Source organism: Flavobacterium sp. ENC (assembly GCF_020991415.1).
Lineage (GTDB): Bacteria > Bacteroidota > Bacteroidia > Flavobacteriales > Flavobacteriaceae > Flavobacterium.
Genome location: NZ_JAJMOY010000013.1, coordinates 1 through 57671, shown reverse-complemented (window position 1 = coordinate 57671; position 57671 = coordinate 1). Strand labels below are relative to the sequence as shown.

At 36.7% G+C, this 57671-nt stretch carries 57 protein-coding genes and 3 tRNA genes (1 of these 60 running past the window's edge); 42 read left to right on the top strand and 18 right to left on the bottom strand.

The window, feature by feature from the left end; genetic code table 11:
- Positions 1–172 carry the 3' portion of a DUF445 domain-containing protein gene (locus LPB89_RS20985; RefSeq protein ID WP_230703574.1) on the top strand. It extends 1082 nt beyond the left edge of the window, so only the last 172 of its 1254 coding nucleotides appear in the window; its start codon lies off the left edge, out of view; its stop codon occupies positions 170–172.
- Positions 173–322: 150 nt separating this feature from the next.
- Here LPB89_RS20985 and gpmI read toward each other — a convergent pair whose 3' ends face one another.
- Both gpmI and LPB89_RS20975 read right to left on the bottom strand, forming a co-directional pair.
- Positions 323–1840 carry a 2,3-bisphosphoglycerate-independent phosphoglycerate mutase gene (gpmI, locus tag LPB89_RS20980; protein ID WP_230703573.1) on the bottom strand — a complete coding sequence of 506 codons (1518 nt, stop codon included), beginning with the start codon at positions 1838–1840 and terminating at the stop codon, positions 323–325.
- A gap of 140 nt (positions 1841–1980) precedes the next feature.
- Positions 1981–4407, bottom strand: a complete 2427-nt coding sequence (locus LPB89_RS20975; protein ID WP_230703572.1) for a DUF5916 domain-containing protein — start codon at positions 4405–4407, stop codon at positions 1981–1983.
- A 328-nt stretch (positions 4408–4735) separates the two neighbouring features.
- Between LPB89_RS20975 and LPB89_RS20970 the strand changes: the two genes are divergently transcribed.
- Entirely contained in the window at positions 4736–5458 is a 723-nt protein-coding gene (locus LPB89_RS20970; RefSeq protein WP_230703571.1) for a murein L,D-transpeptidase catalytic domain family protein, read from the top strand.
- Here LPB89_RS20970 and LPB89_RS20965 read toward each other — a convergent pair.
- Positions 5447–7039, bottom strand: a complete 1593-nt coding sequence (locus LPB89_RS20965; protein ID WP_230703570.1) for a murein L,D-transpeptidase — start codon at positions 7037–7039, stop codon at positions 5447–5449. The genes LPB89_RS20970 and LPB89_RS20965 overlap by 12 nt on opposite strands.
- Before the next feature lie 75 nt (positions 7040–7114).
- Positions 7115–7237, bottom strand: coding sequence for a GNAT family N-acetyltransferase (locus LPB89_RS22050; protein ID WP_370635590.1), 123 nt, complete (start codon positions 7235–7237; stop codon positions 7115–7117).
- A gap of 397 nt (positions 7238–7634) precedes the next feature.
- Between LPB89_RS22050 and LPB89_RS20960 the strand changes: the two genes are divergently transcribed.
- Positions 7635–7707: transfer RNA gene (locus LPB89_RS20960), tRNA-Gly, on the top strand.
- 105 nt (positions 7708–7812) lie between these two features.
- Positions 7813–7885 (top strand) — tRNA-Gly (locus tag LPB89_RS20955).
- Between the two features lie 362 nt (positions 7886–8247).
- Here LPB89_RS20955 and pepE read toward each other — a convergent pair.
- Positions 8248–8955 (bottom strand): dipeptidase PepE, encoded by a 708-nt coding sequence (gene pepE / locus LPB89_RS20950; RefSeq protein WP_230703569.1) that lies wholly within the window; start codon positions 8953–8955, stop codon positions 8248–8250.
- A 163-nt stretch (positions 8956–9118) separates the two neighbouring features.
- On the opposite strand from pepE, the gene LPB89_RS20945 reads away from it, so the two are divergent.
- From LPB89_RS20945 to LPB89_RS20915, 7 genes are all read left to right on the top strand, one after another.
- Positions 9119–9886: a carboxypeptidase-like regulatory domain-containing protein gene (locus tag LPB89_RS20945; RefSeq protein ID WP_230703568.1), complete on the top strand. Its 768-nt coding sequence runs from the start codon at positions 9119–9121 to the stop codon at positions 9884–9886.
- The gene (locus tag LPB89_RS20940) at positions 9873–10598 is read left to right on the top strand and encodes a carboxypeptidase-like regulatory domain-containing protein (protein WP_230703567.1); all 726 of its coding nucleotides are present in this window, start codon (positions 9873–9875) and stop codon (positions 10596–10598) included. Before LPB89_RS20945 ends, LPB89_RS20940 begins: the two co-directional genes overlap by 14 nt.
- Positions 10588–11343, top strand: a complete 756-nt coding sequence (locus tag LPB89_RS20935; protein WP_230703566.1) for a hypothetical protein — start codon at positions 10588–10590, stop codon at positions 11341–11343. Before LPB89_RS20940 ends, LPB89_RS20935 begins: the two co-directional genes overlap by 11 nt.
- Positions 11340–11846, top strand: a complete 507-nt coding sequence (locus LPB89_RS20930) for a DUF6702 family protein (protein ID WP_230703565.1) — start codon at positions 11340–11342, stop codon at positions 11844–11846. The genes LPB89_RS20935 and LPB89_RS20930 overlap by 4 nt, the downstream gene beginning before the upstream one ends.
- A gap of 64 nt (positions 11847–11910) precedes the next feature.
- The gene (locus LPB89_RS20925) at positions 11911–14154 is read left to right on the top strand and encodes a M1 family metallopeptidase (protein WP_230703564.1); all 2244 of its coding nucleotides are present in this window, start codon (positions 11911–11913) and stop codon (positions 14152–14154) included.
- Positions 14155–14343: 189 nt separating this feature from the next.
- Positions 14344–14703 (top strand): twin-arginine translocase TatA/TatE family subunit, encoded by a 360-nt coding sequence (locus tag LPB89_RS20920; RefSeq protein WP_127339364.1) that lies wholly within the window; start codon positions 14344–14346, stop codon positions 14701–14703.
- A complete protein-coding gene (locus LPB89_RS20915; protein WP_230703563.1) occupies positions 14703–15287 on the top strand; it encodes a phosphatase PAP2 family protein in 585 nt (194 codons plus the stop codon). The genes LPB89_RS20920 and LPB89_RS20915 overlap by 1 nt, the downstream gene beginning before the upstream one ends.
- Before the next feature lie 62 nt (positions 15288–15349).
- Here the strand turns inward: LPB89_RS20915 and LPB89_RS20910 are convergent, their stop codons facing one another.
- The 4 genes from LPB89_RS20910 to LPB89_RS20895 form a co-directional block, all read right to left on the bottom strand.
- Positions 15350–16066, bottom strand: coding sequence for a phytanoyl-CoA dioxygenase family protein (locus LPB89_RS20910; RefSeq protein ID WP_230703562.1), 717 nt, complete (start codon positions 16064–16066; stop codon positions 15350–15352).
- A gap of 94 nt (positions 16067–16160) precedes the next feature.
- A complete protein-coding gene (locus LPB89_RS20905) occupies positions 16161–16802 on the bottom strand; it encodes an O-methyltransferase (protein WP_230703561.1) in 642 nt (213 codons plus the stop codon).
- A gap of 114 nt (positions 16803–16916) precedes the next feature.
- Positions 16917–17282, bottom strand: coding sequence for a hypothetical protein (locus LPB89_RS20900; RefSeq protein WP_230703560.1), 366 nt, complete (start codon positions 17280–17282; stop codon positions 16917–16919).
- A 207-nt stretch (positions 17283–17489) separates the two neighbouring features.
- The gene (locus tag LPB89_RS20895) at positions 17490–18083 is read right to left on the bottom strand and encodes a YceI family protein (RefSeq protein WP_230703559.1); all 594 of its coding nucleotides are present in this window, start codon (positions 18081–18083) and stop codon (positions 17490–17492) included.
- Positions 18084–18384: 301 nt separating this feature from the next.
- Between LPB89_RS20895 and rlmN the strand changes: the two genes are divergently transcribed.
- Together rlmN and LPB89_RS20885 are read left to right on the top strand one after the other, a co-directional pair.
- Complete coding sequence (gene rlmN, locus LPB89_RS20890) at positions 18385–19428, top strand: 23S rRNA (adenine(2503)-C(2))-methyltransferase RlmN (RefSeq protein WP_230703558.1); 1044 nt, start codon at positions 18385–18387, stop codon at positions 19426–19428.
- Positions 19429–19645: 217 nt separating this feature from the next.
- The gene (locus LPB89_RS20885) at positions 19646–20623 is read left to right on the top strand and encodes a polyprenyl synthetase family protein (RefSeq protein ID WP_230703557.1); all 978 of its coding nucleotides are present in this window, start codon (positions 19646–19648) and stop codon (positions 20621–20623) included.
- A 44-nt stretch (positions 20624–20667) separates the two neighbouring features.
- Here LPB89_RS20885 and LPB89_RS20880 read toward each other — a convergent pair whose 3' ends face one another.
- Positions 20668–21192, bottom strand: a complete 525-nt coding sequence (locus LPB89_RS20880) for a GNAT family N-acetyltransferase (RefSeq protein ID WP_230703556.1) — start codon at positions 21190–21192, stop codon at positions 20668–20670.
- A gap of 343 nt (positions 21193–21535) precedes the next feature.
- Here LPB89_RS20880 and LPB89_RS20875 point away from each other — a divergent pair, with 343 nt between their 5' ends.
- From LPB89_RS20875 to dnaG, 4 genes are all read left to right on the top strand, one after another.
- On the top strand, positions 21536–22096 hold the full coding sequence (locus tag LPB89_RS20875) for an RNA polymerase sigma factor (RefSeq protein ID WP_230703555.1): 561 nt from the start codon (positions 21536–21538) through the stop codon (positions 22094–22096).
- Positions 22083–22802, top strand: a complete 720-nt coding sequence (locus tag LPB89_RS20870) for a hypothetical protein (protein ID WP_230703554.1) — start codon at positions 22083–22085, stop codon at positions 22800–22802. The genes LPB89_RS20875 and LPB89_RS20870 overlap by 14 nt, the downstream gene beginning before the upstream one ends.
- A 61-nt stretch (positions 22803–22863) precedes the next feature.
- Entirely contained in the window at positions 22864–23916 is a 1053-nt protein-coding gene (locus LPB89_RS20865) for a hypothetical protein (RefSeq protein WP_230703553.1), read from the top strand.
- A gap of 127 nt (positions 23917–24043) precedes the next feature.
- Positions 24044–26107: a DNA primase gene (gene dnaG / locus LPB89_RS20860; RefSeq protein WP_230703552.1), complete on the top strand. Its 2064-nt coding sequence runs from the start codon at positions 24044–24046 to the stop codon at positions 26105–26107.
- Here the strand turns inward: dnaG and LPB89_RS20855 are convergent.
- Both LPB89_RS20855 and nadE read right to left on the bottom strand, forming a co-directional pair.
- On the bottom strand, positions 26104–26733 hold the full coding sequence (locus LPB89_RS20855; protein ID WP_026730588.1) for a response regulator transcription factor: 630 nt from the start codon (positions 26731–26733) through the stop codon (positions 26104–26106). The genes dnaG and LPB89_RS20855 overlap by 4 nt on opposite strands.
- A 92-nt stretch (positions 26734–26825) precedes the next feature.
- Positions 26826–27632: an NAD(+) synthase gene (gene nadE / locus LPB89_RS20850; RefSeq protein WP_230703551.1), complete on the bottom strand. Its 807-nt coding sequence runs from the start codon at positions 27630–27632 to the stop codon at positions 26826–26828.
- A gap of 101 nt (positions 27633–27733) precedes the next feature.
- On the opposite strand from nadE, the gene gldB reads away from it, so the two are divergent.
- Both gldB and gldC read left to right on the top strand, forming a co-directional pair.
- Positions 27734–28690 carry a gliding motility lipoprotein GldB gene (gene gldB / locus LPB89_RS20845; protein WP_230703550.1) on the top strand — a complete coding sequence of 319 codons (957 nt, stop codon included), beginning with the start codon at positions 27734–27736 and terminating at the stop codon, positions 28688–28690.
- A complete protein-coding gene (gene gldC / locus LPB89_RS20840) occupies positions 28690–29025 on the top strand; it encodes a gliding motility protein GldC (RefSeq protein WP_026985662.1) in 336 nt (111 codons plus the stop codon). The genes gldB and gldC overlap by 1 nt, the downstream gene beginning before the upstream one ends.
- 499 nt (positions 29026–29524) lie before the next feature.
- On the opposite strand, the gene yihA is transcribed toward gldC, so the two are convergent.
- Complete coding sequence (gene yihA / locus LPB89_RS20835; protein ID WP_230703549.1) at positions 29525–30145, bottom strand: ribosome biogenesis GTP-binding protein YihA/YsxC; 621 nt, start codon at positions 30143–30145, stop codon at positions 29525–29527.
- Positions 30146–30187: 42 nt separating this feature from the next.
- A complete protein-coding gene (locus tag LPB89_RS20830; RefSeq protein WP_127339381.1) occupies positions 30188–30952 on the bottom strand; it encodes an alpha/beta fold hydrolase in 765 nt (254 codons plus the stop codon).
- 378 nt (positions 30953–31330) lie between these two features.
- On the opposite strand from LPB89_RS20830, the gene LPB89_RS20825 reads away from it, so the two are divergent.
- The 16 genes from LPB89_RS20825 to LPB89_RS20750 all read left to right on the top strand — a co-directional run bounded on the left by LPB89_RS20825 (position 31331) and on the right by LPB89_RS20750 (position 48707).
- Entirely contained in the window at positions 31331–31804 is a 474-nt protein-coding gene (locus LPB89_RS20825; RefSeq protein ID WP_127339382.1) for a division/cell wall cluster transcriptional repressor MraZ, read from the top strand.
- Positions 31779–32687, top strand: a complete 909-nt coding sequence (rsmH, locus tag LPB89_RS20820) for a 16S rRNA (cytosine(1402)-N(4))-methyltransferase RsmH (RefSeq protein ID WP_193555363.1) — start codon at positions 31779–31781, stop codon at positions 32685–32687. The genes LPB89_RS20825 and rsmH overlap by 26 nt, the downstream gene beginning before the upstream one ends.
- 12 nt (positions 32688–32699) lie before the next feature.
- Positions 32700–33047 carry an FtsL-like putative cell division protein gene (locus tag LPB89_RS20815; RefSeq protein WP_154340618.1) on the top strand — a complete coding sequence of 116 codons (348 nt, stop codon included), beginning with the start codon at positions 32700–32702 and terminating at the stop codon, positions 33045–33047.
- A complete protein-coding gene (locus LPB89_RS20810) occupies positions 33038–35047 on the top strand; it encodes a penicillin-binding protein (RefSeq protein ID WP_230703548.1) in 2010 nt (669 codons plus the stop codon). The genes LPB89_RS20815 and LPB89_RS20810 overlap by 10 nt, the downstream gene beginning before the upstream one ends.
- Complete coding sequence (locus tag LPB89_RS20805; RefSeq protein ID WP_230703547.1) at positions 35044–36507, top strand: UDP-N-acetylmuramoyl-L-alanyl-D-glutamate--2,6-diaminopimelate ligase; 1464 nt, start codon at positions 35044–35046, stop codon at positions 36505–36507. The genes LPB89_RS20810 and LPB89_RS20805 overlap by 4 nt, the downstream gene beginning before the upstream one ends.
- A 111-nt stretch (positions 36508–36618) precedes the next feature.
- On the top strand, positions 36619–37848 hold the full coding sequence (gene mraY, locus LPB89_RS20800; RefSeq protein WP_230703546.1) for a phospho-N-acetylmuramoyl-pentapeptide-transferase: 1230 nt from the start codon (positions 36619–36621) through the stop codon (positions 37846–37848).
- Entirely contained in the window at positions 37849–39180 is a 1332-nt protein-coding gene (gene murD, locus LPB89_RS20795) for a UDP-N-acetylmuramoyl-L-alanine--D-glutamate ligase (protein WP_230703545.1), read from the top strand.
- A gap of 42 nt (positions 39181–39222) precedes the next feature.
- The gene (locus tag LPB89_RS20790; protein WP_230703544.1) at positions 39223–39621 is read left to right on the top strand and encodes a four helix bundle protein; all 399 of its coding nucleotides are present in this window, start codon (positions 39223–39225) and stop codon (positions 39619–39621) included.
- A gap of 36 nt (positions 39622–39657) precedes the next feature.
- Positions 39658–40977, top strand: a complete 1320-nt coding sequence (locus LPB89_RS20785; protein ID WP_230703543.1) for an FtsW/RodA/SpoVE family cell cycle protein — start codon at positions 39658–39660, stop codon at positions 40975–40977.
- 42 nt (positions 40978–41019) lie between these two features.
- The gene (gene murG, locus LPB89_RS20780; protein WP_230703542.1) at positions 41020–42105 is read left to right on the top strand and encodes an undecaprenyldiphospho-muramoylpentapeptide beta-N-acetylglucosaminyltransferase; all 1086 of its coding nucleotides are present in this window, start codon (positions 41020–41022) and stop codon (positions 42103–42105) included.
- Between the two features lie 154 nt (positions 42106–42259).
- Positions 42260–43609 carry a UDP-N-acetylmuramate--L-alanine ligase gene (murC, locus tag LPB89_RS20775; protein WP_230703541.1) on the top strand — a complete coding sequence of 450 codons (1350 nt, stop codon included), beginning with the start codon at positions 42260–42262 and terminating at the stop codon, positions 43607–43609.
- Positions 43596–44318: a cell division protein FtsQ/DivIB gene (locus tag LPB89_RS20770; RefSeq protein ID WP_230703540.1), complete on the top strand. Its 723-nt coding sequence runs from the start codon at positions 43596–43598 to the stop codon at positions 44316–44318. Before murC ends, LPB89_RS20770 begins: the two co-directional genes overlap by 14 nt.
- A gap of 6 nt (positions 44319–44324) precedes the next feature.
- A complete protein-coding gene (ftsA, locus tag LPB89_RS20765) occupies positions 44325–45746 on the top strand; it encodes a cell division protein FtsA (RefSeq protein ID WP_230703539.1) in 1422 nt (473 codons plus the stop codon).
- Between the two features lie 84 nt (positions 45747–45830).
- Entirely contained in the window at positions 45831–47816 is a 1986-nt protein-coding gene (gene ftsZ / locus LPB89_RS20760; RefSeq protein WP_230703538.1) for a cell division protein FtsZ, read from the top strand.
- Between the two features lie 291 nt (positions 47817–48107).
- Positions 48108–48557 carry a GatB/YqeY domain-containing protein gene (locus LPB89_RS20755; protein WP_154340608.1) on the top strand — a complete coding sequence of 150 codons (450 nt, stop codon included), beginning with the start codon at positions 48108–48110 and terminating at the stop codon, positions 48555–48557.
- A 76-nt stretch (positions 48558–48633) separates the two neighbouring features.
- A tRNA-Arg gene (locus LPB89_RS20750) sits at positions 48634–48707 on the top strand.
- A 55-nt stretch (positions 48708–48762) separates the two neighbouring features.
- On the opposite strand, the gene LPB89_RS20745 is transcribed toward LPB89_RS20750, so the two are convergent.
- The gene (locus LPB89_RS20745; protein WP_230703537.1) at positions 48763–49269 is read right to left on the bottom strand and encodes a hypothetical protein; all 507 of its coding nucleotides are present in this window, start codon (positions 49267–49269) and stop codon (positions 48763–48765) included.
- A gap of 228 nt (positions 49270–49497) precedes the next feature.
- On the opposite strand from LPB89_RS20745, the gene LPB89_RS20740 reads away from it, so the two are divergent.
- The 3 genes from LPB89_RS20740 (at position 49498) to LPB89_RS20730 (ending at position 52109) form a co-directional block, all read left to right on the top strand.
- Positions 49498–49905, top strand: a complete 408-nt coding sequence (locus LPB89_RS20740; RefSeq protein ID WP_230703536.1) for an MFS transporter — start codon at positions 49498–49500, stop codon at positions 49903–49905.
- A gap of 28 nt (positions 49906–49933) precedes the next feature.
- Complete coding sequence (locus tag LPB89_RS20735; RefSeq protein WP_230703535.1) at positions 49934–50842, top strand: LytTR family DNA-binding domain-containing protein; 909 nt, start codon at positions 49934–49936, stop codon at positions 50840–50842.
- 124 nt (positions 50843–50966) lie between these two features.
- On the top strand, positions 50967–52109 hold the full coding sequence (locus LPB89_RS20730; protein ID WP_230703534.1) for an acyltransferase: 1143 nt from the start codon (positions 50967–50969) through the stop codon (positions 52107–52109).
- 186 nt (positions 52110–52295) lie between these two features.
- Here the strand turns inward: LPB89_RS20730 and LPB89_RS20725 are convergent, their stop codons facing one another.
- Entirely contained in the window at positions 52296–52763 is a 468-nt protein-coding gene (locus LPB89_RS20725) for a DUF962 domain-containing protein (RefSeq protein ID WP_230703533.1), read from the bottom strand.
- 255 nt (positions 52764–53018) lie between these two features.
- Here LPB89_RS20725 and LPB89_RS20720 point away from each other — a divergent pair, with 255 nt between their 5' ends.
- The 3 genes from LPB89_RS20720 (at position 53019) to LPB89_RS20710 (ending at position 54931) form a co-directional block, all read left to right on the top strand.
- The gene (locus LPB89_RS20720; RefSeq protein WP_230703532.1) at positions 53019–53888 is read left to right on the top strand and encodes a hypothetical protein; all 870 of its coding nucleotides are present in this window, start codon (positions 53019–53021) and stop codon (positions 53886–53888) included.
- A gap of 1 nt (position 53889) precedes the next feature.
- Positions 53890–54228: a hypothetical protein gene (locus tag LPB89_RS20715; RefSeq protein WP_230703531.1), complete on the top strand. Its 339-nt coding sequence runs from the start codon at positions 53890–53892 to the stop codon at positions 54226–54228.
- 148 nt (positions 54229–54376) lie between these two features.
- Entirely contained in the window at positions 54377–54931 is a 555-nt protein-coding gene (locus LPB89_RS20710) for a DUF4494 domain-containing protein (RefSeq protein WP_127339400.1), read from the top strand.
- A gap of 91 nt (positions 54932–55022) precedes the next feature.
- On the opposite strand, the gene LPB89_RS20705 is transcribed toward LPB89_RS20710, so the two are convergent.
- Together LPB89_RS20705 and LPB89_RS20700 are read right to left on the bottom strand one after the other, a co-directional pair.
- Complete coding sequence (locus LPB89_RS20705) at positions 55023–56252, bottom strand: TMEM143 family protein (protein ID WP_230703530.1); 1230 nt, start codon at positions 56250–56252, stop codon at positions 55023–55025.
- Between the two features lie 45 nt (positions 56253–56297).
- The gene (locus tag LPB89_RS20700) at positions 56298–56984 is read right to left on the bottom strand and encodes a hypothetical protein (RefSeq protein WP_230703529.1); all 687 of its coding nucleotides are present in this window, start codon (positions 56982–56984) and stop codon (positions 56298–56300) included.
- A 378-nt stretch (positions 56985–57362) separates the two neighbouring features.
- Between LPB89_RS20700 and LPB89_RS20695 the strand changes: the two genes are divergently transcribed.
- Positions 57363–57671 (top strand): hypothetical protein (locus tag LPB89_RS20695; protein ID WP_230703528.1); only part of this gene is annotated, 309 nt, incomplete at its 3' end.

Sequence of the window (57671 nt, the reverse complement as noted above, 5' to 3'; positions counted from 1 at the left end):
CCTGATCTCCTCGACAGTGAAAAGCTGGGACGGAAAAGAAGTTTCGGAAAAATTAGAATTGGAAATAGGAAAAGATCTTCAGTATATAAGAATCAACGGTACGCTAGTGGGAGGATTAATCGGTATCGTCATTTATAGTGTAGAATGGATGTATCACTATTTTTTGGTTTAATAACTTTATTCTAAAACACGAATGTCAGGCTGAGCGGAGTCGAAGCCCTTTCTGTGTTACAGGCCTTCAACTTCGCTCTGGGCAAGATAAAAAACAAAAAAGAGACAAATCATAAGACTTGTCTCTTTTTTTATACTTCAAAAAGTGTTTTTACAATAGCGAATGACAAGTCATAGCAGCTGGTTGCTGAACACCCATTAACTCTAAAATAGTTGGAGCAATGTCTCCTAAAACACCGTCGTTGATGTTTTTCAGCTGTTTGTCAACCAAAATAATTGGCACCGGATTTGTGGTGTGTGCGGTATTTGGACTTCCGTCAGGATTAATCATTGTTTCGCAATTTCCGTGATCGGCAATAACAATTGTAGTATAATCATTGGCCAAAGCAGCTTCGATAACTCCTTTTACACAGGCATCAACAGCTTCACAAGCCAGAATTGCAGCGCTCATAATTCCGGTATGTCCCACCATATCACCGTTAGCGAAATTCAGGCAGACAAAATCTACCTCGCCTTTATTTAATTCAGGAACAAGTGCATCTTTAAGCTCGTAAGCACTCATTTCAGGCTGTAAATCATAAGTCGCTACTTTTGGAGAGTTTCTTAAAATTCTGGATTCGCCTTCAAAAGGAGTTTCTCGTCCTCCCGAAAAGAAAAAGGTCACGTGTGGATATTTTTCTGTTTCGGCAATACGAATCTGTTTTTTGCCCGCTTTCTCTAAAACTTCACCCAGCGTCTCGGTAATATTGTCTTTATTGTAAACCACCTTTACGTTTTGGTACGTTTCATCGTAGTTGGTAAGCGTAACATAATACAAGTTTATTTTGTGCATGTTTTGCTCGTGAAAGTCTTGTTGCGATAAAGCTTCTGTTAGTTCTCGTCCCCTGTCGGTTCTGAAATTGAAGAAAATGACAACATCACCTTCGATAATAGTTGCCAGCGGCTGTTCCTGCTCATCAACCATCACAATTGGTTCAATGAATTCATCCGTTACGTGGTTGGCATAACTGTCCAGAATACTTGCAACCGCATTATGAGACGGGGTTCCTTTAGCATTTACCAGCAAATCATAGGCTAGTTTTACACGTTCCCATCGCTTGTCACGATCCATCGAATAATAACGACCGATGATGGAGGCGATTTTTACCGGAGTATCTTTAATATAATCTTCTAAGTCATGAATGTATTTTGCTCCCGATTTCGGGTCAACATCACGACCATCTGTAAAAGCATGAACAAAAACATTTTGTAAACCATATTCCTGTGAAGCATCAATTAAGCCGCGCAGGTGGGACGTATGGGAGTGAACACCTCCATCTGAAACTAATCCTAAAAAATGTACTTTTTTATTGTTTTCCTTAGCATAAGTAAAAGCGTCAACAAGAACCTGTTCTTTGGCAAGTGTCTGGTGTGCTACCGCTAAATTTATTTTGGCTAAATCCTGGTATACAATTCTTCCTGCTCCAAGATTCATATGACCTACTTCACTGTTTCCCATTTGTCCTTCAGGTAAACCGACGTTCAAACCATCAGTTCTAAGTTGGGCACTGGGATAATTTCGGTAAAGACTGTTTATAAAAGGAACATTTGCATTGTCTATTGCAGATACTTTAGGGTCAGGAGATTTTCCCCAACCGTCTAAAATCATAAGGATTACTTTCTTGTTCATTATTTTTTGTTTTCTACAAAGATAAACCATTTATAAAATGCAGCGTTAAGCTCAGGTTACAATTGTATTTTATAAAATGAACTGTATTTAAAAATACTAATTTAATTATAGAAGTCTTTATTTTTTAAAATTAATTCAGGCTAAGCTCTGTTTCTAATCTTATTTTTAACAGCATTATAGTCAATAAAATATTTGACACTTACAGAAAAAATGTGTTTTAGCGCATCATTATTCAGTAAATTGGTAACGCTCGATTTGAATTCCTTATCAATAACACGTTCAAAATTAGAAGCGTTATTTCGATAGAGAACAGAAAGCTGACTTCCCGGAGCAAACCACCACGAATAAGATAAATCGGTATTCCACGAATAAAAACTTGAATTTTTATTGGTGGTGTATTGCGAATATGGGGTTAAGGTTCCGTCAGATTCCAGTTGCAGAATGTCTTTGTTCTCCGCATAAGACCAATATTGGCGAACAGACAGATTTAGTGTCATGGTACTGTTTAAAGCATATTTCCCTCCTAACATATTAGAGTAGGTAATTACGTTTCTGTTGGCAAAAACAATAGCATCCGGTGTGTTTTCATTGTCATCATTGTCAAAACTGTCAATGTATCCTTTATTGTTGTTTTTCCTGAAAAAGCTAAAAGTATACGTTAAGAGAAGCTTGTCGCTGAAACGATATCTCGGACCAATGTCAAAACCATAATCCATTCGTTCGTTTTCATCAAAAACGGTGATAGAAGGATTTAAATCCAGGGCGAATTTGTGGTTGTAATTGGTAGAAATACTTCCCCATGTTTCTATTTTTGCCGGAATAATGACGTACCTGTTATCAGCCCTTGGTTCGTAATAATCATTTCCTTTTGTATAAACGGTTATTCCCGTTCCATAATAATTGTTTTTAACGGTTGTCAGGTTAAGATTGACGTTTATGTCGCTTTCCTGAACTTTTCCGGATTCTTTATTAAACTCAGCATACATATTGTAATTGAGTTTAAAACTATTGAAAAGCTTTGTCGGGTTTAAAATCCTGTAATTGGCATTTCCGTAAAAGTTGTAATAATTGGTGTAGAAATTAATTCCCAGATCGTTTGGATCAAAGTTTTTAGTAACAAAATCCGTTCCTACGCTATAGCGGTATTTTCCGCTTGTTTCTGCAAATCCAATGGTGGAATAAAGTCCCTTTGTGTCTTCAGTATCATTGATTGTGCTGAACTTGACGTTTCCGGATAGATTATAAGTATTTGCTTTTGTATTTAAATCCCAGGCCAGACCGGAGACATTCGAATCCCTGAAATGACCATTTCGCGTCACATTGGTATTGATAAAGGTTACCGAAGAGTTTTTACGAAATCGCTGATCGAGTACCAGAACATTATAATTCATTAAAGGTTCTACGATAGCTTTTCTGGTTTCGCCTGTTATGGTATCTTTTATCGTCGCAAATGTTTTTTCTGTTACGGCATTTAAAATCCCGACTCCAAGTCCTTTTTTGGTTCTTCCGGAAACTTTCAAAGCATTAATAAGATTTACACTTTGCGGATTTTCAATTATTTCTTCATTATCCTTTAAATCCGGTTCAACAGAAGGTTTGCCGCCAATCCTTCTTGAATAAAACATCTTTCCTTTATTAAAAAGGTCTGTTCCTTCGGTAAAAAAAGCTCTGTTTTCGTTGAATTGTTGTTCAAACGGCCCCAGATTTAAAATCTGATCATCGTATTTTGCCTGTCCAAAATCAGGAATCAGGATGGCGTCAAGCGTAAAAGCATCATTAATACCGTATTTGATATCCATTCCGCCTTTCATAGTGCCATACGTTTTCTGGCCATCAGCAGCATTCAGATAATAGGAAGCATAAGGCATAAGAAACAACCTGGTAGGAGGTTTGATGTTTTCAATTCCTTCGAGATTCCCGTTTTGTTGTGTAAAAGTGCCAATTTTGGTATCAATTAAGCTCCATGTATATTTTTTTCGTTCCCTTTTTATTTCCCTGAAAAAATTAATCCCCCAGGTCTGTTTGTTCTCTTCTGAAAAACGCAAAGCCGCGTATGGAATTTTTATTTCCACCGTCCATCCTGTAGCTGTCAGTACTGCTTTACTGATCCAGATAGCATCCCATGAGTAATCTTCACCATTGGCATCTGTCATGATGCAGTCTCCCTGTACATCGGCAGCAGATACAAAAAATTCAAAGTTTTGCTGACCGTCATTAAAACCGTTTATAAAAACGCCAAAAATATCTGCCGTTCCAAAATTGTCCCTTTGTGAAATTTCTTTTAATATTTTGGCAGGTTCATCGTCGTACATAACGGCACCAATATAAAGGGCGTCATTATTATATAAAACTTTTACTTCCGTTCTTCTTCCCTCGGGAATTGGTTTTCCGTTGTCTGGGTCAAACATCACAAAATCTGAAGCTATAGCCGCATTTTTCCATTCCGGTTCCTCTAATTTTCCATCTATTGAAACACTTTGCGAAATTTGCTGTGCCTGCAAAGTTTTCTTTTGGCTGTAAGAGCACAATGAAGAAAGAAAAAGGGTAAAAAGGACTAAATTTTTCATGAGGTTTTAAAACGTAATTTTTGAGATAAAAGACTGTCGGACTAATAGACAATCTTTTTTCATAATTGTTACACTTTAATCTAGAGTATTATCAGAAAACAAATTTATACTATTTTCAGAAAAAGTTATAGAATTTAAATGTTGATTTTAATTTTTGTAAGTAAATATCTTGTAAAAAATAGTTTTTTCTGCTTTTTTGCTAATTTTTTGTTTCAGAATTGTTAAAGTTTAAACAAAAATGCACTGATTTACAGACTTTTATTTTGTCCCCTGCATTTTTTTTATACTTTTGCCTTACCCAAATTTATTATTAACCTAAAGGAATTCAATGATTTACAAAATTTATCCATTATTGGTGTTTTTACTATTGTCTTTTGGTAAAGATTCAAAAAACACAATCGAATTAAAAAAGGTAACTACAAAGAGTATTGCTAAGGTTGAAAAACTGGCAATCGACAGTAAAATTGAAAGTGTGTACAGCACATTGAAAACCAACAATTTTTCGTTACCGGAACTTAGGACTTTCTCTGAAGCTTTAAAAGGTTTTTACTTATTGAAAGAGAAAGGTGTTGTTCAGAAAGATATTTTAACATTAATTGATTTTAGTTTATCATCAAACACCAAACGTCTTTGGGTGATTGATCTTACTACTAATACAATTTTGTTTCAGTCTCTGGTTGCTCACGGAAGAAATACGGGAGAAGAATTTGCTTCAACATTTTCAAATTTAAATTCATCTTTCAAAAGCAGCTTGGGCTTTTATGCCACTGGTGAGATTTATCAGGGAAAACATGGTGCTTCATTGCGTTTAGATGGTTTGGAAAGAGGCGTTAATGACAATGCACGCGAAAGAGGTGTAGTTGTTCATGGTGCTGATTATGTATCGGAATCTTTTATCAATAATAATAAAAGATTAGGAAGAAGTCAGGGATGTCCCGCTCTTCCTGTTGAATTGACGAATAAGATTATTGAAGTAATCAAAAATAAATCATGTTTGTATATCTACCATCCCTCAAGAAGTTTCGCGATGGAAGAAAAGCTAATTTCTTAGTTTAGCATACAAATCCGAATCTAAATTATAAATATCAGCTCTGAAAATGAGCTGATTTTTTTTGCTCCATGCGGTCCAGTACCATTGGTATAAGGCATATTTTTTTCTGATTTTAATATTGACGGTTTTTTTAGTCTCAATAATAGAGTCAATTTTTTCCTTCGACCAGCTTACTGACTGATCTGAAGAATCTAAAATATGCTGTGCCAGTTCCAACGGATTTTCGATACGCACACATCCGGAACTTAACGAACGGTTGCTTCTTTCGAAATAATTCCGATGATTGGTATCATGCAGGTACACGCTGTGGTGGTTCGGGAACAATATTTTCATTAACCCTAATGAATTGTTATAACCCGGACTTTGTACATAGCGGTATTTACCGGGATTCTTTTCATTCCAAGCGGACGGTTCTACCACATTTCCGGAGCTGTCATATATAGTAATGTTCTTTTTAGCCAGATAGTTTCGGTTGCGTTTCATTGCAGGAACCACGTCTTCCTTTAAGATTGTAGGAGGAACCGTCCAGGTGGGGTTAAAAACTACTGTTTTAAGCTTAGAGGTTATAACCGGTGTTCTTCTTTTACTGGTTCCAACGACTACGTTTCGGACCAGGGTAGTGTCTTTGCTTTCCACAACATTTAAACTGTAGTCCGGAATGTTGATAATAAAATAATTTTCGGCAAATTCATTATTATACCATCTCCAGCGTTCTAAATTGGCAATGATTTGTTCCTTTCTTTTGGTTTTCGAAAAATTTAAAGCACTTATGGTTCCTGCCCCAATTACCCCATCAGCAGCTAAACCGTGTCTTTCCTGAAATTTTTTGATCGCCTCGAAAGTTTTCTGGTCGTAAATTTTGGTCAGGCTGTCACTTCTTCCCGACATGTCTTTCCAGAATAAAAGCCTTTTTTTGATGTTTACTACAGCAGGATTAGTATCATGTAACGTTATTTTCTCTGCAGATTGTATAGTTCCGATTTTATCCTCCGGATAAGTATTAATGATTTTAAGGGCTTTCAATAATTGCTTGTAAGTGTCTGCTTTAGACTGGAAATTATCCACAATACTGTCCAGTTTGTTTTTATTGAATGCTTTTATCAGCGCGTTGTTTATATCAAAAGTTTTCTCTGCCAGATCCCAGTTGCCATATAATTTTTTTGGGTCTAATTTCCCTTTGTACAAATGGGTGAGGTATAATTCAAAATTATAAGTTAGCAATATGTCATACGTCACTAAATCAGAATCGCTGAGTAAACCAATTCGTTTTTCCAGTTTTTCCAGTTTATCTATTTTGTAATCGCCTGGATTTAAACCTAGTTCGTCTGATTTTTTTAACAAAGATAAAATGTAAGTTCTTTTCTTAAGATTTCCCCACACCGTTTTGTTGTCAGAAGAATTATAAAATTGTTTGAGTGTCTCGCTTTTAAAAGCGTTAATTTTTGCAGTATCGATTTGAACTGTTCTTTCATCAGTGAGTATGATTGCAGGCTGGCTTTTTTTTACAGGGATAGCTTTTGGCTTGTCGTCTTTACAGCCGATCAGAATGCATAATACCAATAAAAGAGAAAGTTTCTTCATGTTATAATTTTTTAAGCATTAAATAATGTTCGCCAAAATCTTTGATCTCAGATGCTTCGCGAACGGTTTTGTAATTTAGTTCTGGTAAAATTCAACAGCAGCTGCTCTGGCGTTAATGCTAATCAGTTCCATATTTTTTTTCAGGCAATATTTTTTGCAATGTTTTACCAGAGCTTTGTCAATTCCTTTTTTTCTGATGTTGCTCTAAAACCGTCATTCCGCGAATCTGAGACTGACTTTTTTCGGCAAAGGTAGTGTTGATTCTGAGTATAACGAAATAATTCCTATTAAATCATTGTCAAAAAACAGGCCAAATGATGTGTGGTTTTTAAATCGTCAATCTCAAAGGTGCAACTTTCTGTCGGTTTTCCTTTTCTTAAAACGGGATGGTGTACAAGATAAGTTTCTTTTGAAGGTATTTCTCTACTGATATTCATGTTTTGTTGAAATAAAATAAATATATAACTTTTTAATTTTAAATGCGTTATGGAAAATTGTGATTTTTAATTGATTTTTTTTGAAAAAAAGCTTGTTTTGAACTTAACTTATTTTTTATATTTGCACCAGTAATGTTTTTTATATTTGCACCAGTAATGCGAAAGTAGCTCAGTTGGTAGAGCTCCAGCCTTCCAAGCTGGTTGTCGCGAGTTCGAGCCTCGTCTTTCGCTCTAAAAACCGAAGCTTAATTGTTTCGGTTTTTTTATCAAAGTTAAATAATTATTGATTTTTATTTTTTTAAATGATTTAATTGTTTACATTTGCACCCTGTTAATGCGAAAGTAGCTCAGTTGGTAGAGCTCCAGCCTTCCAAGCTGGTTGTCGCGAGTTCGAGCCTCGTCTTTCGCTCTTTAAAATCCTCAAACAAATTGTTTGGGGATTTTTTTATGCTTTTTTTTAACCATATATGTGATGTAAGTTATTATAAGTTTTTGATCAACACTAAATGTTGTGGAAAACACAATAATACAAGTACTAATTATTTTTACCGCAAAGAACGCAAAATTTTTATCTGAGAATGCCTTAAAATAATGCAAAGTTCGCAAAGCTAAATTGCTATAATCAGTACAGCTATAGGGATTTTTAGCTTTGTTTATAAAAGCTACGAGTAAAAAGCGTGGCATTCCTTTTTTCTTAAAGTTCTTTTGGATGATTGAGCTCTTTGGTATTCTTGCTTAAATGAACTTACATCACTTATATGGTTTGAAAAGTTAGTTCAGATTGCTCAGGTCGCTTTCTGTTTCTAATTCCTCAGGTGTTTCATTCTGTTTAAAAAGCCTTGCTTGTAATGTGCCTTTTAAAGTTATTTTATTTCCTTTTACGTCCAGCCAGCTTCCTTCCCGTAATCCTAAAACCGGAATGGAATTGAAAGCGTGAAATTCTTTAATTCTCGTTTCACGGGTTTCTCCCATATGTTTGGATTGTGCTTCGGGATCTAAATAATGTGGATTTAGATTGAAGGGAATTAATCCTAAAGTCTGAAAACTGGGAGGGTAAACAATAGGCATGTCATTGGTGGTTTGCATTGATAAACCACAAATATTGCTTCCGGCGCTGGTTCCTAAATAAGGCGTCCCGCTCTTTACTGTTTCAGAAAGAACCTGCATGATGTTTTGTTGGTATAATTGTGTCACCAGCAGAAAAGTATTTCCGCCTCCTGTAAAAATACCTTCCGCATTTTTTACAGCGTTTTCCGGATTTTCAAATTCATGAATCCCTTTTACGGAAATATCGATTGATGCAAATGCGGCGGCTACTTTTTCAGTGTATGCATCATGTGTTATTCCGCCTGGTCTCGCGAACGGAATAAATAAAATGCTTTTGCAGTTGGAGAAATGTTGTTTTAATGTAGGTAATAAATATTCTAAATAACTGCCTCCGTGAAGTGTAGAAGTGCTGGCGATGATAATGCTTTTCATAAAATTTTAACTCATATTGATGCTGCTAAAGATATTAAAAACTCCTTTTTCATATTGGAATTCCAAACTTTAATTAACATATTTTTACCAAGCCGTTAGTATTAAATTTGGAAGACATTAAGATATTTTTACACTTTTAAGAATAAATCTAATTTTTTTTATTTTGAGCGATAAGTTTTTATGTCTTTTTATTATTGTTTTGGGCCAGACTGTATGGGGGCAAAATCAGGAACGCATCATTATTAACGGAAAGATAGCGTCTAACACCTATGATCTGGAAGGTGTTTATGTGGTAAATGCTGAAACAGAAAACATGGTTACAACGAATGCAGACGGAACCTTTTCGATCAAGGCTAAAGCAGGCGACACACTTGTCTTTTCTTCTATACAATTTAAAGAAAACAGAACTTTACTGACAGCGGAAAATTTTTCGGATCTCAATTTTACTGTAAAATTAAATCCGGTAATTCATCAGCTGCAGGAGGTAATTGTTCGGAATTATAATAATATCAATGCAGTTTCGTTAGGGATTATTCCGCAAGGGCAGAAATCCTATACAGAAGCCGAAAGGAAATTACATACCGCTACTGCCCTGAATCCAACAGCAAATGCCGGAACTATGGCCGGAGGATCAATTTCGGCAGACCCTTTGCTGAATTTTCTTTCAGGCAGGACCGCAATGTTAAAAAAAGAAGTGGCAGTAGAGAAGAAAGAATTTTTTATGAAACTTCTGGAAAGTATGTTTAGTCTTGACCATTTTGTAAACAGACTTTCAATTCCTGCCGAATATGTAAAAGGATTTGAGTACTACGCTGTTGATAATGATAAATTTACGGTTGTATTGAATACTAAAAATAAAACATCAACTGAATTTTTGCTGGGAGAATTAGCGGTGAAATATAAAGAAATACTTGCCATTGAAAACAAATAATATTTTACTGACCCTGTTTTTATTAATTGCCGAAATTAGTTTTGGCCAGTCGTCTGTATCAAAAGAAATCCAGGGGCAGGTTATGGAACAGTCTGTAACAGTTGAAGGCGTCAACATTATTAATAATACCACTCAGGTTTCAACAGTTTCAGACAAAGAGGGTAAATTTTCGATTATTGTCAAAGAAGGTGATGTACTGATTTTTTCAGCTGTTAATTTAGATCCGGTTAAACGGCGAATTACTGCAGAAGATGTCAACGGGACTTTGCTTTTGATTAAGATGACGGCAAACGAAGTGGAGTTAAAAGAAGTAATTGTAAACGAAAATGCCAATATTACCGCTGAAAATTTAGGGGTTATTCCGTATGGGCAAAAAAAATATACGCCGGCTGAAAGAAAAGTGTATACCGCAACTTCAACTTCGGTAGATAACTTGCTGAATGCTATTTCGGGTCGGACTACTATGTTGAAAAAAGAAGTTAATGTAGGGAAAAGAGAAGCTCTTTTCAGAAAAATAGAATATCTTTTTGAAGAAGATTATTATACGAATCGTTTGAGAATTCCGTTGGCTGATATAAAAGGATTTCAATTATATTGTGTGGATGATGCTGAATTTGCTGTATCTTTGAATACAAAGAACAAAACAATGAGCATGTTTTTGATCACCGAACTAGCCAGAAAATACTTAATAATTCTAGAAAATGAAAAATAAATTAGGAATACTTATCGCGTGCTTATTTTGTCAAATCGTTTTAGGTCAGAGCAATTCAAGAAAATCATTACACGGTCAGGTACTAAATGACTTCCTTGCTATAGAGAGTGGTTACGTAATGAATATCAATGCGAATGTCAGAACGTTTATCGGGGCTGGCGGATTGTTTGATATTATGGCGAAACCAAAAGATACGCTTTTGTTTTCGGGTTTGGCTTTTCAGTCCAAAAAAATAGTTTTAACGGAAAAAGACTGCTCTCAGGTACTTTTTTCAGTAAAGCTTGACTTAGTTAATAATCAGTTGAAAGAAGTTGTCGTTCATAAGGATTTAAAAGTAAAATCACTGGATGGAGGGTCTCAGAAATTTGTAGACATGCAATTTGAAGATGATAGGCAGTCTACAGCGAAAAATACAGTGATGTACTCCGATCAGACCATTAAATACGGAACTGATTTTGTGCGTATTTTTAAGGATGTAAAAAAGTTGCTTCGTAAAAAAGAGGATGTACAGGAAGATGTGATTTCAGATATTGCATTTGCAGAATATGCAAAAGATAATTTCACCCCTGATTTTTTCAGTAAAACATTAGACTTAAAACCGGACGAAATTGAGCTTTTCTTAATGTATTGCTCCAACGATGCCGAATCAAAAAAATATTTAAAACCGGATGATAAATTCCAGTTGATGGATTTCATGGTCAATAAAAATAAAGAGTTTAAAAAAGCTACTATTATTCAAAAATGAAAAATAAATTAGTTTATCCGTTAATCGGGATCTTATTTTTATCACTTTCGGCATTTACCTTTCATAAGTTTTATATGGGTGTTTTTCAGGTCAATTATGTGACCGGGAAAAAGATGATCCAGATTACTTCCCGTATTTTTGTTGATGATCTGAATAACGGAATGGAAAAAAAGTACCATAAAAAAACCTTCATTGGTACAGAAAGGGAAACCCCTGCAGATATTGAGTTACTAAAAAAATACCTTGCCGATAATTTTTCGGTAAAGACAGACGGTCAGTTAAAACCCATTACTTTCCTGTCTAAAGAAGTAGAAGCAGGTGATGTTTTAGTTTGTTATTCGCGCATAAAAGACATCGATAAATTCAAAACAATCGAAATTTCGAACTCTGTTTTAGTGGATTGGAACGGTGAGCAGCAAAATATTACACATGTTTCAGCATTTGGAATAAAAAAGAGTGTTCTTTTTACAGAATCTTCAAGGAAAGAAGTGTTAAAGTATTAATTGATAGGTAGAATTATCATATTAATTGTTATTTTCACAACCTCAAAAAAAACCAAAAGCATTTATGAAGAAGCTTTCTTTATTCTTACTTTTCCCTGCTATGATGATAGCTCAGGAGAAGTCAGCGCCTGTTGCCCCAAAACAACAAGGTAAATATGATACGAACAAATTTAGCCAGATGTATGATTTACTGGCCACGCCCAATATGTTTCGTACAGCATCCGGTGCACCAGGACCTGCTTATTATCAACAACAGGCAGATTACAAAATTGATATTGAATTAGATGATAAGAATTCAAAATTAACGGGTTCTGAAGTTATTACCTACTCCAATAATTCTCCGGATAGTTTAGAGTACTTATGGATTCAGTTGGATCAGAATCAGGCCAAAGCAAATACTCAGACTTCTTTGGCTGAAAGCGAAAAAATAAATCAGGTTTTAGCGCTTGACGGGTTTTCCGGCAAATATCTGAAGAAAGATTTAGAGCGTGGTTTTAACATCGAACAGGTTAAAGATGCCAAAGGGAATCCAATGTCCTATACCATCAATGAAACCATGATGCGTATTAACCTGGCGACTCCTTTAAAACCGGGTGAGAAAATTGCACTGGCTATAAAATGGTGGTACAACATCAATAATTACAGAAAAGAAGGCGGACGTTCCGGTTATGAATTATTTGAAAAAGACGGAAATAAATTATACGTAATTGCGCAGTTCTATCCAAGAATGGCTGTTTATAACGATGTTGAGGGATGGCAAAATATGCAATTCTGGGGAAGCGGGGAGTTTGCGCTGCCTTTCGGAAATTTTGATGTAAACATTACAGTCCCTGCGGATCACGTGATTGATGCAACCGGAGAGTTAACCAACAGAGCTGAAGTTTTTACAGCAGAACAGGTAAAACGTTACGAACAGGCTCAAAAATCATTTGATAAACCAGTGGTAATTGTAACACAGGCGGAAGCTGAAGCAACAGAAAAAGGGTTTTCTGAGAAGAAAAAAACATGGAAATTCAGTGCTAAAAACGTACGTGATTTCGGAATTGCTTCTTCAAGAAAATTCATTTACGATGCAATGGCTGTTAAACTGGGTGGTAAAATAGTGATGGCAGAATCTGTTTATCCGAAAGAAGCAAATCCGCTTTGGGGAGAAACTTCAACGATGACGGTTGCTCATACATTAAAAAGTTATTCCTCACATACTTTCGACTATCCATATCCAAAAGCAGTTTCTGTTTCTGCAGAAGACCAGGGAATGGAATATCCGATGATTTGCTGGAATTTTGGACGTCCTGATGAAAATGGAGTGACCAGTAAAGAAGTTAAAAACGGAATGATTGGTGTTGTAATTCACGAAGTGGGTCACACCTTCTTTCCGATGATTGTAAATTCAGATGAACGTCAGTGGACCTGGATGGACGAAGGTTTAAATTCATTTTTAGAGTATTTGGCAGAACAGGAATTAGATCCGAATTTCCCGTCAAGACGTGGTCCTGCGAAAAATATTGTTCCTTACATGAGCGGCGATCAAAAGTTTTTAGAACCAATTATGTCAAATTCAGAAACCATTGCGCAGTTTGGTAATAACGCTTACGGAAAACCGGCTACAGGACTTAATATGTTAAGAGAAGTCATTATGGGAAGAGAACTGTTTGATTATGCGTTCAGAACCTATGCCAACAGATGGAAATTCAAGCATCCGACTCCTGAAGATTTCTTCAGAACGATGGAAGATGCTTCTGCAGTAGATTTAGACTGGTTTTTCAGAGGATGGTTTTATTCAACAGATTTTGTAGATATCGGAATCAAGGAAGTAAAGCAATATTATGTTTCCGATACTCCAACGGCTGATATTAAAGATGTGAAAGTTAGAAAAGGACGTTTCGGATTTGAAAAAGGACCATTTGTTTACTTAGTATCCGGAGATAATGCCGAAGTAAATACCGCTAAGAAAAAAGCGTTAAAAGTAGAAGATGTAAAACTATTGGCAGATTACATAGATCAGACTTTTACAGCAGAAGAAAAGGCAGGTTTGAAATCGCCTAAGTATTTTTACGAGGTAGAGTTTAACAAACCAGGCGGAATGATCATGCCAATTTTGGTAGAAATCACTTACGAAGATGGTTCTGTGCAAAACTTCCAGTATCCGGCACAAATCTGGAGAAAAAACAATGATACGGCTAAGAAAGTGTATGCAACTGAAAAAGCCATCAAAAGTATTCAGATCGATCCAAAATTAATGACTGCTGATATTGATGTCACCAATAATTCGTGGCCAAAAACAGAGCAGAAGTCAAAGTTTGATTAAAAATAAAAAGTTAACTACAGAGTTCACAAAGCGACTAAGGCGGTAATGGAAAAATTTCCTTTACACAACTTAAGATACCTTTGTGAACTTTGCGGTTAAAATAAATAGGACTTTGGTGTACTTTTAAGTAAATTTTAAAACTCTCAGCTGCAAAATTTAATATCTTTGTGGCACACAAAAATAAAAGATATGTTTGGTATAGGAGGAGGAGAACTAGTTTTTATACTGTTTATAGTACTAATGCTTTTTGGTTCAGACAAAGTGCCGGAAATTGCACGTACAATGGGTAAAGCGATGGCGCAACTTAAACATGCTACAAACGACATTAAAAGTGAAATTCAAAAAGGAGCAGAGGCAAATGGGCTGGATGCTAAATCTTTGACAGATATCACCGGAAATATCAATGCACAGATTAATGATGCAAAAACGAACTTATTAAGTGATACTACAAGTTTGTCCGGCAATCTGTTGGGCGATACCACTACAGAAATAAATAAAGTAAAAGAAGATATTGATTCTATCTCAGGACCAGTAAAACGCCAACTATAATGCTCGAAAAAATACAAGAATTAGATACGCGTCTCTTTGTTTATCTTAATGGTTTAGGTTCTGAAAATTACGATAAATTATGGCTGATCATTACCAATCAATTGTATTGGACGCCCTTTTTTTTATTCCTGTTTTTTCTTATTTATAAAAAAATAGGAGGAAAACAAACCTTGTATGTATTGCTTTTTATAGCCATTTTAATTGCTTTTACAGATCAGACAACTAATTTGTTTAAACATACTTTTGAGCGTTTGCGTCCCTGCAACAATCCTGAAATCAAATCCTTTATCCGAATCGTTCAGGTTAGAACATCCTTTAGTTTTTTCTCCGGTCATGCTGCCAATACAATGGCTGTTGCGACTTTTTTATACTTAGTTTTAAAACGCCATTTTAAATATTTGGGATTCCTGTTCCTGTGGCCGTTAATTTTTGCTTACAGCCGTATTTATCTGGGATTGCATTATCCGGGAGATATACTTACGGGATATTTCTTTGGAGTACTTTTTGGGTCTTTGATTTATCTGGTATATCGAAAACTAAAACCTCAATATTTTCCCGATAGTATTCTGGAAAAAAGCGTCTAAGTTAGCTTCAGGACAAAAGCGGGACAACTACAAGTCTTACTGTATCATTATCTTAAGAATAATTAATTTCGAATAAAATCTTTCTCACTCCAATCTAATCCGTTTGGCAGTTGCTGATTACTGAATTCAATATGAATGACACGTCTTCTTTCGTTATTGGTTGTTTTATTAGAAGCATGAAAAAGTAAAGGCTTCATAATCATAATGCCGCCTTTGTCAACTTCACAAATTGTTTCATTTTGAATCTCAAGATTTTCAACTCTGAAAATTCCTTTAGAATGTGAATTATTGATAACCTTTAAAGCACCATTTTCTTTTGTGGTTGTATCCAAATGAATTCTTATTGTAAAATTTTGTTCAAGAATTGCAGTAGGAGGCTGAACAGCAAACTGATTTTGTTTTACAGTCCAGTTTTCGAAATTTTCGATTTCAATTTTTTTATTGACAGAAATAGTCAAATCCTGATGATAGGCAACAAACCAATTTGATTTTTCAGGTTTGTCGAAATAGATTGATTTGGTTATAAAATATCCTTTTCCAAAAGTGTTTTCGATAATGTTTTTTAAGTTTTGATTAAAAATAAAATCTAAAGTATCGGGTATTTCTTTATGAAACTGCCTGATCGCAAATAAATCCTGAGATTTTCTAAAAGTTGTGTTTTCAGTTTTGTTTTCGGTAGCATTTTCAATTAGTGAAATGAGGTTTTCAATTTCACTTTCTGTAAAAACATGATCTATAATTGTAAAACCTTTGGTATTTATTTCTATGCTGTAATTCATTTTTGTTTTTTTACTGACTCCTGATTTAGTTTACGGAAAGGAAGTTTAGCGCAAGATTTGTCATTTTGGGAAAGGGAAATGACACAACTCAATGTTATAAAACCCTGCTCACCGTCAAACCATCACGGATAGGCAATAAAACCGTTTCAACTCTGGGGTCATTTTTCAAAAGTAAATTATATTCTAAAAGTACTTTTGTACTCACATCATTCGGATGTACCGGTTCCAGGATTTTACCGCTCCATAAAACATTATCAGAGAGAATAATTCCGCCCTTATTCATTTTCGGAACAATTAGTTCCCAATAGTTGAGGTAGTTTTCTTTGTCGGCATCAATGAAAACCAAATCAAATTTCAAATCCAGCGTCGGAATGATATCGACAGCTTCCCCCAAATGCTGAAAAATTTGATTTCCCCATGCAGATGCATCAAAATATTTACGCTGAAAGTCCACTAATTCTTCCTTGATGTCAATGGTGTGCAGTTGTCCATTTTCCTGCATTCCTTCACAAAGGCATAAAGCGGCATAACCGGTATATGTTCCAATTTCAAGAATGTTCACAGGGCGAATCAATTTAGATAACATGCTTAACACACGACCCTGAAAATGCCCGCTCAGCATCCTGGGTAAAAGGATTTTCTGATAGGTCTCCTTGTTTAATTTTGCCAGTAATTCCGGTTCGTTTTCAGAATGCTGTTCGATGTAGTCTTCTAATTCCTGCGATATAAAATGCATGTGATGATCTTCTAAATTTAAAACACAAAAATACAAAAAATATCGGGTAACTTTTGGGCATAAAAAAACCATTCGTTATTACGAATGGTTTCTGTTTTGAATTCTAAAAAAAAATTATTTTTTCAAAGCTTCATTTACATCTTTGGCTGTCTTTACAGTTCCGTCTTTGGCTGCTTTGGCCGCGGCTTCTACTTTATCTGCTCCTTTTTTGGTAGCATCTTTTACATCTTCAGCTGCTTTTTTAGTAGCATCTTTTGCGTCCTGTACGGCATTTTCTGAAGCTTCTTTAGCTTTAGCGGCTGCATTTTCGGCTTTAACTACAGCGCTGTCTTTTACTTCTTCGATATCATTTGTCAATGTATCTACTTTGTTTCCAAGAGTTAATTCTTCTTCAGGTTTCGTTTCTTTTTTGTCACCGCAAGATTGTGCAGTGAATCCCAATAAAGCAATAAGAGCTAAGCTTAAAATTTGTTTTTTCATGATTAATTAAATTTTTAAAGTTGATAATATATAAAGGTTATAAAGCTGAAAAAATAAAAGTACAAATTTTAAAATTAGGCGCTCTTCGTAATGTTATTTTTCTTTTAACAGCAAGACAATTCCCGTGCCAGAATTTTGTTTTTTCAGAACCTAAACTTAATTTTTTCGAAAATAAATTTAATTATTAAAAAGCAGCTGCATCTATCGTTATTTGATTACTAAAACATTTTCGTTTTTGGCATAATCAGTTAGAGTAATATTGAACAAAATGGTTAATTCTTTGCCTGCCTTCACCACTCCCAGAGCCGCTGTTGGAGGCGTCATTTCAAAATCAGCAAAAGTCATCCGGTTAGAGCCTTGTAAGGTAAGCGCTCCATTATCATTGGTTATTATTCGTATCTGGGTTTTGTAATCTTTGCTAACACCGGCTATAGTATAAGTTCCGATAAGCATCCAGGTGGTTTCATTAAGTTTTTCGGCAGATTTTAAAGCATACCTGATATTTTTATGTGTTTTGGTATCTAAAGACTCATAAGCTACATCATCCATACTTGTTTTACTGCTTTTGATGCTTTCTGCTGATAAAGTAATCGTCAAATTCTTGATATCTGTCAGTTTAGAATCCTTAATCGTTAAAATGGCGCTGCCGGTTCCTTCTGTAGATCGCATTGTCCAATCGTGTATGTTGGATGTTCCTGCGACTTCAAAAGTTGCTTTTGCTACACTATATCTTCTTTGTGCGTGTAGCTGTAATGACAATGTGATTACTATTGCCCATAAAATTGATTTGATCGTTTTCATCTGTCTGTGGTATTTAGTTAATTCAGCTTGTTTTGAGATGATAGAAACAGCTTCTTTGTTGTGTCAAATGTATTGCGATTGAATAGGAAGAGAGCTGATAAAAATCATGGTTGGGATTTTATTAAAGCCTTATAATAATAGGATGGAGAGTTCTTTTTTGAGAAATATTTCTTTCTGAAAAAGATGTCTTAATTGCTAAAGTGCTGGTTGCTATAGCTGTAATTGTTTTGGCGATTTTAGTTTTAAGTAAGAATGGTTATAAAAATCAGGAAAAAATAACAAAAGTGATTAACTTTGCACCATGCAAATCGAGAAAAAAGACATACGAGCCTTATCAAAAGATCAGTTACGGGATTTTTTTGTCGCCAACAACGACAAAGCTTTCCGTGGCAACCAGGTCTATGAATGGTTATGGAGTAAAGGAGCACACAGTTTTGAAGATATGACCAATGTAGCGAAACCTACCAGGGCCATGCTGGAAAATAATTTTGTAATCAACCATATTAAGGTAGATACCATGCAGCGAAGCAGTGACGGAACTGTAAAAAATGCCGTTCGGTTACATGATGGCCTGGTGGTTGAATCTGTTTTGATTCCTACCGAAACCAGAACAACAGCCTGTGTTTCAAGCCAGGTGGGTTGCAGTCTGGATTGTAATTTCTGTGCAACGGCAAGATTAAAAAGAATGCGAAACCTGGAGCCGGGAGAAATCTACGATCAGGTGCTGGCCATAGACAAAGAAAGCCGTTTGTATTACAATCATCCGCTTTCCAATATTGTTTTTATGGGAATGGGCGAACCTTTGATGAATTATAACAACGTAATCAAAGCGATTGATATGATTACCTCACCGGAAGGTCTGGGAATGTCGCCAAAACGTATAATGGTGTCAACTTCCGGAATTCCGAAGATGATTAAAAAAATGGCCGATGACGATGTGAAATTCAAATTGGCAGTGTCCCTGCACTCTGCGATAGATGAGATTCGTGCGCGAATCATGCCTTTCAGTAAAAACTTTCCTTTGGCAGATTTGCGGGAAGCATTGGAATACTGGTACAGAAAAACCAAAACCAAAATCTCTTACGAGTATGTGGTCTGGAAAGGAATTAACGACGATAAGGCCTCAATTGATGCCCTGGTTAAATTTTGTAAATATGTGCCCTGTAAAGTCAATTTAATTGAATACAATCCAATTGATGACGGCGAGTTCCAACAAGCTTCTGAAGAATCTATCATGGCGTACATAAAAGCGCTGGAAAATATCGGAGTCGTTTGTAAAGTACGCAGAAGCCGCGGAAAAGACATTGATGCTGCCTGCGGACAATTGGCTAATAAAGAAGGCTAATATTTTATTGGAATAAAAAATCAAAAAGCATTAAAGACAAGTACAATCTTGTTTTTAATGCTTTTTTTGGGCAAAAAAGGTTTTCTTTTTAAGTAAGAATCCGAATCAGACCGCAGTGTTTTCTGGTATGTTTTTTTAATTAATGGCTAAAAAATTGCGATACTAACCTTAATACATAACGTTTTTTTTTATTTAAAATAGTATATTTGGGATCGAAATGAATATTACTTCTCAAATAAAACAGCCCATCTTTGACGAGATGGAACTTTTCGAAAAAAAGTTCCATGAATCGATGACTTCGAAGGTCGCATTGCTCAACCGAATTACTTATTATATTGTAAACAGGAAAGGGAAACAAATGCGCCCGATGTTTGTTTTTCTAACTTCAAAAATGGTTTCGGGAGGTGTGGTAAACGAAAGAACCTATCGCGGAGCATCCGTAATTGAGTTGATTCATACGGCAACTCTGGTACACGATGATGTTGTGGATGACAGTAACCGCCGCCGTGGATTTTTCTCGATCAATGCGCTCTGGAAAAACAAAATTGCGGTTTTGGTGGGAGATTACCTGCTTTCAAAAGGACTTTTGCTTTCTATCGATAATGGTGATTTTGATTTGCTTCGAATTATCTCTGTCGCAGTCCGCGAAATGAGCGAAGGAGAACTGCTTCAAATCGAAAAAGCAAGAAGACTTGATATTACTGAAGATATTTATTACGAAATCATCCGGAAAAAAACCGCTACACTTATTGCAGCTTGCTGTGCCCTTGGCGCAAAATCGGTAATTGAAGACGATATTCAGGTGGAGAACATGCGCAAGTTTGGAGAACTCATCGGAATGGCTTTTCAAATCAAAGATGACTTATTCGATTATAGCGAAGAAGCCATCGGAAAACCAACCGGTATTGATATTAAAGAGCAAAAAATGACTTTGCCTTTAATTCATGTTTTAAATACCTGTACACCAAAAGAAAAAAAGTGGCTGATCAACTCCATTAAAAACCACAACAAAGACAAAAAACGCGTCAAAGAAGTGATTGCTTTTGTAAAAGATAATAACGGCCTGTCTTACGCCGAAAATAAAATGGTAGAATTCCAGCAGGAAGCACTTTCGTTACTCCAAAATTTTGAAGATTCCGAATACAAGGACGCATTGACTTTGATGGTGAATTATGTTATTGAGCGAAAGAAATAAGACGAAAATTTCATTAAGTCTTAATTTCTTTACTTAAAAATTCCTTACGCTTTCAATTGCAGCTTCATCATGATGTCCGTCTGCTCATCAGTTCCTAATCTGAAAATGTGTTTGTCAAATTCAGCAAAGCCATTTTTCTTGTAGAAACTCAGTGCCCTGTGATTTTCTTCCCAAACACCTAACCATACATAATCTGCATCTTTATGTCTGGCCACCTGAATTGCTTTTTCATATAGTATCTGTCCTACGCTTTGTCCATGGTATTCTTTCGGCACATAAATTCTTTCGATTTCAAGTGCTTTGTTGTCCTTCAATTCGGTTTGGGATTCCCCAAAGTTCAGTTTTAAATATCCGATTACGGTACTGTCCAGCACAGCGAAATAAAATTCGGAGTCGGGGTTTTGGAGTTCATTTGTCAATTTCTCTATTGAAAAATGTTCGTCTAAATATTTTTTCATGTCCTCCTCAGAATTATCTCCTGAAAAAGTCTCAGAGAACGTCTGTTTTCCGATTTTTTGTAATTGGTCAATATCGTTTAGGGTTACTTTTCGGATGTTAATATTTGTCATTTTATGCTGAAGTGTTTCTTTATGAGATTGTAGTTCTAATTTCCATAGTTGCATTACATTCAAAAATACCAAATTAGCAAACGGTTTGCAACTCAAAGACGAACTTTCAGTTAACTTTGGCAGAGAGTTGTAGTATTCGAATAAAATAATTAAATATTTTTTAAATTTTACCAATACCGCTATTGATTTGTATATGAATGTTTTAGAGTTGGTATTTGGAATTTTTACCCATAATCATCCGGGTTGGAATTTAAATATTTTCACCCTCATGCAACCATTTTACAACTTCACTCGTCTATGCTAATAGAAGACTATTACTAAACCAAAAACGAAAAGCTTATAAATGAAAATTATTCATTTACATCAGGAAGAAACCGAAATCATAAAGTTGGCTGTCGAGAATAACCGACAGGCACAGCAGCAGATTTATAGTCGGTTTTCGCCAAAAATGCTCAGTGTCTGCAGACAATATATAAAAGACATTCAACTGGCCGAAGATGTAATGATAACTGCTTTTATGAAAGTGTTTACGAATTTGAACAAATTTGAGTACAAAGGAAGTTTTGAAGGCTGGATCCGCCGAATCATGGTTAACGAATGCATATCGTATTTAAGAGTTCAGAAGAAAGTAAAATTTGCCGAAGATGAGATGTATACAGAAGAAAGTTTTAATGCCATCGACAGCCAGTTTTCTACAGATCAGATTCAGTTTTTAATAGACGCTTTGCCTGATGGTTATAAAATGGTTTTCAATTTATATGCGATCGAAGGGTACAAACACAATGAAATTGCCAAGATGTTAGGAATTAATGAAGGAACATCGAAATCGCAATTATCGCACGCCAGAAAAATGCTGCAAACACAAATTAATATTTTAAAAAAACAAGAAAATGGAACCGAATAATTTTGAAAAGGATTTCCGTGAAAAGCTAAATCAGCGTAAGATTGAACCGAGCGAAAAAGCCTGGGACCGATTAGACGCGATGCTGAGTGTTGCCGAAGAAAAGAAACCAAAAAAGAAAAATAAATGGCTGTATATCGCGGCCAGTATTGCAGGGCTTTTATTGGCAGGGACTTTCTTTTTGAATCAGGAAAAAAAGATGGAGATTCCAAACAATCAAATTGTTATTGAGGAAAACAGTCAAAAAGATTCCGTTGTAAAATCAGGTCTTAAATCGACGGATTCCGGCAAAATTGAAATTGCGGTCTCAGAAAAAGAGCCTCTTCAGAACGCGGAAAATTCAAAAACACCAGAAAAAATTGCAAATCAAAAAGGAATTAATATAGTTAAGAATACAGCAAATCCAATAGCGGAGGTTTCAATCATCAATCAAAAAAATCAACAATCAACATCGGGCAACAATCCAATCACTGTGCCTGAAATACCAAAAAAAGAAACGGCAGAACAGTTGCTAAATACGGCAGAAAAAAGTGTGGTTGCGGAAAATTCGGTGAAGCCCAGATCGAAAATTAAAATCAATGCCAGCGATTTATTAAATCAGGTTGATGGCGAACTGGAACTTTCGTTCAGGGAAAAAGTAATAACCAAAGTCAACAAAAACTATCAAACAGTAAAGGTGGCGCTGGCAAACCGAAATCAACAGGAATAAACAATAAACAATCAACAGTTAAAAAAAATCATCAATCATCAATCAATTTTAAAAAATCATCATGAAAAATTTTACTATTTATCTCGTAATCCTGGTTTTCTTATTTGTTAGTAAGGTATTAGGGCAGGAAACTTTTGAGTCAAGAGCAAAGCAAATTGCAGCTAAAATCGAAAAAGTAACCAAGGAAGAAAAGCAAGCATTAAAAGAAGAAATTGAAGCTGTAAATATTCAGTTATCGGAAGGCAAAATTACGCAGGAACAAGCGGATAAACGCAAAAAAGAACTGGCTGAAGCCCGGGCCGTAATTATTGAGGAAAAAGTTACTCTGGCCCAAAACGAACTTAATGATTTGGTACAGCAAAAAGTAGACGGCAAAATAAAAGAAGGAGATTCAATCAAAAAACATGCTTTGATTATTCATTGGAACGACAAGGACTGGAGCGATAGAAAAAGAGGTAAAGATTCCATTCGCGGCGAAAAAAGAACTACTTCACAGTTTGTCTTCGCATTTGGACTGAACAATACAATGGTCGACGGCAAACTTCAGGATTCCAATTACAGTTTTATAGGTTCGCATTTTTACGAATGGGGTTTTACCTATAATTCAAGATTACTGAAAAACGATAATTTATTGCACGCCAAATACGGACTTTCGGTAATGTACAACAATATCCGTCCAACCGATAACCGCAATTTTGTGGTAAACGGAAACCAGACCAATCTTGAAGTGAATCCGGTAAATATGGATGAATCCCGTTTTAGAAATGTGTATATCGTTTTGCCGCTGCATTTGGAGTTTGATTTTACCAGGCCCAAAGAAAGTAACGGAAAGACTTATTTCAGAACCCATAAAAGCTTCCGTTTCGGGATTGGCGGTTATGCCGGAATCAATGTAAAATCAAAGCAGATTTTAAAATTTGAAGAGGAAGATTTAAAATATAAAACCACGATAAAAGGGGATTATAACGTCAATAATTTTATTTACGGACTGAGTTCTTATATTGGTTATAAAGACATGAGTTTGTACCTAAAATATGATTTGAATCCTTTATTTCAGGATAATTTAGTTAAGGAAAATAATATTTCCTTAGGGTTACGCTTTGATTTGAATTAAGTATGAGTGAGTTTAGTTAGTGAAAAAGTGCTTCGAAAGAGGCACTTTTTTTTATGTGAAATCGTTACATTTCAGGAAAGATTTTGTTTACTTTTACAGGCTCTCAACTTTAAAAATATTTTACGTTTTGATTTCACAAAGTACAATTGATTCTGTTTTTGAAACTGCTCGTGTAGAGGAGGTTATTGGTGATTTTGTCAATTTAAAGCGGGCCGGAAGTAATTTCAAAGGATTGAGTCCCTTCTCGGATGAACGCTCTCCGTCGTTTATGGTGTCGCCTGCAAAAGGCATCTGGAAAGATTTTAGTACTGGAAAAGGAGGGAACTCTGTTAAATTCCTGATGGAGCACTCCCAGTTTACCTATCCGGAAGCCATTCGTTATCTGGCCAGGAAATACAATATTGAGATTGAGGAAACAGAACAAAGCGATGCCGAAAAAGCCATGACCGATGTTCGCGAGAGTATGTATCTGGTTTCGGAATTTGCCAAAGAATATTTTCATAAGACACTTTTAAATTCAGAAGAAGGAAAAGCAATCGGACTCTCGTATTTTAAAGAGAGAGGTTTTACTAATGAAACCATCAAAAAGTTTTCCCTGGGATATTCACCGGAAACCTGGGATGCTTTGACCAAAGAAGCTTTAGGCAAAGGTTACAAGCTCGAATTTCTGGAAAGTACCGGTTTGACAATCGCCAGAGAAGATCGTCCTTTTGACCGTTTTAAAGGCCGTGTAATGTTCCCTATAGAAAGTATGTCCGGACGTGTTTTAGGTTTCGGAGGACGTATTTTAACGAATGATAAAAAAGCGGCAAAATATTTAAACTCGCCGGAAAGTGATATTTACCACAAAAGTAAAGTGCTTTACGGGATTTTTCAGGCCAAACAATCAATAGCGAAGCAGAACAATTGTTATTTGGTGGAAGGCTATACCGATGTAATTCAGTTCCATCAGGCCGGGATCGAGAACGTTGTGGCTTCGTCCGGAACAGCTTTAACGCCCGATCAGATCAGACTGGTGAATCGTCTGACCAGGAATATTACCGTACTTTTTGATGGTGACGCTGCAGGACTTCGTGCTTCTATTCGTGGAATCGATTTGATCCTGGAGGAAGGAATGAACGTAAGGGTTTGTGCTTTTCCTGACGGAGAAGATCCGGACAGTTTTGCACGAAAAAATTCCCATGACGATCTGGTTGCTTATTTAGAAGAAAACAGTAAGGATTTCATACAGTTTAAGGCATCGCTCCTTATGAAAGAAGCCAAAAACGACCCAATCAAAAAAGCCGACCTGATTCGGGATATGGTCGTTAGTATTTCGAAAATTCCGGATCGTATCCAGCGTGAAATTTATACGCAGGAATGTGCCCGAATAATGGATATTTCCGAGCAGGTGTTGGTGAGTACTTTATCTCAGCTGATTCAGAAAGATATTGCAGAAGCCAATAAAAAGCAAAAGCAGGAACAAAAGCCTTTTGAAGTTTTCAGAAACCAAAAGCCAAATAATACAGGATATTCAGGAGGAGATCCGGAAGATCCAAGAAACGGCCCCCCGGAAGATTATCCGGGAGAGCCGGGATATACAGCACCACAGCAAACTGAAAAGGTTGATATATTATACCGCCTGGAGCGAAAAGTAATCGAAATTTTATTGCTTTACGGAGATAAAACGGAAGTATTTGAAGATGTGCTTTTAAAAAGCAATGAAGAAGGGGAGATCGAAATGATTTCTGAAAAAAGGGAGTATAAAGTGCATCAGCGAATTTACCTGAGTCTGCAGGAAGATGAAGTAGAGCTTTCGAATAATTTGTTTCGGGATATTTTTACGGATATCATGGCTTTCTATCATCAAAATGAAAAGTTCAGTCTGGAGCAGTATTTAATGCGTCTGCAGCCAGATTTTGCTCAGGAAGTGACGGATATTTTGATGGAAGATGAAAAAGTGTCGCTACACAATTGGGAAGGGCAAAATATTTTTGCGAAAGACAAACAGGCAGGTATTGCACAATATGTGACCGAAACCATTATGTCTATGCGCTGGTATCTGGTTGATAAAATCATAGAAGAATTAAAAAGCTCTATACAACCTGATAATTCAGATAATACAGAGCTTTTGTCGATGGTCGTTGATTACTCAAAATTAGTTAATGCATTTTCGAAAAAACTAGGAAGAGTAATGTCGCGATACCATTAAATAATTTCTAAAGTCTTAGCTTTGTTTACTAAGTCAACTAAATTAGTAACGTTTAATTTAGTCAATAATCTTAGTTTGTAAGTACTGATCGTTTTTTCGTTCAGATTTAAGATTTTAGAGATTTCATTGTTTTTCTTACCGTCACTTAAGTAACGTAAAACCTCAATTTCACGATTCGAAAGCTTTCTGTAAAGACGTTCGCTCTTGCTTTGTTTAGCAATAAGGGCCATGTTTTTGCGAACAGTTTCGTTGATAATGATTTTTCCTTCATGTACTTTAATAATAGAAAGACCTAATGTTTCAAGTTTTTCTGTTTTGTGTACATACCCGGAAACTCCTGCTTTAATGGCATTTGGAGCATACATTTGTTCAGCCAGGTCGCTGAAAATCACAATTTTTGTCTTTGGGAAATTCTTTAGGATCGATTTAACCTCAAAGATGCTCGAAAGACCTTCTAACTCTAAGTCTAGAATTAGGATGTCAATCTCCTTCGTCTGAAGAATATCTCTAACCATTGAAAAATTGCCGACATTGGCAACAATTGAAATTTGATCGTGGTCTTTAAAATAAGACTTAACGCCAAAGTGCGTAACAGGATGATTGTCTGCTAGACATACTTTAATCATAATTTTACCTTTTTAGAATTGTTCATGTTTTTTGGAACGGTAAAATTAATAAATAAATTCTGTAATTAATTACACACAAATGTTAAAAAGTTTTATTTTAACGTTTTTGGTATTAAACAAACCGGAATTGCATCCATTTTATGCTTGTTGCTGGTGTTTAAACGTTTATAAATTTCAAAGACAGATTTTTCTCTCCCGTTGAAGTCAGCTGGCGTCTTTCCTGACTCCGCGGCTATCATCGCCCATTCAAGTTCATCGTAACTGGCTCCTAATTGATCTTCATCTGTTCTGTTGTCACCAAATAATCCATCTGTAGGTGCTGCAGTTAAAATTGAGTCGGGAATCGCTAAAAATTCTCCCAGAGCATACACATCTGACTTCATTAGGTCGGCAATTGGACTTAAATCGACTCCGCCGTCGCCGTATTTGGTATAAAATCCTACGCCAAAATCTTCTACTTTGTTTCCTGTTCCGGCAACTAAAAGACCATTAATTCCTGCTAAATAATATAAGGAAGTCATTCGTAAACGGGCACGTGTATTGGCTAATGATAAACTTACTTTGGCATCGTCGTCTGTTTTGGGTGCTGAACTCTTAAAAGCTTCAAAAACAGCCGTCAGGTCAGTTTGTGTGCTCGAAACATTCGGAAAGCGTTTTTTTAACTGATCAATATGCTCTCTCCCTCTTGAAACCTGATTTTCTGCCTGGTGAATTGGCATTTCCACACATAAAACCTGTAATCCCGTCTGGGCGCATAAGGTCGAAGTAACCGCCGAATCAACCCCGCCGGAAATTCCGATTACAAATCCGTTTACTTTTGCTTTAGCAGCGTAATCTTTTAGCCACTCTACGATGTGCTTATTTACTTTTTCTGTCTGAATGGTGCTTTTTTTAGTCATAATAGGTCAGGTTTTAAGATACAGGAATGTATATTTGCAGAATTATTTTTTAAGTATGAATAATACTTGAATTCCAGCAACACAAATCTAATTAAAATAAAATGAAAATTTATCGCTTTATAGTGCTTCTGTGCTTGTTTTTTTTGTCTTGTGACCAGAAAAGCAAAGTTGAAAAAGAAGTTGAAGAAATTCCCGTAGATATTAAAGTGGAGCGTTTTGACAAAGTATTTTTTGAAACCAAACCCGAAGATTTGGCGAAAGTAAAAAGACAATATCCGTTCTTCTTTCCTCCCGGAAATGATGATAATGTCTGGCTGAAAAAAATGCAGGATCCGATCTGGAGAGAGGTGTATACAGAAGTTCAGAAAAAATACTCCAATTTTGAACCGGTACGAGAAGAATTCAACAGCTTGTTTCAGCATGTAAAATACTATTTTCCCGAAGTAAAAATTCCTAAGGTAATCACAGTGATTTCTGAAATGGACTATAATGCCAAAGCGATTTATGCAGACAGCCTGGTTATTGTCTCCCTGGAATTGTATCTCGGAAAAGAGCATAAGTTTTATGAGTTTCCCAGTTACCTGAAACAAAATTTTGAAGAAAGACAGATCATGCCCGATGTGGTTTCCAGTTTTGCTTTCAGAAAGACTTCCGCTTCATCCGACAGAACGCTGCTGTCTCAGATGATTTTTGAAGGAAAACAACTGTATGCAAAAGACTTGCTTTTACCGGAATATACAGATGCTGAAAAAATGGGATACACACCGGAACAGATTAAATGGTGTGAAGAAAACGAAAGTTATATGTGGCGTTATTTTATAGAAAATGAATTGCTGTACAGTGATGACCCGAAACTAAATACCCGATTTATAGCGCCCGCACCATTCTCGAAATTCTTTCTTGAAATCGATAATGATTCGCCGGGAAGAGTCGGAGCCTGGATTGGATGGCAGATGGTACGCTCTTACATGAAAAATAATAAAGTTACCCTTTCGGAATTACTGAAAACAAATGCAAAAGAAATTTTTGAAAACTCAAAATATAAACCTAAGAAATAATGTCAGATACAATAAACTCAGAAATTAAATTCAATATAGAATTAGATGAAAACCGTGTTCCGGAAAAATTAACATGGAGTGCTCAGGACGGAGGAGTTCAGGCTGAAGAGGCCAAAGCCATCATGTTGTCAATTTGGGACAGTAAAGCCAAGGAAACCATGCGTATCGACTTGTGGACGAAAGATATGCCGGTAGATGAAATGAAAATTTTCTTTCATCAGACATTAGTGGCCATGTCAGATACTTTCAAGCGTGCTACAGACGATGAAAAGATGTCAGATACCATGAAGGATTTCTGTGATTATTTTGCGGAAAAGCTCGAACTGACGAAATAAATCCTTTCAGGAAATTCCAATAAAGAAATTCCAAATTCCAAATTTGGAAAATCAATAAAAAATTCCAAATTCCAAGCCTTCGACTTCGCTCAGGGTGACAGAAAGTTTCGAAAAATAAGAAATCCCAAATTCCAAGCCTTCGACTTCGCTCAGGGTGACAGAAAGTTTCAAAAATAAGAAATCCCAAATTCCAAGCCTTCGACTTCGCTCAGGGTGACAGAAAGTTTCAAAAATAAGAAATTCCAAATTCCAAGCCTTCGACTTCGCTCAGGGTGACAGAAAGTTTCAAAAAAATAAGAAATTCCAAATTCCAAGCCTTCGACTTCGCTCAGGGTGACAGAAAGTTTCAAAAATATGAAATTCCAAATTCCAAGCCTTCGACTTCGCTCAGGGTGACAGAAAGTTCAAAAAATAAGAAATCCCAAATCTCAATCGTAAATTGGAATTTGGGATTTTTTTATTGGAATTTTTTAAATATGGGAATTTGGAGTTTAAAAATTTAAAACTGACTGTTGTTCTTAAAAACTTCCTGATTCACTTCATCAATATAATTTAAAACCTCGTCTTTTCCGGTTTGCTCTGTGGCAGAAGTCACAAAATAATGAGGCATTTCTTCCCAGTTATTGGCAAACATCTGTTTTTTGTAAGCAGCGATATGCGAGTCCACTTTGGTCTTGCTGATTTTGTCCGCTTTTGTAAAAATGATACAGAACGGAATTTCGCTTTCACCCATATACGACATAAACTCAATATCGATGGCCTGGGCTTCGTGACGAATATCGATCAGTACAAAAGCACAAACCAGTTGTTCCCTGGTTTCGAAATAATCCGTTATGAATTGCTGAAAAACCGATTTTGTTTTTTTAGATACTTTAGCGTAGCCATAACCGGGCAAATCGACCAGAAACCAATTATTGTTAATCTTAAAGTGATTAATCAGCTGGGTCTTTCCGGGTCTGCCTGAAGTTTTAGCTAAATTTTTATGATTGGTAAGCATGTTGATCAACGATGACTTACCTACGTTGGAGCGGCCGATAAAAGCATATTCCGGCAAAAAATCCTGTGGACATTTTGCAACTTCAGAATTGCTGATAATAAATTCGGCGGTATTAATTTTCATGTTTTTTGTGTTTAAGACCTCCTTAAAGTCGAAAGTCAAATGCTATAGATTCTTTTTAACGAGCCACTCTTCAAGAATATTATTAAATTCCTGAGGATGTTCCATCATAGCAGCATGTCCACATTTGTCTATCCAGTACAACGTTGAATTAGGCAATAATTTATCAAATTCTTCCGCCACATTAGGAGGCGTTACGGCATCATTTTTACCCCAGATGATACAGGTTTCCACTGTCATTTTCGGTAAATCTTTTGCCATATTATGACGAATGGCACTTTTGGCGATTGTCAGTGTTTTAATTAGTTTGATGCGGTCATTAACAGTAGCATAAACTTCATCAATTAACTCAGGAGTCGCGATTTTAGGGTCGTAAAAAACATCTTCAGCTTTCTTTTTGATGTATTCATAATCACCTCTTTTTGGGTAGCTGTCTCCCATAGCGCTTTCATAAAGACCTGAACTTCCTGTTATGACAAGTCCTGCGACTTTCTCGGGATATAACTTGGTGTGATAAAGTGCAATATGTCCGCCTAGCGAATTACCCAATAAAATAACTTTGTCAAAACCTTTGAAAGTGATAAAGTCCTTTACGTATTTCGCAAAACTCTTTACGTTCGTTTTTAAAATGCTCTGAGTGTATATTGGCAAATCAGGGATAACAACTTTGTATCCTTTTGTTGGAAAATATTGCGCTACAGCATCAAAGTTACTGAGGCCTCCCATTAAGCCATGTAAAATAACGATAGGAGTTCCTTCTCCAGCTTCATAATAGCTGTACTTGCCTTCTTTTTTGTAGTGTTTGTCCATTTATTGTAATGCCAATTTCAATTTGGACAAATATAGGGTTAAAAAAATAAAAATGAATTTTTGCCACCCTTTTTTAACTAGATAATTTTTGTCGAATTAGTAAGTGGCTAAAAGTCAGCTTGTAGGAGTGGTTTTTGAGATTATGGCGAATGTTAAAATATTTGCATAATAATTAGTTTTTTAAGAGAATGGATGTGTATTTTTTGTAATTGTTAAACAATAATGTCTTTAAAATAATTTATATCTAAAGTGTTGATTGTCTATCGATTAATTGTCAGGGGGTAAAAGTGGTTAAACTTATCAACAAAGTGGTATAAAGTGGTAGAATGTGGTATTTTTTTTTATATTTTTGCTGTACAACTATAGTAAAACATTTTCTTGAACACAATTGTAGGAACATATGAGTGTAAAGTCGATGCTAAAGGGAGGCTAATGATGCCTGCACCTTTGAAAAAGCAATTGGCTTCTTCCCTTCAAAACGGGTTTGTTTTGAAGCGCTCTGTTTTTCAACCGTGTCTGGAGCTGTATCCGATGGAAGAATGGGATTTGATGATGCAGAAAATCAACAAACTGAATCGTTTTGTAAAAAAGAACAATGATTTCATCAGAAGATTTACGGCAGGAGTGAAAGTGGTAGAAATTGATGCACTGGGAAGATTGCTGGTTCCGAAGGATTTAGTAGCTTTTTCAGGTATTGCTAAAGATGTTGTGTTCTCATCTGCGGTTAATATTGTGGAGATTTGGGATAAAGATTTATATGAAAAATCAATAAGCGGCGAAGATATGGATTTTGCAGATCTGGCCGAAGAAGTAATGGGAAATATTAATGACGACGACAATGGAATATCATAATCCGGTTTTACTTCATCCGACAGTTGATGGTTTAAATATTAAACCTGACGGTGTGTATGTAGATGTTACGTTTGGCGGCGGTGGTCATTCGAAAGAAATTCTGAACAGACTTGGGCCAAACGGAAAATTATTTGCTTTCGATCAGGATGAAGATGCGTTGGCAAATGCATTGCCGGACGAAAGGTTTACCTTAATTAATGAGAACTTCAGATTTATAAAAAGATTTTTGCGTTTTCACGGTGTTAAATCGGTAGATGGAATTTTGGCGGATTTAGGGGTTTCGTCCCATCAGTTTGATGTTCCGGAAAGAGGTTTTTCAACCCGTTTTGACGCCGGACTGGACATGAGAATGAGTCAGAAAAATGATTTGAATGCCTATCGTGTAGTGAATGAATACGAAGAGCAGGATTTACGTCGTGTTTTTTATGATTACGGAGAATTGAAAAACGCTCCGGTTCTGGCAAGAACAATTGTAGAAGCCAGAGAGCATTACCCAATCAAAACGACAGACGAACTGAAAGAAGTGCTGGCTAAATATTTACCGGAAAGAGTCCGAAATAAAATACTGGCTCAGATTTACCAGGCGATTCGAATTGAGGTCAATCAGGAAATGGACGTTTTGAAAGAATTTATCGAGCAGTCATTAGAGATCCTGAATCCGGGAGGAAGATTGTCCGTGATATCGTACCATTCTTTAGAAGACAGACTGGTAAAGCGATTTATTAAAAACGGAATGTTTGAAGGAGAACCCGAACGTGATTTTTTTGGAAATTTCTCGGTTCCTTTTAAAACAATCGGAAAACTGATTGTTCCGGATGATGCAGAAATCAAGATAAACAACAGAGCAAGAAGTGCAAAATTAAGAATTGCTGAAAAGGTATAATTAATAGGTAAGATGAAAGGTGGAGTATTTAGCATATTAAAAGCAAGATTTCTGATTAACGATGACGCCGTGAAAAACTGGAGGTTCATTGTTTTTATCATTCTGCTCGCTATAATAATGATTGCCAATACGCAGCGATACGAGCAAAAGGTTTTTGAAATTGCAAAACTGAATAATGATGTAAAAGAATTGCGGTCAGAATTTGTAGACCGCCGTTCAGAATTAATGAAGTTGAAAATGGAGTCAACGATATCAGATAAGATGCTCGAAAAGCAAATTTTCCCGTCAACCGTGCCTCCTGTGAAAATAGAAGTCAAAAAAGAAGAAGAAAAAAGTTTCCTTAAAAGAATATGGCAGTAGACGATAAACATATATCCTACAGAATTTACCTCGTAGCAGTTTTCATCTTTTTGATGGCAATTGCTATTGTTGTTAAATTGACCAATATTCAATGGGTTGAAGGGGATTATTACAGAAAATTAGCAAAACAGCGTACCGTTCGGAATTTTGTAATTCCGGCAAACAAGGGAAATATATATTCGGCAGACGGAAGTTTACTGGCAACCTCTATTCCGAATTACGAGATTCGTTTTGATGCCAAAGCGCCAAAAACAGAAACTTTCGAAAAACATGTAAAAGCATTAGCAGATTCATTGGCGACTGTTCTGGACAGACCGGGAGGTTTTTACGAAAAAGAGCTTAGAAAAGCCCGGGAAAATAAAAACCGATATTATTTGATTGCACGCAATCTGAGTTATACGGATTATGTAAAAATTAAAGGATTTCCATTATTCAATTTAGGGGCTTTCAAGGGCGGGATTATCATCGAACAGGAAACGGTCAGAAAACATCCGATTGGGAAAATTGCAGAAAGAACCATCGGTTACGACCGAATTGACCCTGCAACAGGAGTAGAAGTCGGGAAAGGAATTGAATGGGCTTTTAAAAGTTACCTGAACGGAAAAGACGGAAAAATCCTGAAACAAAAAATTGCCAAAGGACAGTGGAAACCGATTCGGGATGTAAATGAAGTGGACCCAATTGACGGGTATGATGTGATTTCGACAATTGATGTTTTTATTCAGGATATCGCGCACCACGCTTTGCTGAAACAATTAGAAGATTACGAAGCAGATCATGGCTGCGTCGTGGTTATGGAAACGGAAACAGGTCACGTAAAAGCAATTTCGAATTTAGGAAGAGCAGAAGACGGATCGTATTATGAAACCACAAATTACGCTGTTGCAGAATCTCATGAGCCGGGATCGACGTTTAAATTAGTCGATTTAATGGCGATTTTAGAAGATAAAGTAGCCGATACAAGTACGGTTTACGATAGTCACAACGGACAAGTGAAATATTATGGCCGTTCTGTTACTGATTCGCACAGAGGTGGTTATGGTAAAGTTTCATTAGCACGTGGTTTTGAACTTTCATCCAATACAGTAATGGTTCAGGCGGTTTATGAAAATTATAAAAGCAATCCATCCAGGTTTGTGAATCACATTAAGAGTTATGGATTAGATAAACCATTGGGATTGCATTTTAAAGGAGAAGGAAGACCTTATATCCCACAGCCCGGAGACAAACACTGGTCGGGAATTTCACTTCCGTGGATGGCTTTTGGCTATGAAGTTTCAGTGACACCAATGCAGACACTGGCATTTTACAATTCGGTTGCCAATAACGGCGTGATGGTAAAACCGCAGTTTGTATCTGAAATTAAAGAATGGAATAAAACCATTAAAAAATTTGATACAGAAGTGATTAATCCAAGGATTTGTTCACCGGAAACAATTAAAAAACTAAGAGCTGTTTTGTTGAATGTGGTTAAAAAAGGAACGGCTTCCAAATTGTATTCGAAAGATTTTTCGATGGCAGGAAAAACAGGAACCGCCCAAATGAATTACGGTGGAAAAGAAGGAAAATCAGCCTTGTATTATGCTTCTTCTTTTGTAGGTTATTTTCCGGCAGATCATCCTAAATATTCGTGTATTGTAGTCGTTCACAAACCGAATACATCAAAAAATAATTATTACGGAGCAGACGTTGCAGGGCCGGTTTTTAAAAGAATTGCCCAAAAAATATTTACAGATGCGCCTTCCACCAATAAAATCAAACAGCTGGATTCCAGAATTCCAAAACAGGAAAACAGTTATAACGAATATTATGCGAAGGCAGAAAAGAAAACAAAACAAATTCCGAATTTAAAAGGAATGCCGGGGATGGATGCCATTGCTTTACTGGAGAATTTAGGTTTAAAAGTAAAAGTAAACGGAGTAGGGAAAGTAAAAAAACAGTCGTTGCAGGCTGGACAGCAGATTAGTAAAAACGAAACCATAGTATTAGAATTATCGTGAAAATACTGAAAGACATATTATACAAAGTAGCTATTGAATCTGTAACGGGTTCAACGGATATCGATATACATAAAATTGAGTTTGATTCCAGAAAAATCGAAGAGAAAGATGTTTTTGTAGCCATTCGCGGATCACTTTCCAATGGTCATGATTTTATTGAAAAAGCAATTCAGTTAGGGGCTGTTGCTGTTATTTGCGACGAGCTGCCGGGAATTCTTGAAAAAGGGATTACTTATATAAAAGTTGCAGATACCAATTCGGCTTTGGCTTTTATGGCGGCTAATTATTTCGGAAATCCTTCCGAGAAATTAAAATTGGTGGGGGTAACCGGTACAAACGGAAAAACAACAATTGCTTCCTTATTGTTTCAATTGTTTGAAAAAGCAGGTTTTAAAGTTGGTTTGTTGTCAACTGTAAAAATCATGGTAGATCAAACAGAATATAAGGCGACACATACCACTCCGGATTCAATCACGATCAATCATTATCTGAACGAAATGATTGAAGCCGGCGTGACACATTGTTTTATGGAAGTGAGTTCACACGGAATTCACCAAAAGAGAACAGAAGCCTTGCATTTTGTGGGCGGGATTTTCACGAATCTGTCACACGATCATTTGGATTACCATCCGACTTTCGCAGAATACAGAGATGTAAAAAAATCGTTTTTTGATTCATTGCCAAAGACAGCTTTCGCTTTATCCAATAGTGATGACAAAAATGGGGCTGTAATGCTGCAAAACACAGTTGCCAGAAAATTTACCTATGCCTTAAAATCATATGCAGATTTTAAAGCACAGATTTTAGAAAGTCAGTTATCCGGTTTATTGTTAAAAGTAAATGATAATGAAGTTTGGGTAAAACTAATCGGAACTTTCAACGCATACAACGTTCTGGCGATTTACGGAACTGCCGTAGAGCTGGGAATGGATAGTCTGGAGGCATTGCGTTTACTCTCTGATTTAGAGAGTGTTTCTGGTCGTTTTCAGTACATAGTTTCAGAAGGAAACATTACCGCGATCGTTGATTACGCACATACACCGGATGCTTTGGACAATGTTTTAAAGACCATTAATGATATCCGTACCAAAAACGAACAATTGATCACCGTTGTAGGTTGTGGCGGAAACAGGGATAAAACAAAAAGACCGGTTATGGCAAAAATTGCTACAGATCTTAGTGATAAAGCAATTTTGACCTCTGATAATCCAAGAAATGAAGATCCGGAAGTGATTTTAGATGAAATGGAAAAAGGCGTTGAGGCCCATAATTATAAAAAAGTATTACGAATTACCGATCGAAAACAAGCGATTAAAACCGCCTGTCAATTGGCTCAGCCCAACGATATTATACTGATTGCAGGAAAAGGCCATGAAACCTATCAGGAAATAAATGGTGTTCGCCATCATTTCGACGATATGGAAACCGTGAAAGAAATATTAGATCAACTGGGGAAGTAACAAAATAAAAATTTCAATTTTCAAATTCCAAAATCCAATTGAAGCGTTGGGATTTGGGATTTTAAAAATTGGAGTTTAAGTTTCAAAAACGAAATTTAAAATAAAAGATATATGCTATACTATTTATTTGAATATTTAGACAAAACATTAGACATACCGGGAACGGGCGTTTTTCAGTACATCACTTTCAGATCGGCGCTCGCATTGATGCTTTCCTTGCTTTTGTCCACGATTTACGGGAAAAGAATCATCAATTTTTTGCGCAAACAGCAAGTGGGTGAAACCGTTCGTGAGTTAGGTCTGGCAGGTCAGAATGAAAAAGCGGGAACCCCGACAATGGGAGGGCTGATTATCATTTTCGCCACATTGGTGCCTGTTTTGTTATTTGCACGTCTGCATAATATTTACATCGTACTGCTTATCGTAACGACCCTTTGGATGGGGATAATTGGTTTCGTGGATGATTATATTAAAATATTCAAAAAAGACAAACAAGGACTGAAAGGAATTTTTAAAGTTATCGGACAGGTAGGTTTAGGGATTATTGTCGGAGCGGTATTGTATTTCAATCCTGCTGTGACAGTACGAACAGATACCGGAAGAACGGATATTTACAAAAATGTCAATACGACCGTGGTTTTGCCTGCACCGGTTGAAGAAAAATCAACAGCAACAACAATTCCTTTTGTTAAAAATAATGAGTTTGATTATGCTGAAATCTTAGCCTTTACAGGTGAAGGATATGAGAAATGGGCGTGGCTGATTTTTATTCCCGTGGTTATTTTTATCATTACTGCTGTTTCTAACGGAGCTAATCTAACGGATGGAATTGACGGACTCGCAGCAGGAACCTCGGCTATCTCGGTTCTGGCGCTCGGAATATTTACGTTTGTTTCCGGAAATATAATTTTTTCAAATTATCTCAATATCATGTACATCCCCAATTCGGGAGAAATGACGGTTTTTATATCGGCTTTTGTCGGTGCACTGATCGGATTTCTTTGGTACAATTCGTATCCCGCCTCTGTTTTTATGGGAGATACAGGAAGTTTGACCATTGGAGGAATCATTGCCGTTTTGGCCATTGCAGTTCGTAAAGAACTATTGATTCCGCTATTGTGTGGTATCTTTTTGGTGGAAAATTTCTCAGTGGTTTTACAGGTGAGTTATTTCAAATTTACCAAAAAACGCTTTGGCGAAGGCCGCAGAATTTTCCTGATGTCACCCTTGCACCATCACTATCAGAAAAAGGGATATCATGAAAGTAAAATTGTGACCCGATTCTGGATTGTTGCCATCATGTTAGCCATCTTGTCAATCGTTACCTTAAAATTAAGATAGATGAGACTGGTAGTATTAGGAGGAGGAGAAAGCGGTGTAGGTACCGCTATTCTCGGGAAGAAAAAAGGTTACGATGTTTTTGTGTCTGATTTCGGAAAAATAAAGGAAAACTATAAAGAAGTTCTTGTCATTAATGGGATTGCATGGGAAGAAGAGCAGCATACTGAATCCCTGATCCTGAATGCCGATGTGGTCATGAAAAGCCCGGGAATTCCGGAAAAATCACCCATAGTAAAAAAACTGATCGAAGCCGGAGTCAGTGTGATTTCAGAAATTGAGTTTGCTAAACCTTTTACGGAGGCCCTAACAATTGGAATTACCGGAAGTAACGGTAAAACAACAACGACAATGCTAACGCACCATCTGCTAAAATCAGCAGGATTGAATGTTGGTTTAGGAGGGAACATCGGAAAAAGTTTTGCCTGGCAGGTAGCCGACAATAAGTTCGATGCATACGTGTTGGAGTTAAGCAGTTTTCAACTCGACGGAATTGTAGCATACAGACCTGATATCGCCATAATTACCAATATCAGTCCGGATCATCTGGACCGATATGAATATAAATATCAAAATTACATCAATTCAAAGTTTCGTATAACAATGAATCAGACCGAAAGCGATTATCTTATTTACGATGCAGATGATGAGGCAATTGCAGAATGGTTAAAAAATAACAAAACAAAAGCAAAATTAATTCCTTTCTCATTGTCTAAAAAATTCGATGAAGGGGCTTCTATAAATAACAACAAAATGGAAATAAAGATCAACCAAGAAGAGTTTACAATGGAAACAGAATACATTGCGTTAGAAGGAAAACATAACATGAAAAACGCAATGGCAGCAAGCTCTGTAGCAAAATTGATGCAAATTAGAAATGCAACAATACGCGAAAGTTTATCTAATTTTCAAGGTGTGGAACATCGTTTGGAAAAAGTATTAAAAATTCAGAATGTACAATACATCAATGATTCGAAAGCAACAAATGTAAATGCGACATTCTTTGCCTTAGACAGTATGAACGTTCCAACAGTATGGATTGTAGGCGGAGTGGATAAAGGAAACGATTACAACGAACTGATGTCACTAGTTCGTGAAAAAGTAAAAGCAATTATTTGCCTTGGAGTTGATAACCGCAAAATCATAGAAGCTTTTGGAAATGTTGTGGACATCATGGTTGAAGTAAACAATATGAGCGATGCCGTAAAAACAGCACAACGCCTTACGGAAAAAGGAGATACCGTTTTATTGTCCCCGGCCTGTGCCAGTTTCGATTTATTCGAAAACTACGAAGATCGTGGAAAGCAGTTTAAGCAAGCGGTTCATAACTTGTAATTTTAGATTTCTGATTTTAGATTTTAGATTGTTTTCTAAACTTTGAAATCAAAAAAAGTTTTTGAGATGACGACTGAGGAGATGAAGGTGAGGACAAAAAAGTTCTCTTTGAAGATAATTGATTTAGCTGAAAAATTACCTGCTACATACGTTGTAAAAGTAATTGCAAATCAAATTGTGAGAAGTGGAACATCTGTAGGAGCTAATTATCGAGCAGTTTGCAGAGCAAGAAGTGATAAAGAATTTGTTGCTAAAATGAATATCGTTTTAGAGGAAGCGGACGAAACTTTATTTTGGTTAGAGATTATAAAAGAAAAGAATTGGAGTGATAAATCAGAGTTAGAAATAATCCTGAAAGAAGGAAATGAGTTAACAGCTATTTTCGTCAGCAGTTTAAAAACAGTAAACAATAGAATTAATAATATAAAACCGAAGGTTTAAGAATAATCTAAAATCTAAAATCAGAAATCTAAAATTATGAAAGAGCTGGTAAACAAACTAAAAGGAGATAGGGTAATATGGTCATTCGTGGCTTTATTGGCGCTGTTTTCGTTTATGCCTGTTTTTAGTGCGAGTAGTAATCTGGCCTATATTGGTCATGGGACCGGAAACACGCTGGGGTATCTGGTCAAACATCTGGCACATATTTGTATCGGATTCCTGATTATCTATTGGGTTCATAAAGTGCCGTACCATTATTTCAGGGCCATTTCAAAAATAGCATTACCGGTTGTGTGGATCTTGCTGTTGTATACGTTGCTGAAAGGAACCGTAATTGCCGGGGCAAATGCAAGCCGTTGGATTCAGGTACCGTTTATCGGAATCACGTTTCAGACATCAACACTGGCCTCTATTGTTTTGTTCATTTATGTAGCGCGTTATTTGTCAAAAACAAAACAAGAAAACGAGCCGTTTCAGACTTCGTTAGTACAGCTTTGGGTTCCGGTTTTTATAACCTTAGCCATGATTTTACCGGCGAATTTCTCTACCACCGCATTGATTTTTTCGATGGTGATTATGCTGACATTTATAGGGAAATATCCCATAAAGTACATAGCATTTATCATAGGCTCAGGAGTAGCCATGCTGTTGTTTTTCCTTCTGATTGCAAAAGCATTTCCGGAATCGCGATTTTTCAGCAGGGTAGGAACCTGGGGAAGCCGTATTGAAAATTTTACGACAGATAAACCCGATGAAGATGATTATCAGATTGAAAAAGCAAAAATTGCCATTGCATCCGGAAGATTCGGAGGTTTAGGACCCGGAAAAAGCGTTCAGAAGAACTTTTTGCCGCAATCCTCTTCCGATTTTATTTATGCCATTGTTGTAGAAGAATACGGTTTAGTGGGCGGGGTTTCGATCTTGCTGCTGTATTTATTGTTATTGTTCCGATTTGTAATCGCTTCGCATAAAGCCAATACATTATTTGGGAAATTAGTCGTCGTCGGACTCGGTTTTCCGATGATCTTTCAGGCGATGATCAATATGGCGGTTGCAGTAGAATTATTGCCGGTAACAGGGCAGACACTTCCGTTGATCAGTAGCGGGGGCAGTTCGATCTGGATGACCTGCTTTTCGCTCGGAATTATCATTAGCGTGACCAAAAAAGACGAAGAAATTGTAGAAGAACTACAGGAAAAAGAAAGAAGAAAAGAAGCACTTCAAAGACTGATCGATAAAGAACTGGCCGAAGAAGATTTGCCGGTTGACGAAAGAGAAGAAATATACGAAGAAGAGCAAATGTATTCCATTGCAGATAATTCGAGAAATCCGATGAATGCAGTTTTAAACAAATAAGATTAAAAAGAATAATTTTTAGAGCGAATAACTTTTAAAAATATGGCAAATTATAAATTCATATTAAGTGGCGGCGGAACAGGAGGACACATCTATCCTGCGATCGCTATTGCTAATGAATTAAAAACACAATTTCCTGATGCAGAGTTCCTTTTTGTCGGGGCTAAGGATAAAATGGAAATGCAGAAAGTGCCTCAGGCAGGGTATGAGATAAAAGGACTTTGGATTGCCGGCTTACAAAGAAAATTAACCTTGCAGAATTTGATGTTTCCGTTAAAACTGGCAACAAGTTTGCTGGAGTCCAGACGAATCATCAAACAATTTAAACCAAATGTGGTAATAGGAACAGGAGGATTTGCGAGCGGCCCTTTATTGCAGGCAGCCGGAGGAGCAGGAATTCCGACAGTAATTCAGGAACAAAATTCATTTCCCGGAATTACCAATAAATTGTTGAGTAAAAAAGCAAATGCAATTTGTGTTGCATATGAGAATCTGGAACGCTTTTTTCCTAAAGAAAAAATTATTCTGACCGGAAATCCCGTTCGTCAGGATTTAATAGATATCGACAGTAAGCGTGATGAAGCAATCGCTTTTTACGGTTTAGATCCGAATAAAAAAACATTGTTGGTCTTAGGCGGGAGCTTAGGCGCCAGAAGAGTCAATCAGTTAATTGAAAAAGAATTGCAGAATTTTCTTTCGCAGGACGTTCAGATCATCTGGCAATGTGGAAAATTATATTTTGAGGATTATAAAAAACACGCTCAGCAGAACGTGAGAGTGGTTGATTTTATTGAAAGAATGGATTTTGTGTACGCAGCGGCAGATGTGATCATTTCACGCGCAGGAGCTTCATCCGTTTCGGAATTATGTATCGTTGGCAAACCTGTGATTTTTATTCCGTCACCCAATGTAGCAGAAGACCATCAGACCAAAAATGCCCAGGCCATTGTAGAGGCAAAAGGGGCGATTTTGCTGAAAGAATCAGAACTGGACAGTCAGTTTAGTATTGTTTTTGAAGCTTTGGTGAAAGATCATGGCAAACAAAAACAATTAAGTGATAACATCAAAAAACTGGCGATGCCAAATGCTACGAAAGTTATTGTAGATCAGATTAAAAAGTTGTTATAATGTAACTTTTTATAATAATTATAGAACATCAGAGGAATTGAACTATGTTATTTTAGGCATTTTTGATTCATAAACAAAAGAAAATACAAAGGCTTAAGGGCTAGTTTTTTATAAAATATAAAGCGCTGGTTTTAAGCTGAAAACATAAATTGAAATGAATTTAAATCAAATACAAAACGTTTATTTTATTGGTATTGGAGGCATCGGAATGAGTGCGCTGGCCCGTTATTTTAAATATATCGGGAAACAGGTTTCAGGGTACGATAAAACGCCGTCAATGCTGACAGATGAGTTGATTGAAAGTGGTATTGCTATTCATTTTGAAGATAATATAAGTTTGATTCCGAGCGATTATTACGTAGAGAATACGTTGGTAATTTTTACTCCGGCAGTGCCTAAAACGCATTCCGAATGGAACTTTTTTATCGAAAGACATTACGAGGTTAAAAAGCGTGCTGAAGTTTTAGGAATCATTACAAAAGATACTTTTTGTTTTGCTGTTGCAGGAACGCACGGAAAAACAACAACCTCAAGCATTTTGGGACATATTTTACATGAAAGTGGTGCTGATGTTACCGCTTTTGTGGGTGGAATTGTAGAAAACTACAACTCTAATTTAATCGGAAACGGAAAAACCGTTACGGTGGTGGAAGCAGATGAGTTCGACAGATCGTTTCTGCACCTGCATCCCGATATTGCCTGCATCACATCGATGGATGCGGATCATTTGGATATTTACGGTACGAGTGAGGCTATAGAAGCTTCGTTTGTAGAATTTGCCTCAAAAGTTGAGGATAAAAATAAATTGTTTATAACCAAGGATTTGCCTCTGGAAGGCGTTCAGTGTGCTATAAATGAAGAGGCTGTATACAAAGCCTTTAATGTTCGAATAGAAAACGCCAATTATGTTTTTGACGTGCAGACGCCATCAGAAACGATAACGAATTTACGTTTTGGATTGCCTGGTAAACACAATCTTATGAATGGATTGATGGCTATTGCAATGGCTAAAACTTTTGGCACCCCGACCGAGGCCATTGCAAGAGCTATTGGCTCATTCAATGGAATCAGAAGACGTTTTTCGTATCAGATCAAGACAGACCAATTGGTTTATATAGATGATTACGCCCATCATCCGACAGAAATAAATGCAGTGCATCAGGCGGTTAGGGAATTATATCCGAATCGTAAAGTACTGGCGATTTTTCAGCCGCATTTATTCAGCAGGACAAGGGATTTTGCTGACGGATTTGCCGAAAGCTTATCTGCGTTTGATGAAGTGTTTTTAATGGATATTTACCCGGCACGCGAGCTTCCGATGGAAGGGATTACATCAGAGTGGCTGTTAGGTAAAATGACAAATCCAAACAAAAGAATTGTTGCAAAAAGTGATTTATTAGCGTCCATCGAAGCCAGTGATGCGCCAATAATTGTGACAATAGGAGCTGGTGATATTGGTGAAATGGTTCCGTCAATTAAAAAAATGCTAAATGAAAATATTTAATTGGACAAATATTCGGTTGCTTCTCATTTTTGGGCTCGTACTTTTTTTGTATTCGTTTGCCCAGCATCGAAACGGGAATAGAAAACTGAAGAAATCGGCCGTTGTTTTTGTAGGAGAAAATACGCTGTTTGTAAAGCCTGAAACGGTTAATAAATTGTTGATAGAAAATAAAACAGACGCTTCCAGTATCCGAAAAGATGAAGTAGATTTGAATAAGATAGAAAAAAACCTCGATACGCAGGACATGATTGAAAAGTCAGACGTTTTTGTAAGTATCGATGGTGTTCTGAAAGCGGTAGTAAAACAGAAGACTCCGATCGCCCGTGTTTACGATGGCGACCGGTCTTTTTATATTGACTATGAGGGAAATAAAATGCCTTTGTCGGACAATTTTACGGCGCGGGTTCCGCTTGTTTCCGGGGCAATAAATAAAAAAAATAACGAAGATTTAGCTACGCTGTTTCGCACAATTTATGACGATGCGTTTTTGAAAAAAAACATCATTGCAATTCAAATTATGCCTAATGGTAGCTTAAAAATGTTTAACAGAAATTATAATTACTTCATCGATTTTGGCAGAACGATGAATGTTGATAAAAAATTCAGAAACTATAAAGCCTTTTTTCAAAAAGCAGTTTTAGATAGTTCGTTATACAATTACAAAAAAATTGACCTTAGGTTTACGGAACAAGTAGTTTGCACAAAATAATAGAAAATGGAAAAAGATAACATTGCAGTAGGTCTAGATATTGGAACGACAAAGATAGTTGCCATGATCGGCAAAAAGAACGAGTATGGAAAGCTGGAAATTCTGGGTATTGGGAAATCCAAAAGTTTAGGAGTTGCGAGAGGCGTTGTAAACAACATCACGCAAACCATTCAGTCCATTCAGCAAGCAATACTTGAAGCAGAAAACAATTCAGGTTATAAAATAAAAGATGTGGTGGTCGGTATTGCCGGACAGCACATCAGAAGTATACAGCATACCGATTACATCAGCCGTAGTAATCCGGAAGAAGTAATTGGCGAAAACGATATTCAGCTTCTGATTGACCAGGTGAATAAATTAGCCATGTTACCGGGAGAAGAAATTATTCACGTTTTGCCACAGGAATTCAAAATCGACGGGCAGTCTGAGATTAAAGAACCTATCGGAATGTACGGCGGAAGACTGGAATCCAGTTTTCACGTAGTAGTAGGACAGGCTTCTTCGATCAGAAACGTTGGAAGATGTATCCAGAGTTCCGGAATCGAATTGTCAGGACTGACATTAGAGCCCTTAGCTTCTGCTGATGCGGTTTTAAGCCAGGAAGAAAAAGAAGCCGGAGTAGCACTTATTGATATTGGTGGCGGAACAACAGATCTGGCCATTTTTAAAGATGGTATCATTCGTCATACCGCGGTAATTCCTTTCGGAGGAAATGTGATTACGGAAGATATCAAAGAAGGATGCTCGATTATAGAAAAACAGGCAGAGCTTTTAAAAATAAAATTCGGATCAGCCTGGCCGGGAGAAAATAAAGACAACGAAATTGTTTCTATTCCGGGTTTAAGAGGAAGAGAACCAAAAGAGATTTCGCTTAAAAACTTATCTAAAATTATCCATGCCCGTGTGGTAGAAATTGTAGAGCAGGTTTTTGCTGAAATTAAAGCGTACGGACACGAAGATCCGCGTAAAAAACTAATTGCCGGAATTGTGCTTACCGGTGGCGGGGCTCAACTGAAACATATCAAACAATTAGTAGAGTATATCACAGGAATGGATACCAGAATCGGATATCCAAATGAGCACCTGGCAGGGAATTCAAGCGAAGAAATTTCAAGTCCTTTATTTGCGACAGCAGTAGGTCTTGTGATGAATAGTATCGAAAATAGCACCCAAAGTGCTGTTAGAATGGAACTTGTAAACGAGCAGCCAAAAGTAGTGTACAGAAATGTTAACACTCCGCCGCAACCGCCCGTACAACAGCGATACGAAGTGGAAGAAAATTACGTTGAAAGGGTAGAAACTTTCGATGATCACAGAGAAGTCAGGAATGCAGTGAGCAAAGAAGAATCTACCGAAACAAAAATAAGAAGATCATTTTTTGATCGTTATGTCGATAAAATCAAAGATTTTTTAGACAACGCAGAATAATAGAATAAGAAACGAAAAGGATTACTTTTTGCCCCAAGTCAAGAAGTAAAAAATGTATTTAATAAGAATTTCAAAACCAAAAAGATGATGAGCAACTCAGAATTTGGAAGTATTTCATTTGATTTACCGAAAAACCAATCAAATGTAATCAAAGTAATAGGTGTCGGTGGAGGCGGAAGTAACGCAATCAACCACATGTTCAAGCAAGGTATTAAAGGGGTAGATTTTATCGTTTGTAATACTGACTCACAAGCACTTCAAAACAGTGCTGTACCAAATAAAATTCAGTTAGGGATGAACTTAACGGAGGGTCTTGGAGCAGGAGCAAATCCTGACGTAGGCCAGCAATCTGCTATTGAAAGTATCGCCGATATCGAAAAAATGTTAGACCGTGGTACCAAAATGGTATTTATTACCGCTGGTATGGGTGGAGGAACAGGTACCGGTGCAGCCCCGGTAATTGCACAACTGGCAAAAGAAAGAGAGATCCTGACCGTTGGTATCGTAACAATTCCTTTTCAGTTTGAAGGGAAAGTACGTCAGGAACAAGCACTTTTAGGAATCGAAAAATTGCGTAAGCAGGTCGATTCATTAATTGTGATCAATAATAATAAATTAAGAGAAGTATACGGAAATCTTGGTTTTAAAGCAGGATTCTCCAAAGCAGATGAAGTTTTGGCAACAGCCTCAAGAGGTATTGCCGAAGTAATCACGCACCACTATACTCAAAATATTGATTTACGTGATGCTAAAACTGTTTTGTCAAACAGTGGAACAGCTATCATGGGATCTTCTGTTGCGGAAGGTGAAAACAGAGCAAAAGATGCAATTATTTCTGCATTGGATTCTCCGTTGCTAAACGACAACAAAATTACAGGAGCCAAAAACGTATTGTTGCTTATCGTTTCTGGATCAGATGAAATTACACTGGATGAGATCGGAGAAATCAATGATCACATTCAGGCAGAAGCAGGATTTAACGCTAATATCATCATGGGGGTTGGTGAAGACGAAACTCTGGGTGAGGCTATTGCCGTGACTATTATTGCGACTGGTTTTGATGTTGAACAACAAAACGAAATTGTAAATACAGAGCCTAAAAAAATCATTCATACGTTAGAAGATGAACAAAGAAGTGTTCATAATTTAACCAACAGAACACTTACTTCTTTTGATGTAAATGCAGAGACACCTAGTGCCCCTTCAGAACAAAAGATTGTTTTTGATTTGATGGAAGATACGGTTGCTCCCGTAACAGCTGCTCCGGTTGCACCAGTAGCAGTTGCTCCGACAATCAATCAGGAAGAATTAGTGGTAATGTCAGAGTTTATCAAAAACCTTGATGTGACTTTTGAAATCGTTTCACCAATTACAGATATCGATTTTAAAATTTCCCCGCCGGAAGTTCCCGCTTTCCAGGAAGTAAAACCTGTTCAGCAAAGAGTTTTCGAAAAAGAGGAACAAACTACTTTTTCATTCGATCTGCCTCTTTTCAGAGCAGAACCGGAAGTGAAAAAAGAGCCGGCAGTTGTGGAAGACAATAAGATTTTATTCGAATTAACGAATGATACCCGTAATATAAAAGTAAACGATCCGGTACAGTTTGTTCCGGTAACAGAACTTTCAGATAACGGAATTATCAAATATTCGCTGGAAGAATACATGGAAGTTGAAAACGACCTGATCACTTCAAAACCGACTGAAAAAGTAATTCAGGATGTAGTTCCTGAGGAATTAAACATTACTTTGAAACCGAGAGTTGATTTTGCCCAGGAACCGGCTTTTACAACAACAGATCATGTTTCTCCGTTGGAATTGACAATCGAAGAGACTTTGCGTCTGAGAGCGGAAGAAAGAAGAAAGAAACTAAAAGAATTTAATTATAAATTCCATAATAATGTTTCCAGAATTGACGAACTTGAAAAAGAACCTGCCTATAAAAGATTGGGCATAGATCTTTCTAATACACAGTCAAATACAACCAATTCTAGAATCTCTGTGGGTACTGACAGTAATAATGATCTGCAATTGCGTTCCAATAATTCGTTTTTGCACGATAACGTAGATTAATAATCCAATCATAATTATAGGATAACCCGAAAATTGGATTTAATTTTCGGGTTATTTTTTTTATCTTCGCACAGAATTTGGAAATTTGACTTTAAAAGTATTTATATTTAACAAATATTGTCGCCCTGAGCGAAGTTGAAGGTGAATTACCTGAAAAGACTTCGACTAAGTTTATGCTGAGCGAAGCCGAATGGACTCAGCCGGACAAATGATGAATGTATTACAGAAGTTCATAATTTCAAATAAATAATCAATTTATAAGCCTTGCTGCTTATCTAAATAAAAAAACAAATGAGTTTACAAATACAAATCATGGATGAGATTAAAACAGCCATGAGAGCAAAAGATACAGTAGCGTTAGAAGCATTAAGAGCCATTAAATCTGAAATGTTATTAGCAGCCACTGCTTCCGGATCTAAAGAAGAATTAACAGAAGACGAGGAAATTAAATTATTGCAGCGATTGGTAAAAACGCGTAAAGAAAGTGCCAGAATTTTTACAGAGCAAAACCGTCCTGACTTAGCGGAACCGGAATTGGCTCAGATCGCAGTAATCGAGAAATTTTTACCTGCACAATTAAGCGAAGAAGAAGTAGAAGCTGTAATTGCTAAAATTATCGCTGAAACCGGAGCTTCCGGAATTGCTTCAATGGGTAAAGTAATGGGATTGGCTGCTGCACAACTAGGCGGAACTGCTGAAGGGAAAACAATTTCTACAATTGTAAAAAAATTATTAGTTTAGTAGAAATTCCAAAAAACAGAAATTCCAAATTCCAAGTTGGAATTTGGAATTTAAAAAATTGAAATTTTAAAATATTGACTGCGTAGTTCAACTGGATAGAATATCAGATTTCGACTCTGAGGGTTGCAGGTTCGAACCCTGTCGCGGTCACTAAACAAAAAACCTATTTCGTGATGAAATAGGTTTTTTTATGGCTTTTTTTAGTTTATTTCTTAGCAATAAGTCGTGAATCAGTTAAGAAATTGTTCCAGACAGCCAGAGGAATTGTATATGATGTTTGGTAACTTACGTCAAAAATAAAGGCTTTATCCTTGACTCTTAAAGTATCAACATTGAACCTTTTTAATCTTTTCTTTTGCTTAAATAAATCGATTATATAGTGAGTTTGCGGACAACAGCAATATCCTCCGTTTCTTGTTGAATCAAATAATGAATCAAATTCTTTAATTTTTTTTACATCTACAATTCTATCCATTCTAACAAGTTTTGTAGTGTCCTGCGAATCCGTTTCTTTAATTTTATATAGAGAAATTTCTATTCTATCCATTTCTTTTCGCAAATTTTTAAAGTAATTTTCATGATAGTGTAGAACTAAATCTCTTCTACTTGTATTATGCTCTTTCTTTGGTTTTACAACTTCATCTTTTTTATTACAAGAGCTAGATAATAGGGCAACAACCCCAATAATAATTACTTTTTTAAGTTTAATCATAATTTATAAAATTTATGAATTACAGTTGATTTTTCTTTTTTGTAATTGCTAATATATAAACTATATTTTTACAAGTAGAATTGTTTTTTTTGACTCAATTATTAAACAACAAATTTCTCTATACTATCTAAATAATTTTAAATCTGAAGTGTCCCATAATTGGCATTTTATATAAATTCTCGTTTTATTTCCTATATTCGTTTTACAAAATCTACAGAACCAATCCCAATGAAAGAAAAAATAAAAATCCTGCAAACTGTTCACCTTGCCATTTGCGCCGGAGTCAGCATTGCTTACTTTTTCGTAGAAGAGCCTTCTATGGCACATCTGAAAATTCCAACTATTGATGCTTCATCTGCAATCTATCTCATAATACCCATTATCGCTTTGTTGGTGAGTAATCTGATGTTCAAATCACAATTAAAACAGGTCGATCCCGAATTAAAACCCGGGGAAAATTTACCCATTTACCAAACGGCTTCCATTATACGCTGGGCAATTCTGGAAGGGGCTGCTTTTGTCATATTGTTCCTGAAACCCGATTTTCTGCTGGCCGGAATACTACTGATTGTATATCTTATTTCATTAAGGCCAACGGAAGAAAGAGTGCTAAGCGACATCAAAAACAGGGGATAATACAAAGCAACCAAAAGAACGTTACATCATGCAATTCTACATCAACAGCGAACATTTAGTAAAAGAGATCGAATATCCATCGCGATTTCATCCGACAAACGTATTCAGAAGTGCCGTTGTTGTTTTTGTCACGCTTTTGTTTTTTCTTTTGTTGTTTACGCCATTTGGGGTATACCAACCCGAGCACAAAATGAACTACTTTTTTATCTGTGGTTTACATGCTTTTTCACCTGCGTTGCTGTTCTTTTTCTATTTTTCCATTGTCAATTATTTCAGAAAAGGAAAGGACCATTTTCATAATTGGAACTTACTCCGGGAATATGTTCATATTGGCGTTTTTCTTGTTCTCTCAGGTCTGGCCAGTTTTTTACTGCGTGATTTGATTTATAACAATCCGGACAATTGGTCCTGGCGCTATCTGTATGAAGAAATCAGGAACTGTCTGGTGGCCGGAATCTTTTTTTACTTTTTTCTCAGAGTGGTAAGTTTCTATTTTCAATCACAGAAAGGATCACCCTTCGTACTGCAATTTCAGCCGCTTAAAATAGAGGAGAACAAAAAAATAATTCCTGCTGTTGTTTTTATTAATACGCAGGTAAAACAGGATGATTTCAGTTTGACTCTGGACGATTTGTTATTTGTAAAAGCAGATGGCAATTATATCGAATTAACAAAATCAGTCGATAACAAAATAGAAACCGAATTAAAAAGAATTTCCCTCACCCAATTCGAAGCGCAAATTTCGGATTACCCACATTTTTTCAGATGCCACAGAACCTATTTGGTCAACATGTTCAGGGTCGAAAAAGTCACCGGAAATTCACAGGGCTACCTGTTATCGTTTGCTGATACCAATGAGAAAATTCCGGTCTCCCGAAAACAAATTGACAATTTCGACAGCTGTTACCAACAGCTCAGACAGCGATACATCGCTTAAGCTTGTTGTTCGTCACAAAAGCTAGTTACTGATAACAACCCCGTCTTACAACCCTTTTTCTTGTTGTACGTTTGCGACAGTCAACCGATAGCCGGTTGAAAAATAACTGTAAAAGCAAACCATCATGTCATCAGCAATTTCGACTTCCGGTTCATCAAAAAAATTAGTTTACATCGACACTATTAGAATAATACTGACGGTATTAGTCATTCTTCATCATACCGTTATTACCTACGGAGGTTCTGGCGGCTGGTATTGGGTTCAGAAAACAAGCTGTTTTGCAGCACTTGTTCCAATGACTATGTTTGTGAGTATCAACCAGTCCTTTTTTATGGGTTTTTTCTTTCTGCTGGCCGCTTATTTTACCGAATCATCCTATCTGAAAAAAGGTGCCTTTAAATTCATTACAGACCGTTTGGTAAGGCTGGGGATTCCGTTAGTATTTTATTCTTTTGTACTTTCTCCAATAGTGAGCTATCTGGTGTATTATTTCGCAAAAGGACATCACATTACCTTTCTGCAATATCTTTCGGGATACGACAGCTGGATCGATTTTGGGGTCATGTGGTTCGTAGCGGCATTGTTGGTTTTTACCATGATGTATGTCTTCGTGCAGAAATTCATCAAAACCGGTTCTAAAAAAGCAATTCCGGCACCCGGAACATTTCAGATACTGGCATTTGCCGTTGTGACAGGGGTAATTAGTTTTATGGTAAGGATCGTATTTCCGGTGGGCTGGGTTCTGGAACCGGTCGGTTTTCAATTAGGACATTTTACACAATACATTTCCTTGTTTATAATCGGTATACTGGCAGCCCGAAACAATTGGCTGGACCAGCTTACAGCACAGACCGGAAGACGCCTGAAAATAGCAATAGTGGTATTCCTGTTTTTCTTTCCGGTATTTTTTCTGATCCGTGCAAAATTAGACATGCCTGTTTCATGGTATTCCGGAGGATTTCACTGGCAGTCGTTGCTATATGCGGTGTGGGAACAATGCATCGGACTTTCGATTATAACCGTATTTCTTGTAAAAGCGAGAAAAAGCTGGAACCAGACTTCTGCGTTACGCACTCAATTGTCACGCAGTAATTTTGTCGTGTACATCTTCCATCCGCTGGTCATTGTAGGCTTAACGTTAATGATCAGAAATTGGCAAATTGATCCGGCCTTTAAATTTATCATCATGGCACCCATAATAGTGATAGCAAGTTATATCCTCGGAGCGTTGCTTTTGCGAATTCCGGGAATTAAAAAAATCCTTTGAGAGCGCATCATATCACAGAGGCAAAGAAGAAATTTTTTGCCTCCATTTTTTTTAGGAGCCAATTCCGGCCATCCACTGTATCTTTTGCGGCGAACCCCGCCACAAAAGGATGCCGTTCCTGTCCGGGCTGGGGCATCATCGTATCATTAGACCATTGTCTAAAAAGAATATATCGAATCAATGGAATTATCCTTTTCGGGAAAACAAATTTTCGACCACCCAGGCAGGACCAATCATTAAAAACTGAAGATCTTTCAGGAAAGAAGGTTTTTTACCCTCAATATTATGGCCGTAGAATTGACCGATCCAGGCAATTACAAACACACCGATGGAAAAGGCCCACAAAGGTAAAACCTGTCCGATATAATAATTCACCACCAGACAGATCGCAGAAAAAACAGCAATTTTGATCGCCATGGCAACCGATAACCGAATGTAAAAAATAAGTACAAAAAGCAGCACCACAACAGCCCAGTTTTCTATAACGGGGGCATTCAATTGCAGAGTAGCAGCAATAATACCACTCGGAATACTCATTAATAAACCAACAATCGAAAAGTAAATCGCCGGAACACAGACATAATGAATCGCTTTGTTTTTTGGATTCTGATGACTTACTGCATATTCTTCAAACCATTGCTCTAATGTTCTCATATTTTTGGATTTAGGTATCTAACAAAGCTATTGAATATTTTGCATTCTTAACATTACAAAGGATTAAAAACTATACAGCTGCAATTCCGAATACAAATTTGACGCAAACCTGTTGGCTGTCCTGATATTAAAAAAAAAATCATAAGACAAAGAATCAGCATGATTTATTTTAAAAGGTGAAATCTTTTTTTGTAATTTTATTCCTCCCTAGTAAAGTGCTGTAAAACAGTACTCCACCCCCAAAAACAAAAAAGAATGAAACAAAGTCTCATTATCCTGTTAGTACTATTTCTAACCTCCTGTTCTTCCTCCAAAATTATTGAATTAGGAAATGCAACCGCCGCAAAAGGTATGGATGTCTCACAAAAAGCACAGGGTATTTATGCAACGTTATCAGAGCAGTCCGCTATCGATAAATCGCAGCAGGACGAGGTAAAAGTGCTTACCCATCCTAGTCCTTCCACAATGGCATTACCGGACACTAAAGCCCCTGATTTCTCCAGACAATTACAGCCAAGAATACAGGCTTATCAAAATTTATTTGAGGTTTACAAAGCATTTTCGCTTTTAACAGACCCTAAGTATTCGGACAAAACAAAAGAGGCGATGACCGCCCTGCAGGATAGCTATGATGCGATCGAAAAAATGCCGGACTTACCTTCGGATGTCAAAACAAAACTGCCTAATGTTTTGAAAATGGCTGGAGAAGCCGTTCAGGCAAAAGAAGTGAAAAAAAACAATGAAATATTGTATGTCCTTTCCGAAGTGTATTTGGAGTTGTGGAATGCCGATAAACCAACCTGGAATGACTATATCGATCTGATTTACAATTCCTATGCTGAAGGGCTCAATACCGTTGATTCCAAACGGTATGACGTCAGTAAAATTTCTCAAAGCAATTCCGGGCCTTACAGTGACAGCGCCACCATAATTCTGATGTACAGACTGCAGAACAGGGATGATATCATGAAACAGAAAAATGATTTGAAAAAACAACTGGATGCCTTTGGTCAGGCACTTCAGGAACTGACCAAAGCGCATGCTGAAATTGCCAGACAAAGCACAGATATCAGCGCTGTTATTTCATCCTTAAACAAAATCGAAGAACTTCTAAAAGACAAGTAAAATGCAGGAAGAATTAAAAAAATCATTATCAGAAGCGATTAGCCAGTTTAATAACAGAAGGACACAGCTCTTGCAGGATGCCTTTACGGAAGGAGGAGAACCCGCACTCGATAAACTGGTAGAAGAATACGATGCGCTCCGGGATGCGTATTTTGAAATTCTGAAAAGGGAACTGGACCAAAACAATCCCCGTTATACCCAGCTCACCACTGCAACAAAAGAAGAAGCTGATAATTTGGCCAGAAGTCTGAAAAAACTCAATAATGTAAATGAAATCCTTGCTTTAACCACCTCGGTTATTAACCTGGTCGGAAGGGTTTTAATTGTTTTGGCCCTGTAACAAAATGCTTCTGTTTGAAAGATAAGGAGTTACAAAACAAAGAGTGATGTATCCTTAAATTCATTCGAAATTGTGAATATCTATTTTGGGATTTGTCGATTTTATGCCCGTTAAAATCTATCTTTGGCAACCTTAAAAAACAGAAGAAATGAGCGCAATTTGGTACGAATGCAAAGTAAAATATAGAAAGACCGATGAGACTGGAGGACAAAAAGTTACTACAGAACCGTATTTGGTAGATGCTGTGTCTTATACAGAAGCAGAAAGCAGAATCAATGAAGAAATGGGGGCGTATGTGAGTGAAGAATTTAAAATCACCAATATAAAAGTGGCGAATTACGCCGAGATCCATCCGTTTGAAAATGCCGATCGCTGGTTTAAGTCCAAAGTTACTTTAATGGCTTATGATGAAGAAAGCGGTAAAGAAAGAAAAACCAATATGTATCTTTTGGTTCAGGCCAACGATGTAAAAGAAGCCTATGATAATACCATTACGGTAATGAAAAACACCATGGGAGATTACACTATCCCTGCTATTTCAGAATCGCCGATTATGGATGTTTTCCCGTATTTCAGTGGTGAAGAAGGAGAATTGGAACAACTGGAAAGGTTCAATGCCCTGAAAGCTTCAAAACCTGAACTGGTTGCCGTGGGTGACATGGGAGAAACGGTAGAAGACCTTATTGAGGTTGAAAACGAATAATTTACAAGATTATACAACAAAAAAGAGGATCTAATAGTCCTCTTTTTTGTTTTTATATAATTTGGTTTATCTAAAGCTTTTCATTAAACTCTTATTTCTGATTATACTCAAAAACCGTATCCCACAATTCATCAATTTTCACGAGGGCTTTATCCAGGGCAATTACTTCCCATTTACCGTTTGTTTCTATGCCCAGACCAATGTTTTTTAGTTTGTCTAAAGCATCTTTTACATCAAAATCAAGGTTGGTCTGAAACTTCGTCATAAACCAGGATTCAATCTGATCATCGAGTTCTTCCGCAGTGATCGGATTCGGACTGCGGTCTAAAAAAGCATACGCCAGTATCGTTTCTTTTAGTACTTCTTCTTCAGATGAATTTAAGAGCGAATAGAAAGCGCCGCTGTTGTTTCCGAGATTCTTAAAGTAAAGACTGTCGGAAAGCATTTTTCCATATTTGATTTTTTTATTGATAAAGTTGCTGTACTGGCGGAACAAGTAGGCAGACAAGATTCCCAACGCAATTAAACCCTGATTTAGCGAAGCTTTACTGTTTAGTAAATCAATCGCTTCTCCGGACTGATATGCCGCGTACATGCCAATTAAAGCCGGAATTACCGTGGTACTCAATAAAGAGATTCCGCCCCCGATTCCCGGCACCCAGAAAAATAACTTATCTCTGGTGGACATTCTCGGAATGGCATTTGGAAATATCGTTTCAAGATCATTTTTAGGAACCCGTTTAAAAATCTTCAATCCGATAGACCCCGGATCAATAGGCATTTTTCCTAATTTGACCTTGTTCTCTTTTAGATAATCGGCTTCGTTATAATTCAGGTAGATCATCACACGGTCATAGTATTCGACTTCTATTTCCTTTTTCCAGAAAATAAATTTCTTAACCGTTTCTTTCGCTTTATGATGTCCGCGAACGTACAATTCATAATCTTTGAAAGCATTAAAATCGATAGAAAGATTCAGGCCTATTAAATCAGATTCCTTAAAAGCCCTGTCTAAAGTTTCCTGATCGATGCGGGTATAGTTTCCGTGTTTTAAAACCGTAAGAAGGGTCTCCTTAAAAACTGAAAAGTCACTTTTACCAATAAATCCTTCACGTTCCTTCGGACTCAGGTCAGGATCGAATAAGGCATAATGCTGCTTCAGGTTCCGGTTCAGGTTAAAAGCCTCGTAATGAAAGTAATGTTCAACGATGTCGAAAAGCTTTTTAAAATCATCAACCTTTTTTTTATCTTCAGAGAACGTAGCTATTTGTTGTTCGAGTAAGAATTCCTTATTAAAGGGAATATAATTTTCTCGTGTCATATCAGTTGGGGACTTTAATGGATGGGCTGCGTTTTCAAATAAGAATTACAAATCTGAATTATCTGCGTTATCTGTTTTTTCCGAAATTTTTGGCAGCGGTTCGGTATTGATGATTCTGAAACGTCCGGGATATTTACCCCAGATATTTTTTTTGTTGCCATAATAGTCCATATATTCCTCGCACACAAAAACGGCATGTGCAGTAGACCAGGCCACAACACCACAATACTCGCTTCCGGAGAGTCTTTTTAAGGGTACTATTTGTTTGTCTTTTTCGAAACCTAAATATTTATAAATAGTCGGGGTGTATACTTCACCATCTTCCAGATCCTCTAAAGCTTTATCAAAAGTCGACTCCCTGTCGATAATTTGTTTGTATTTCGCCATTACGGCATAGGTTAGTACGGCGTAGTCTTTTATTCTTTTGCTTTCTTCATTGGTTTTGATAAATACAAAACCCGCAGAAAATTTAGCTTTCTCCAGTTCCTCCTTTTTCAACTGAAATGAAGCATTGTTTTTTAATCGGATATAAAAGAGACTATCTGCCGTTTTTTCTGCTGTATAAAGATTATCCAGTCCATAAATATTCAGGGCCGCCTTAATAAAAGCAATCGACGAACAGTTGGTGCGCTCTCCCTGTTTAAAGCTTTCGAATATTTTGTCAGAACTCAGTTGGGAGTAACAAGTTGAGGAAAATATTAAAAATAAAAATGTTAAAATAACAGCTTTCATCGGCCTAAGATTTTATGTTTTTTTTCCCTGATGATTTTCGGAAAAAATAGATTTTACAAATCTATGAAAACCAACTAATAGTTGGTGTGTTTACTTCTTAATTTTTGAAAGATTAACAATTGATAAAAACCTGAAAAAGCACAGGAAAGTAGAAGGCAGTCTTACAGTTTTTTCATTGAAATCCCATCCGGATTTTGGCTGAATCACATCATTTAACTACGAATATCAATTAAAACCCTACAGTTATAAATCGGTTTTCCGGACTACAAAATTATTGTTTTACTTTATAAAAAGAACCTGTTTTAAGTCTTAGCTGCAGCAGCTTAATACTGTGTTTTTTGTTCAGAAAAGATCAAAATAATAAACTAAAAGAATTACATGATGAAAGAAAATTTTAAGAGAGCAGCAGCTATAATTACTGCTGTGCTGATTGCTGTTTTTTTTACACGCTGTCAGCAGGAGTACGAAGCAGCAGGAGTTCCAGAGGGGACAAAAGTCCAGGCTGCCAAAGAATGGTTTAAAGAGTATGAAGGAAAGGGCGATAATTATGTGTATCTCCAGAATCTCATTTACGATTGGCCCGGGGCGATCGTGAAACAAGCTGAAGACGGGACTGAAACGATTGTGATCCCGATAAAAGAATTAAAAACAGACCAGTCAGAAATCTGGCAACAGCGCTTATACCTT

Excerpts from the sequence above, each read along its gene's own strand:
- gpmI (WP_230703573.1), bottom strand. The coding sequence starts at position 1,840 with ATGAACAAGAAAGTAATCCTTATGATTTTAGACGGTTGGGGAAAATCT.
- LPB89_RS20975 (WP_230703572.1), bottom strand. The coding sequence starts at position 4,407 with ATGAAAAATTTAGTCCTTTTTACCCTTTTTCTTTCTTCATTGTGCTCT.
- LPB89_RS20970 (WP_230703571.1), top strand. The coding sequence starts at position 4,736 with ATGATTTACAAAATTTATCCATTATTGGTGTTTTTACTATTGTCTTTT.
- LPB89_RS20965 (WP_230703570.1), bottom strand. The coding sequence starts at position 7,039 with ATGAAGAAACTTTCTCTTTTATTGGTATTATGCATTCTGATCGGCTGT.
- pepE (WP_230703569.1), bottom strand. The coding sequence starts at position 8,955 with ATGAAAAGCATTATCATCGCCAGCACTTCTACACTTCACGGAGGCAGT.
- LPB89_RS20935 (WP_230703566.1), top strand. The coding sequence starts at position 10,588 with ATGAAAAATAAATTAGGAATACTTATCGCGTGCTTATTTTGTCAAATC.
- LPB89_RS20930 (WP_230703565.1), top strand. The coding sequence starts at position 11,340 with ATGAAAAATAAATTAGTTTATCCGTTAATCGGGATCTTATTTTTATCA.
- LPB89_RS20925 (WP_230703564.1), top strand. The coding sequence starts at position 11,911 with ATGAAGAAGCTTTCTTTATTCTTACTTTTCCCTGCTATGATGATAGCT.
- LPB89_RS20920 (WP_127339364.1), top strand. The coding sequence starts at position 14,344 with ATGTTTGGTATAGGAGGAGGAGAACTAGTTTTTATACTGTTTATAGTA.
- LPB89_RS20915 (WP_230703563.1), top strand. The coding sequence starts at position 14,703 with ATGCTCGAAAAAATACAAGAATTAGATACGCGTCTCTTTGTTTATCTT.
- LPB89_RS20910 (WP_230703562.1), bottom strand. The coding sequence starts at position 16,066 with ATGAATTACAGCATAGAAATAAATACCAAAGGTTTTACAATTATAGAT.
- LPB89_RS20905 (WP_230703561.1), bottom strand. The coding sequence starts at position 16,802 with ATGCATTTTATATCGCAGGAATTAGAAGACTACATCGAACAGCATTCT.
- LPB89_RS20900 (WP_230703560.1), bottom strand. The coding sequence starts at position 17,282 with ATGAAAAAACAAATTTTAAGCTTAGCTCTTATTGCTTTATTGGGATTC.
- LPB89_RS20895 (WP_230703559.1), bottom strand. The coding sequence starts at position 18,083 with ATGAAAACGATCAAATCAATTTTATGGGCAATAGTAATCACATTGTCA.
- rlmN (WP_230703558.1), top strand. The coding sequence starts at position 18,385 with ATGCAAATCGAGAAAAAAGACATACGAGCCTTATCAAAAGATCAGTTA.
- LPB89_RS20885 (WP_230703557.1), top strand. The coding sequence starts at position 19,646 with ATGAATATTACTTCTCAAATAAAACAGCCCATCTTTGACGAGATGGAA.
- LPB89_RS20880 (WP_230703556.1), bottom strand. The coding sequence starts at position 21,192 with ATGACAAATATTAACATCCGAAAAGTAACCCTAAACGATATTGACCAA.
- LPB89_RS20875 (WP_230703555.1), top strand. The coding sequence starts at position 21,536 with ATGAAAATTATTCATTTACATCAGGAAGAAACCGAAATCATAAAGTTG.
- LPB89_RS20870 (WP_230703554.1), top strand. The coding sequence starts at position 22,083 with ATGGAACCGAATAATTTTGAAAAGGATTTCCGTGAAAAGCTAAATCAG.
- LPB89_RS20865 (WP_230703553.1), top strand. The coding sequence starts at position 22,864 with ATGAAAAATTTTACTATTTATCTCGTAATCCTGGTTTTCTTATTTGTT.
- LPB89_RS20855 (WP_026730588.1), bottom strand. The coding sequence starts at position 26,733 with ATGATTAAAGTATGTCTAGCAGACAATCATCCTGTTACGCACTTTGGC.
- nadE (WP_230703551.1), bottom strand. The coding sequence starts at position 27,632 with ATGACTAAAAAAAGCACCATTCAGACAGAAAAAGTAAATAAGCACATC.
- gldB (WP_230703550.1), top strand. The coding sequence starts at position 27,734 with ATGAAAATTTATCGCTTTATAGTGCTTCTGTGCTTGTTTTTTTTGTCT.
- gldC (WP_026985662.1), top strand. The coding sequence starts at position 28,690 with ATGTCAGATACAATAAACTCAGAAATTAAATTCAATATAGAATTAGAT.
- yihA (WP_230703549.1), bottom strand. The coding sequence starts at position 30,145 with ATGAAAATTAATACCGCCGAATTTATTATCAGCAATTCTGAAGTTGCA.
- LPB89_RS20830 (WP_127339381.1), bottom strand. The coding sequence starts at position 30,952 with ATGGACAAACACTACAAAAAAGAAGGCAAGTACAGCTATTATGAAGCT.
- rsmH (WP_193555363.1), top strand. The coding sequence starts at position 31,779 with ATGACGACGACAATGGAATATCATAATCCGGTTTTACTTCATCCGACA.
- LPB89_RS20815 (WP_154340618.1), top strand. The coding sequence starts at position 32,700 with ATGAAAGGTGGAGTATTTAGCATATTAAAAGCAAGATTTCTGATTAAC.
- LPB89_RS20810 (WP_230703548.1), top strand. The coding sequence starts at position 33,038 with ATGGCAGTAGACGATAAACATATATCCTACAGAATTTACCTCGTAGCA.
- mraY (WP_230703546.1), top strand. The coding sequence starts at position 36,619 with ATGCTATACTATTTATTTGAATATTTAGACAAAACATTAGACATACCG.
- murD (WP_230703545.1), top strand. The coding sequence starts at position 37,849 with ATGAGACTGGTAGTATTAGGAGGAGGAGAAAGCGGTGTAGGTACCGCT.
- LPB89_RS20785 (WP_230703543.1), top strand. The coding sequence starts at position 39,658 with ATGAAAGAGCTGGTAAACAAACTAAAAGGAGATAGGGTAATATGGTCA.
- murG (WP_230703542.1), top strand. The coding sequence starts at position 41,020 with ATGGCAAATTATAAATTCATATTAAGTGGCGGCGGAACAGGAGGACAC.
- murC (WP_230703541.1), top strand. The coding sequence starts at position 42,260 with ATGAATTTAAATCAAATACAAAACGTTTATTTTATTGGTATTGGAGGC.
- LPB89_RS20770 (WP_230703540.1), top strand. The coding sequence starts at position 43,596 with ATGAAAATATTTAATTGGACAAATATTCGGTTGCTTCTCATTTTTGGG.
- ftsA (WP_230703539.1), top strand. The coding sequence starts at position 44,325 with ATGGAAAAAGATAACATTGCAGTAGGTCTAGATATTGGAACGACAAAG.
- ftsZ (WP_230703538.1), top strand. The coding sequence starts at position 45,831 with ATGATGAGCAACTCAGAATTTGGAAGTATTTCATTTGATTTACCGAAA.
- LPB89_RS20755 (WP_154340608.1), top strand. The coding sequence starts at position 48,108 with ATGAGTTTACAAATACAAATCATGGATGAGATTAAAACAGCCATGAGA.
- LPB89_RS20745 (WP_230703537.1), bottom strand. The coding sequence starts at position 49,269 with ATGATTAAACTTAAAAAAGTAATTATTATTGGGGTTGTTGCCCTATTA.
- LPB89_RS20740 (WP_230703536.1), top strand. The coding sequence starts at position 49,498 with ATGAAAGAAAAAATAAAAATCCTGCAAACTGTTCACCTTGCCATTTGC.
- LPB89_RS20735 (WP_230703535.1), top strand. The coding sequence starts at position 49,934 with ATGCAATTCTACATCAACAGCGAACATTTAGTAAAAGAGATCGAATAT.
- LPB89_RS20730 (WP_230703534.1), top strand. The coding sequence starts at position 50,967 with ATGTCATCAGCAATTTCGACTTCCGGTTCATCAAAAAAATTAGTTTAC.
- LPB89_RS20725 (WP_230703533.1), bottom strand. The coding sequence starts at position 52,763 with ATGAGAACATTAGAGCAATGGTTTGAAGAATATGCAGTAAGTCATCAG.
- LPB89_RS20720 (WP_230703532.1), top strand. The coding sequence starts at position 53,019 with ATGAAACAAAGTCTCATTATCCTGTTAGTACTATTTCTAACCTCCTGT.
- LPB89_RS20715 (WP_230703531.1), top strand. The coding sequence starts at position 53,890 with ATGCAGGAAGAATTAAAAAAATCATTATCAGAAGCGATTAGCCAGTTT.
- LPB89_RS20710 (WP_127339400.1), top strand. The coding sequence starts at position 54,377 with ATGAGCGCAATTTGGTACGAATGCAAAGTAAAATATAGAAAGACCGAT.
- LPB89_RS20705 (WP_230703530.1), bottom strand. The coding sequence starts at position 56,252 with ATGACACGAGAAAATTATATTCCCTTTAATAAGGAATTCTTACTCGAA.
- LPB89_RS20700 (WP_230703529.1), bottom strand. The coding sequence starts at position 56,984 with ATGAAAGCTGTTATTTTAACATTTTTATTTTTAATATTTTCCTCAACT.